This window comes from Microbacterium sp. NPDC076895 (assembly GCF_040687115.1).
Taxonomy (GTDB): Bacteria; Actinomycetota; Actinomycetes; order Actinomycetales; family Microbacteriaceae; genus Microbacterium.
The window spans coordinates 1-57,671 of the sequence record NZ_JBFBMQ010000012.1 but is presented as its reverse complement, the minus strand read 5'-3'; the positions used below and the strand labels follow the sequence as shown (position 1 = coordinate 57,671).

General features: G+C 68.1%; 48 protein-coding genes (1 of these 48 running past the window's edge). 23 read left to right on the top strand and 25 right to left on the bottom strand.

Annotation, left to right across the window (positions count from 1 at the left end):
• From AB0O89_RS11185 to AB0O89_RS11165, 5 genes are all read right to left on the bottom strand, one after another.
• On the bottom strand, positions 1-258 hold the 5' portion of the coding sequence (locus AB0O89_RS11185) for a hypothetical protein (protein ID WP_363497494.1). 144 nt of this gene lie to the left of the window's left edge; only the first 258 of its 402 coding nucleotides appear in the window; its start codon is at positions 256-258; the stop codon falls past the left edge of the window.
• Positions 259-356: 98 nt separating this feature from the next.
• The gene (locus tag AB0O89_RS11180) at positions 357-2,627 is read right to left on the bottom strand and encodes a glycoside hydrolase family 3 N-terminal domain-containing protein (protein ID WP_363497559.1); all 2,271 of its coding nucleotides are present in this window, start codon (positions 2,625-2,627) and stop codon (positions 357-359) included.
• 111 nt (positions 2,628-2,738) lie between these two features.
• Entirely contained in the window at positions 2,739-3,623 is an 885-nt protein-coding gene (locus AB0O89_RS11175; RefSeq protein ID WP_363497491.1) for a carbohydrate ABC transporter permease, read from the bottom strand.
• The gene (locus AB0O89_RS11170; RefSeq protein ID WP_363497488.1) at positions 3,623-4,633 is read right to left on the bottom strand and encodes a sugar ABC transporter permease; all 1,011 of its coding nucleotides are present in this window, start codon (positions 4,631-4,633) and stop codon (positions 3,623-3,625) included. Before AB0O89_RS11170 ends, AB0O89_RS11175 begins: the two co-directional genes overlap by 1 nt.
• Positions 4,634-4,642: 9 nt before the next feature.
• A complete protein-coding gene (locus AB0O89_RS11165) occupies positions 4,643-5,923 on the bottom strand; it encodes an extracellular solute-binding protein (RefSeq protein ID WP_363497485.1) in 1,281 nt (426 codons plus the stop codon).
• Positions 5,924-6,117: 194 nt separating this feature from the next.
• On the opposite strand from AB0O89_RS11165, the gene AB0O89_RS11160 reads away from it, so the two are divergent.
• Entirely contained in the window at positions 6,118-7,134 is a 1,017-nt protein-coding gene (locus AB0O89_RS11160) for a LacI family DNA-binding transcriptional regulator (protein WP_363497482.1), read from the top strand.
• Here the strand turns inward: AB0O89_RS11160 and AB0O89_RS11155 are convergent.
• The 4 genes from AB0O89_RS11155 to AB0O89_RS11140 form a co-directional block, all read right to left on the bottom strand.
• Complete coding sequence (locus tag AB0O89_RS11155; RefSeq protein WP_300593136.1) at positions 7,120-7,464, bottom strand: DUF202 domain-containing protein; 345 nt, start codon at positions 7,462-7,464, stop codon at positions 7,120-7,122. The two genes, AB0O89_RS11160 and AB0O89_RS11155, sit on opposite strands and share 15 nt — an antisense overlap.
• A 10-nt stretch (positions 7,465-7,474) precedes the next feature.
• Complete coding sequence (locus tag AB0O89_RS11150) at positions 7,475-7,834, bottom strand: DUF202 domain-containing protein (protein WP_300593133.1); 360 nt, start codon at positions 7,832-7,834, stop codon at positions 7,475-7,477.
• A gap of 53 nt (positions 7,835-7,887) precedes the next feature.
• Positions 7,888-8,289, bottom strand: a complete 402-nt coding sequence (locus AB0O89_RS11145; RefSeq protein ID WP_300593130.1) for a DUF4259 domain-containing protein — start codon at positions 8,287-8,289, stop codon at positions 7,888-7,890.
• Positions 8,290-8,409: 120 nt separating this feature from the next.
• Positions 8,410-10,437, bottom strand: a complete 2,028-nt coding sequence (locus tag AB0O89_RS11140; RefSeq protein ID WP_363497477.1) for an ATP-binding protein — start codon at positions 10,435-10,437, stop codon at positions 8,410-8,412.
• Positions 10,438-10,535: 98 nt separating this feature from the next.
• Here AB0O89_RS11140 and AB0O89_RS11135 point away from each other — a divergent pair, with 98 nt between their 5' ends.
• Positions 10,536-10,925: a response regulator gene (locus AB0O89_RS11135; RefSeq protein ID WP_300593124.1), complete on the top strand. Its 390-nt coding sequence runs from the start codon at positions 10,536-10,538 to the stop codon at positions 10,923-10,925.
• Here AB0O89_RS11135 and AB0O89_RS11130 read toward each other — a convergent pair.
• Complete coding sequence (locus AB0O89_RS11130; RefSeq protein WP_363497474.1) at positions 10,879-12,075, bottom strand: ROK family transcriptional regulator; 1,197 nt, start codon at positions 12,073-12,075, stop codon at positions 10,879-10,881. The genes AB0O89_RS11135 and AB0O89_RS11130 overlap by 47 nt on opposite strands.
• Positions 12,076-12,166: 91 nt before the next feature.
• On the opposite strand from AB0O89_RS11130, the gene xylA reads away from it, so the two are divergent.
• Together xylA and AB0O89_RS11120 are read left to right on the top strand one after the other, a co-directional pair.
• The gene (gene xylA / locus AB0O89_RS11125) at positions 12,167-13,354 is read left to right on the top strand and encodes a xylose isomerase (RefSeq protein WP_300593119.1); all 1,188 of its coding nucleotides are present in this window, start codon (positions 12,167-12,169) and stop codon (positions 13,352-13,354) included.
• 4 nt (positions 13,355-13,358) lie between these two features.
• Complete coding sequence (locus AB0O89_RS11120) at positions 13,359-14,678, top strand: FGGY family carbohydrate kinase (RefSeq protein WP_300593116.1); 1,320 nt, start codon at positions 13,359-13,361, stop codon at positions 14,676-14,678.
• Here AB0O89_RS11120 and AB0O89_RS11115 read toward each other — a convergent pair.
• From AB0O89_RS11115 to AB0O89_RS11105, 3 genes are read right to left on the bottom strand one after another with little or no spacing between them, the layout of a single operon-like run.
• The gene (locus AB0O89_RS11115; protein ID WP_300593114.1) at positions 14,651-15,823 is read right to left on the bottom strand and encodes an MFS transporter; all 1,173 of its coding nucleotides are present in this window, start codon (positions 15,821-15,823) and stop codon (positions 14,651-14,653) included. The genes AB0O89_RS11120 and AB0O89_RS11115 overlap by 28 nt on opposite strands.
• Positions 15,820-17,088: an aminotransferase class III-fold pyridoxal phosphate-dependent enzyme gene (locus tag AB0O89_RS11110; protein ID WP_363497469.1), complete on the bottom strand. Its 1,269-nt coding sequence runs from the start codon at positions 17,086-17,088 to the stop codon at positions 15,820-15,822. Before AB0O89_RS11110 ends, AB0O89_RS11115 begins: the two co-directional genes overlap by 4 nt.
• 4 nt (positions 17,089-17,092) lie before the next feature.
• Entirely contained in the window at positions 17,093-17,869 is a 777-nt protein-coding gene (locus tag AB0O89_RS11105) for a hypothetical protein (RefSeq protein ID WP_363497466.1), read from the bottom strand.
• A gap of 215 nt (positions 17,870-18,084) precedes the next feature.
• Between AB0O89_RS11105 and AB0O89_RS11100 the strand changes: the two genes are divergently transcribed.
• The 6 genes from AB0O89_RS11100 (at position 18,085) to AB0O89_RS11075 (ending at position 27,259) form a co-directional block, all read left to right on the top strand.
• Positions 18,085-18,807, top strand: a complete 723-nt coding sequence (locus tag AB0O89_RS11100; protein ID WP_300594294.1) for a GTP pyrophosphokinase family protein — start codon at positions 18,085-18,087, stop codon at positions 18,805-18,807.
• Between the two features lie 121 nt (positions 18,808-18,928).
• Positions 18,929-21,139, top strand: coding sequence for a glycogen debranching protein GlgX (glgX, locus tag AB0O89_RS11095; RefSeq protein WP_363497463.1), 2,211 nt, complete (start codon positions 18,929-18,931; stop codon positions 21,137-21,139).
• 2 nt (positions 21,140-21,141) lie between these two features.
• A complete protein-coding gene (gene treY / locus AB0O89_RS11090; RefSeq protein ID WP_363497460.1) occupies positions 21,142-23,610 on the top strand; it encodes a malto-oligosyltrehalose synthase in 2,469 nt (822 codons plus the stop codon).
• The gene (gene treZ, locus AB0O89_RS11085; protein ID WP_363497457.1) at positions 23,607-25,409 is read left to right on the top strand and encodes a malto-oligosyltrehalose trehalohydrolase; all 1,803 of its coding nucleotides are present in this window, start codon (positions 23,607-23,609) and stop codon (positions 25,407-25,409) included. Before treY ends, treZ begins: the two co-directional genes overlap by 4 nt.
• Before the next feature lie 154 nt (positions 25,410-25,563).
• Positions 25,564-26,754: a cation:proton antiporter gene (locus tag AB0O89_RS11080; protein ID WP_331790780.1), complete on the top strand. Its 1,191-nt coding sequence runs from the start codon at positions 25,564-25,566 to the stop codon at positions 26,752-26,754.
• 4 nt (positions 26,755-26,758) lie between these two features.
• The gene (locus tag AB0O89_RS11075) at positions 26,759-27,259 is read left to right on the top strand and encodes a glutaminase (RefSeq protein ID WP_363497454.1); all 501 of its coding nucleotides are present in this window, start codon (positions 26,759-26,761) and stop codon (positions 27,257-27,259) included.
• Between the two features lie 9 nt (positions 27,260-27,268).
• Here AB0O89_RS11075 and AB0O89_RS11070 read toward each other — a convergent pair whose 3' ends face one another.
• Together AB0O89_RS11070 and AB0O89_RS11065 are read right to left on the bottom strand one after the other, a co-directional pair.
• Entirely contained in the window at positions 27,269-27,928 is a 660-nt protein-coding gene (locus AB0O89_RS11070; RefSeq protein WP_300590657.1) for a LysR family substrate-binding domain-containing protein, read from the bottom strand.
• An 86-nt stretch (positions 27,929-28,014) separates the two neighbouring features.
• A complete protein-coding gene (locus AB0O89_RS11065; protein ID WP_300590658.1) occupies positions 28,015-28,485 on the bottom strand; it encodes a transferase in 471 nt (156 codons plus the stop codon).
• 126 nt (positions 28,486-28,611) lie between these two features.
• Here AB0O89_RS11065 and AB0O89_RS11060 point away from each other — a divergent pair, with 126 nt between their 5' ends.
• Positions 28,612-29,313 carry a YitT family protein gene (locus AB0O89_RS11060; protein WP_300590659.1) on the top strand — a complete coding sequence of 234 codons (702 nt, stop codon included), beginning with the start codon at positions 28,612-28,614 and terminating at the stop codon, positions 29,311-29,313.
• Positions 29,314-29,342: 29 nt separating this feature from the next.
• Here the strand turns inward: AB0O89_RS11060 and AB0O89_RS11055 are convergent, their stop codons facing one another.
• Together AB0O89_RS11055 and AB0O89_RS11050 are read right to left on the bottom strand one after the other, a co-directional pair.
• Complete coding sequence (locus tag AB0O89_RS11055; protein WP_363497450.1) at positions 29,343-30,116, bottom strand: DNA-formamidopyrimidine glycosylase family protein; 774 nt, start codon at positions 30,114-30,116, stop codon at positions 29,343-29,345.
• The gene (locus tag AB0O89_RS11050; protein WP_363497447.1) at positions 30,109-34,866 is read right to left on the bottom strand and encodes an ATP-dependent helicase; all 4,758 of its coding nucleotides are present in this window, start codon (positions 34,864-34,866) and stop codon (positions 30,109-30,111) included. The genes AB0O89_RS11055 and AB0O89_RS11050 overlap by 8 nt, the downstream gene beginning before the upstream one ends.
• 272 nt (positions 34,867-35,138) lie before the next feature.
• On the opposite strand from AB0O89_RS11050, the gene AB0O89_RS11045 reads away from it, so the two are divergent.
• The 3 genes from AB0O89_RS11045 (at position 35,139) to AB0O89_RS11035 (ending at position 37,177) form a co-directional block, all read left to right on the top strand.
• Complete coding sequence (locus tag AB0O89_RS11045; protein WP_228177378.1) at positions 35,139-35,618, top strand: cupin domain-containing protein; 480 nt, start codon at positions 35,139-35,141, stop codon at positions 35,616-35,618.
• 80 nt (positions 35,619-35,698) lie between these two features.
• Positions 35,699-35,878, top strand: coding sequence for a hypothetical protein (locus AB0O89_RS11040; RefSeq protein ID WP_300590663.1), 180 nt, complete (start codon positions 35,699-35,701; stop codon positions 35,876-35,878).
• A gap of 81 nt (positions 35,879-35,959) precedes the next feature.
• Positions 35,960-37,177, top strand: coding sequence for a thioester domain-containing protein (locus tag AB0O89_RS11035; protein WP_363497443.1), 1,218 nt, complete (start codon positions 35,960-35,962; stop codon positions 37,175-37,177).
• 112 nt (positions 37,178-37,289) lie between these two features.
• Here AB0O89_RS11035 and AB0O89_RS11030 read toward each other — a convergent pair whose 3' ends face one another.
• From AB0O89_RS11030 to AB0O89_RS11010, 5 genes are all read right to left on the bottom strand, one after another.
• Entirely contained in the window at positions 37,290-38,312 is a 1,023-nt protein-coding gene (locus AB0O89_RS11030) for a putative zinc-binding metallopeptidase (protein WP_363497440.1), read from the bottom strand.
• A gap of 182 nt (positions 38,313-38,494) precedes the next feature.
• On the bottom strand, positions 38,495-39,373 hold the full coding sequence (locus AB0O89_RS11025; protein ID WP_363497438.1) for a transglutaminase family protein: 879 nt from the start codon (positions 39,371-39,373) through the stop codon (positions 38,495-38,497).
• 10 nt (positions 39,374-39,383) lie between these two features.
• Complete coding sequence (locus tag AB0O89_RS11020) at positions 39,384-41,900, bottom strand: circularly permuted type 2 ATP-grasp protein (protein ID WP_363497435.1); 2,517 nt, start codon at positions 41,898-41,900, stop codon at positions 39,384-39,386.
• Positions 41,897-45,169 (bottom strand): transglutaminase family protein, encoded by a 3,273-nt coding sequence (locus tag AB0O89_RS11015; RefSeq protein ID WP_363497432.1) that lies wholly within the window; start codon positions 45,167-45,169, stop codon positions 41,897-41,899. Before AB0O89_RS11015 ends, AB0O89_RS11020 begins: the two co-directional genes overlap by 4 nt.
• 72 nt (positions 45,170-45,241) lie before the next feature.
• Entirely contained in the window at positions 45,242-45,898 is a 657-nt protein-coding gene (locus tag AB0O89_RS11010) for an alpha/beta hydrolase-fold protein (RefSeq protein ID WP_300591394.1), read from the bottom strand.
• 22 nt (positions 45,899-45,920) lie between these two features.
• Between AB0O89_RS11010 and AB0O89_RS11005 the strand changes: the two genes are divergently transcribed.
• From AB0O89_RS11005 to AB0O89_RS10990, 4 genes are all read left to right on the top strand, one after another.
• Entirely contained in the window at positions 45,921-46,589 is a 669-nt protein-coding gene (locus AB0O89_RS11005; protein WP_300591396.1) for an NUDIX hydrolase family protein, read from the top strand.
• Positions 46,590-46,602: 13 nt separating this feature from the next.
• Complete coding sequence (locus tag AB0O89_RS11000) at positions 46,603-47,445, top strand: ATP-binding protein (RefSeq protein ID WP_363497427.1); 843 nt, start codon at positions 46,603-46,605, stop codon at positions 47,443-47,445.
• Between the two features lie 68 nt (positions 47,446-47,513).
• Positions 47,514-48,785 (top strand): cell division initiation protein, encoded by a 1,272-nt coding sequence (locus AB0O89_RS10995; protein ID WP_363497424.1) that lies wholly within the window; start codon positions 47,514-47,516, stop codon positions 48,783-48,785.
• 30 nt (positions 48,786-48,815) lie between these two features.
• The gene (locus AB0O89_RS10990; RefSeq protein WP_363497421.1) at positions 48,816-49,307 is read left to right on the top strand and encodes a bifunctional nuclease family protein; all 492 of its coding nucleotides are present in this window, start codon (positions 48,816-48,818) and stop codon (positions 49,305-49,307) included.
• Here the strand turns inward: AB0O89_RS10990 and AB0O89_RS10985 are convergent.
• Positions 49,261-50,325 (bottom strand): LacI family DNA-binding transcriptional regulator, encoded by a 1,065-nt coding sequence (locus tag AB0O89_RS10985; RefSeq protein WP_363497418.1) that lies wholly within the window; start codon positions 50,323-50,325, stop codon positions 49,261-49,263. The two genes, AB0O89_RS10990 and AB0O89_RS10985, sit on opposite strands and share 47 nt — an antisense overlap.
• A 90-nt stretch (positions 50,326-50,415) precedes the next feature.
• Between AB0O89_RS10985 and AB0O89_RS10980 the strand changes: the two genes are divergently transcribed.
• From AB0O89_RS10980 to AB0O89_RS10965, 4 genes are read left to right on the top strand one after another with little or no spacing between them, the layout of a single operon-like run.
• Positions 50,416-51,600: a Gfo/Idh/MocA family oxidoreductase gene (locus tag AB0O89_RS10980; RefSeq protein ID WP_363497415.1), complete on the top strand. Its 1,185-nt coding sequence runs from the start codon at positions 50,416-50,418 to the stop codon at positions 51,598-51,600.
• Positions 51,597-52,304 carry a ThuA domain-containing protein gene (locus AB0O89_RS10975; protein WP_363497412.1) on the top strand — a complete coding sequence of 236 codons (708 nt, stop codon included), beginning with the start codon at positions 51,597-51,599 and terminating at the stop codon, positions 52,302-52,304. Before AB0O89_RS10980 ends, AB0O89_RS10975 begins: the two co-directional genes overlap by 4 nt.
• A complete protein-coding gene (locus AB0O89_RS10970; protein ID WP_363497409.1) occupies positions 52,277-53,359 on the top strand; it encodes a Gfo/Idh/MocA family oxidoreductase in 1,083 nt (360 codons plus the stop codon). Before AB0O89_RS10975 ends, AB0O89_RS10970 begins: the two co-directional genes overlap by 28 nt.
• 4 nt (positions 53,360-53,363) lie before the next feature.
• Entirely contained in the window at positions 53,364-54,878 is a 1,515-nt protein-coding gene (locus tag AB0O89_RS10965; protein WP_363497406.1) for an alpha-L-arabinofuranosidase C-terminal domain-containing protein, read from the top strand.
• A 20-nt stretch (positions 54,879-54,898) separates the two neighbouring features.
• Here AB0O89_RS10965 and AB0O89_RS10960 read toward each other — a convergent pair whose 3' ends face one another.
• Together AB0O89_RS10960 and AB0O89_RS10955 are read right to left on the bottom strand one after the other, a co-directional pair.
• A complete protein-coding gene (locus AB0O89_RS10960; RefSeq protein ID WP_363497403.1) occupies positions 54,899-55,963 on the bottom strand; it encodes an aminotransferase class I/II-fold pyridoxal phosphate-dependent enzyme in 1,065 nt (354 codons plus the stop codon).
• Positions 55,964-56,005: 42 nt separating this feature from the next.
• Positions 56,006-57,421: a DUF6421 family protein gene (locus tag AB0O89_RS10955; protein ID WP_363497400.1), complete on the bottom strand. Its 1,416-nt coding sequence runs from the start codon at positions 57,419-57,421 to the stop codon at positions 56,006-56,008.
• A 137-nt stretch (positions 57,422-57,558) separates the two neighbouring features.
• Here AB0O89_RS10955 and AB0O89_RS10950 point away from each other — a divergent pair.
• The coding region (locus AB0O89_RS10950) for an AsnC family transcriptional regulator (RefSeq protein ID WP_363497556.1) at positions 57,559-57,671 on the top strand (113 nt) is incomplete at its 3' end.

Below are 57,671 nucleotides of genomic sequence, written 5' to 3'. Positions count from 1 at the left end.
CTGCGCGAGAATGCCCGTCACCTCGTCGTGGACGCTCGGCGCGTTCATCGCCATCCTCGGTCGACTCTGGGTGGTCGGGTCTGTGGCATCGCGCGCGGCATCCGTCCCGACATCGCGGCGTAGCCGTCGCCTGAGCGCACGCTCGGCGAGAGGACTCTCCCGGTCATCGTGGAGTTGCGAGACGGGAGGCTGGGTGTCGGGGTTGCCGCTGGCACTGTTTGTGCGGGACGCGAGGGTCTGGTGGGTGGGGTTCGTCATAGCGAGCTCCCTTCCGTGGGTCGGCCCTCAGCATCGCTGCGCACGGCCGTGTGCACCACCCGGTTGACAGAGCGCGGCTGACGCGTTCCGAGGTGTTCTCAGCTGGTGGCCGAGAGCTCCGGCGAGGGCTGCGCCGCAGGTGACACCGTCGACCGGGCCCGCGTGACTCGCCGATCGGAGAGGGCAACATCGTGCGCCTCGCCCACCAGCGTCGTGGAGCCGGATGCCGCGCGGTCGGATGCCGTCCCCACCCAGAGCTCGACCTCGCCGGGCTCCACCCTGCGGACCAGGTCCACGCCGGCGGCGGCAAGCCGTCCACTCGGGACATCGAACGTGACGATCGCGCTCTGTCCCGGCTCCAGGGCAACACGCTCGAAGCCGATGAGTTGCGCGACCGGCCGCGTCGTCGACCGATACGGGGTGTGGGCGTAGAGCTGAACGACATCCGTGGCCCCGCGCTTCCCGATGTTGGTAACGGTGACGCTGACGCCGAGCTCGCCGCTCGTCGGTGCCGTCTCCGGCGCCGACAGATCGGTGTACTGGAAGCTCGTGTAGCTGAGACCGAACCCGAAAGGGCGAACGGGCGTGCTATTGGCAGTCGTGATCTCGGACGGCCCTCCCAGCAGGGGATGCAGGTAGCTGTAGGGCTGGGCGCCAGCCGACCGCGGCAGGGAGACCGGCAGTCGACCAGACGGCGAGACGTCACCGGCCAGGATGCGTGCCAGGGCGCGTCCACCTTCTTCGCCGGGGAAGAAGGCCTGCACGACAGCGCCGACGGCATCCGGTCCATCCAGTGCCCAGTCCAGGGCGTAGGGGCGCCCGCTCAGCACAACGAGCACCACAGGGGTTCCGGTTGAGGCGATCGCGGCGATGAGCTCCCGCTGGACGCCGGGCAGGTCCAGGCTGGAGACGTCGTTGCCCTCCCCCACCGTCCCGCGACCGAACAGGCCCGCGCTGTCTCCGACCACGACGACGGCGACATCGGCATCCTCGGCATCCGCAACGGCAGCTGCGAATCCGGACCGGTCATCGCCTTCGACGGCACACCCGGCCGAGAAGGTGATGTCGGCGGCCGCGAAGCGCTCACGGATGCCATCGAGGACACTGGGTGCGTCGAACCCGAGCGGGGTCTCTGGATGATGGGCGAGCACGTGGTTCGCAAACGAGTAGCACCCCATCAGTGCTGCATGCCCCGCCGCGTTCGGTCCGCTGACCGCGATCCGCAGACCCGGGGCTGCGCCCAGCGGCAGCAGCGCGTCATTTCGAAGCAGCACCACCGACTCCTCGGCAAGGCGCCGGGCGAGGTCCCGGTGGACGGGGGAGTCGAGGGCGACGGCCGTCGGGGGCGTCTCGAACTGCTCGTCCAGGAGCCCCAGCTCTTCCTTCTGCGAGAGCACGCGCAGGACGGCGCGGTCGACAAGGGCGACAAGCTCCGGATGCTGCACGATCAGCTCGCGAAGCGGTGCCGTGTACGCGTCACCGGTGGGCAGCTCGACATCCACGCCAGCGCGCAGCGCGAGAACGGCAGCCTCACCGCGATCGGCGGCCAGCTGGTGCATCGTGTGGAGGAAGGCGACCGAGAAGTAATCGGCGACGGTCACCCCGTCGAACCCCCAGCGACCGCGCAGCACGTCGGTGAGGTACGCGGGCGTGGCAGCAGCAGGGAGCCCATCGATCTCGGCATAGGAGTTCATGACCGACCGGGCTCCGCCCTCGATGACTGCCATCTCGAACGGTGGAAGGTAGACATCCGCCAGCTCGCGCGGCCCGGCGTGCACGGGCGCGTGGTTTCGTCCCGCCTGCGAACCCGAGTAACCGACGAAGTGCTTGAGTGTCGCGTGCACGCCCTGCGACTGCAGCCCGCGCACGTAGGCGGTGCCGATGACACCGACGACGTACGGGTCCTCCGAGATGCACTCATCCACTCGTCCCCAGCGCGGATCCCGCACGACATCGAGCACCGGGGCGAGCCCCTGATGGATGCCGAGCTCCCGCATCGACCCACCGATCACCGCCGCCATCTCGGCGACCAGGGTCGGGTCGAACGCGGCGCCCCAGGCAAGCGGCGTCGGGAAGGTGGCAGCCTGCCAGGCGGCCAATCCCGTCAGACACTCCTCGTGCACGATCGCCGGAATCCCCAGGCGCGAGGTCTCGCGAAGGCGCTTCTGCTCGCTCCACAGCCACTGCGCCCGCTCGATCGGATCGACGGGCCGCGTGCCATAGACACGGGTGAGGTGACCGATCCCGTGAGCCGAGGCATCCGCGTAGAGCGTCGAGGTCGCCATCTCGCCCTGCAGCGGCGCGACGATGTCGTCGCCCTGGTCGACCCAGAATCCGACGAGTTGCGCGAGCTTCTCATCGAGGGTCATCTCACCGTGCAGGGATCGCACGCGATCACTGACGGCGGGAGTGGGTTCATCGAACACGAGCACAGTTCCTTCGATAATGCGGATGTCGCGCTCGCGGCATCCGGGTGGGGGTCAGCCCTTCACGGCTCCCGTGAGTCCGCCGACGATGCGGCGTTCGAAGAGGCTGAAGAACACGAGGGCCGGGATCATCGACAGCGACGTGAAGGCGAGTACCTTCGCCGTGTCCACCGAGTACTGCGACGCGAACGCCTGCACACCCAGCGGCAGTGTGAAGCTCGCCTCGTTGTTGAGGATGAACAGCGGCAGCATGTAGCTGTTCCAGCTGGCGATGAACGCGAGGATTCCGACAGTGATGACTCCGGGCATCGAGAGCGGGATAACCATGCGCCAGAAGAAGCCGAGTCTGCTGCATCCGTCGATGAACGCCGCTTCTTCGATCTCGCGCGGGAGCGCCTGCAGGAACGGCACCAGGATGATGATCGTTATCGGCAGTGCGAACGCGACCTGGGGGATGATGACGCCCACAAGGGAGTTCATCAGGCCGAGGTTGCGCACCAGGATGTAGAGCGGGGTGATCGCGACCGTCATGGGGAACATGAGTCCCGCCGCGAAGACGGCGTAGAGGACCCCGCGCATCCGGAACTGGTAGCGGGCGAGAACATACGCCGCCATGAGTCCGAGGGTGACGACGAACAGCGTGGTCGCGATCGCCGCGATCGACGAGTTGAGGACCTCGCGCCAGAACACCTCGCTCACGAGGACATCGACGTAGTTCTCGACGCGCCAGGTGGCAGGCAGGCCCGCCGGATCCTGCGTGATCTCGGAGTTGGTGCGGAAACCACCGATGATGATGTAGGCGACGGGAACCAGGATCACCACGACCAGCGCCCACGCGAGGAAGTAGATGAAGAAGTTCCCGGTGCGCTGACCTACCGTGCGGTGCGGTCGGCGCCTGCCGGTCTTTTCGCGAGGCACCGTGAGGGTTGCGGTAGCCATCAGTTCTTACCTCCCGTAACGGCGCCTTCGGTGTCGCGTCGCAGCACGAACCGCTGGTAGAGCAAGGCGACGGCCAGCGAAATGAGGAAGATGACCACGGCGACCGCGCTGCCGTAGCCGAAGCTTCCGGCGTTGCGCCCGGTGACGACCATGTATGTCGCCATCGTCGAGGTGCCGGCGGTGGACGCGACGTACTGTCCCCAGATGATGTAGACGAGGTCGAACAGCTGGAGCGATCCGATGATCGACAGGAACGCCCAGATGCGCAGCGTCGGCCCCAGCAGGGGCAACGTGATGCGCCGCTGGATCTGCCAGTACGAGGCGCCGTCGATCGCCGCTGCCTCGTAGAGTTCCTCGGGAATGCCCTGGAGTCCCGCGAGGAAGAGGATGACGGCGAACCCGATGTACTTCCAGGTGATGATCCCCATCAGCGTCCAGATCGCCAGGTCGGGGTTGGAGAGCCAGTCCTGGGCGAGCGCGCCGAGCCCGATCTTCTCGAGGAAGTCGTTGAGCGCACCGTTGGTGGCGAGCATCAGGCTCCAGCCGGTGCCCACGACGACCTCGGCGATGACGTACGGGACGAAGATGAGCACGCGGATGAGGGACTGACCCCGCATCCGGCGATTGAGCAGGAGCGCGAGCCCGATCGCAATCGGACCCTGGATCACCAGGGAGAGCACCACGATGATCGCGTTGTGCCACAGCGCGGCCTGGAAGGCCGGGTCGCTGAGGATGACGATGTAGTTGTTGAGGCCGACGAAATCGGTGGCGGGGCCGTAGCCGCTCCAGCTGAAGAAGCCGTAGTACGCGGCCATCACGACCGGGAAGATCACGAAGGCCAGGAAGACGATCAGGGCAGGGCCGACGAGGATGCCGATCTCGGCGCGGCTGCGCCACGACCCTCGCCGGCGTGGGCGCGGGGAGGGGGACGACGCCGAGGCGCCGTCCCCCTCTTCCGTGACGCTCACGACCGCATCCGTGACCGGATAGGTTCGTTCGCTAACGGACATGGTGGCCTATCAGCCTCGGGCTGCTGCGTCGTTGACGGCCTGGACGATGGCCTCGGGCGAACCGTTGCCAGCGAGAAGGTCGACGACCGCGACGTTGAGCGCGTTTCCGACGTTCTGGCCGTAGAGCGTGTCCAGCCACAGCACGACATACGGAGCCTCGCTGTAGGCCTCGAGCACGGACTGCAGCGCGGGCGTCGTGACCACGCCCTGTGCCTCGTTGCTGGCGGGCAGCGTCTGGAACGCCTCCGCGTACGCCTCCTGCTGGTCCTTGGTCGCCAGGAAGTTCAGGAAGTCGACGCACTCCTCAGGGGCGTTCACCCAGCAGGAGTACCCGTCTGCGCCGCCCATCATGGCGCCGGGCGTGCCGTCGCCACCCTCGATCTCAGGGAAGGGGAACCAGCCGAGGTCGGGCAGGGGCTGCTCGTCCGGCGTGAGCGATGCGATGACGCCGGGGTTCCAGGCGCCCATGAGCTCCATGGCAGCCTGACGGTTCGCGAGCAGACCCGCGGACGATCCCGCGCCCTGCTGCGCGGGCGTCGTCAGGAAGCCGTCGTTGAAGGGCTCCGTGGCGATGAACTCCGCGAGGTCTTCACCCGCGCGCAGCCAGCACTCGTCGTCGAACGAGCGCGTCTGTGCTGCCTGTTCCATGGCCTCCTGCGAGCACTCGCGCAGAGCGAAGTTGTAGTACCAGTGGGCGGCGGGCCAGGCATCCTTCGCGCCGACGGCGATCGGCGTGATGCCGGCGGCCTTCAGGGTGTCGTTCACCTCGACGAGTTCGTCGATCGTGCCGGCGGGTTCGACCCCGGCCTCTTCGAAGAGGTTCTCGCTGTAGAAGATGCCCTCGGGCAGCACCGCCAGCGGCATGCCGAAGACCTTGCCGTCGATCGTGAAGGCGCTCAGCGACGAGGCCATCGCGGCCTCGGCCTCGGGGGAGATCTTTCCCGTCAGGTCCATCACCTGGCCGGCGTCGACGACATCGGCCAGCTTGCCGCCGCCGCGCGCCATGAAGACGTCAGGTGCGTCTCCGGCGTTCAGGGCGGTCTGCAGTTTGCCGTCCATGTCTTCGTTCTGAATGGACTGCACCTCGACGGTGACGTCGGGGTTCTCCGCCATGAAGGCAGCTGCCGCGTCCTCCCAGTACTGCATGCCGTCGCCGGTCGTCGAGTTCTGCCAGACGGTCAGTGTGACCGGTCCGTCTCCAGACTCGCCGCCGGAGCCGCTGCATCCGCTGAGCGCGAGAGCGCCGACGGCCAGAGCGGCCGACGCCGTGAGGACTTTGCTGTATCTCATGTGATTCTCACCTGTTCTCTTCGTTGAGGAGCGGCTCGCTCGTCGAGCCGCTGCTGCGTGGTCACGGACGTTCGCCGGGTGAGCTTCCCGGATCCCGCATCCCGTGGGGCGACGTGGGAACAGTGTCGCCACGCCACCGGAACCATGTCAAACGTTTTCGAAAACCTTTTCAACATCCGCTAGGGTGACCATTCATGGCGAGACGTCCGACGATCACCGATATCGCAACCGCGGCGGGAGTGTCGGTGGCCACCGTCTCTAAGGCCGTCAACGGGCGTTACGGGGTGGCACCCGAGACCGTCGAGAAGGTCATGCGGGTGGTCGCCGAGATGGGTTACGAATCGAGTCTCGTTGCCAGCCGGATGCGCGGTGTGCGCACGGGTGTCGTCGGTGTTCTGGTCGCCGAGTTCGAGCCGTTCAGCGCCGAAGTCCTCAAGGGCGTGGGGGCTGCTGCGGAGTCACTAGAGCTCGACGTGCTCGCCTACAGCACAGCGCGGCGTGTACACGGAGCCGGATGGGAGAACACGTCGCTCGCGCTACTGGCGGGGAGCCTCATCGATGGTGCGATCATCGTGACACCCACCGTGGAGTCGATCGTCGCCGACATCCCGGTCGTCGCTATCGACCCACACGTTGGTCCGGGTGATGGCGTGCCGACCGTCGAGGCGGACAGCTTTGGCGGAGCTGTCTCGGCAGTCAAGTACCTGATCGAACTCGGGCACCGCCGCATCGGGTTCGTCGCCGGGCGACCAGACCTGCGCTCCTCGCGCGCCCGAGACGCTGGGTATCGCCGCGCGTTGGCCGATGCGGGGATCCCCTACGACGCCGACGTCGTGCGTGTCGGCTTCTATGAGCAGGATGCTGCGCGCACCGCTGCTCTGTCGCTGCTGGAGTCACCACGTCGCCCGACCGCCGTCTTCGCCGCCAACGACCTGTCGGCCATCGGCATCATCGAGGTCGCGCGGGAGATCGGGCTGGAGGTCCCGCGCGATCTGTCGGTGATCGGTTTCGACGACGTGCTGGAAGCGTCGCGGATGTCGCCGCCGCTGACCACCGTTCGTCAGCCCATGCGGCGCCTGGGAGCGGCGGCCATGTCGCTGTTGACGACTCTCATGAACGGCGAAGAACCGCCCGAGCGCCATGTCCGACTTGCTACGCAGCTCATCCCTCGCGCAACGACCGCCCCGCCGAGGTCGTCAGTAGAGCGGTAGTGCGACGAGCACGACGACTCCCAGCGCCCCGATGAGCGTCACGACCACCGCCAGCGTCATCAGGAGTGCGCCGTCAGGAACGAGGGTGTGATCCTGTGCCGCTACAGTCGCGAACGACACGCTCTCGTAGCGGCGGCGGGACCATGCCCACAGAACCACCGAGAAGATCACTCCGAGGATGCCGGGCACGATCCACCATCCGCTTCCCAGGGCAGCGGGCAACAGTCGCATCGCGACGACAGATCCGACCGCGATGCTCAGCGCGGTCCGCCGCCGGGCCAGTTCAGTCCGCTCGGGTTGCAGTCCTCGGTCGAAGAGGTCGCCGCTCACGCGTACCGCCTCAGGCGAAGAGGATCGCCAGCAGGATGAGTGCTGCCGATACCGTCACGGCAACGCCCGTGACGGCGCCCAGAAGCGAGCCGGGCAGGGGCGTACCCAGTCTCAGCGCCCGCTCGCTGCTTTGCCATCCGAGCCAAGCCAAAACGGGGGTGATCATGCCCACGACGATGAGCACGAGGCTCGCTGCCAACCGCAGGCCCGGGTGCAGGGCCAACCCGAGCACCTCGAGGGCGACGCCGCCCGCGATCAGCGCAAGCGCCGTGCGGATCCAGGCAAGGAATGTTCGTTCATTGGCTAGCGTGAATCGGACATCCGGCTCGGAGCCATGGCGGTAGACGGACTGCGGAAACCGCGATCTCATCGGTCCTCCCTGCTCGCTGACGAGTCACCACCCTAGCGCTCGATGAGGATCCCTCAGCCGCTGAGCGCGGCGCGAAGGTGCTCGATCGACTCATCCCAGCCCGGATCACCCGTCCCTGCCCAGTCTGCCGCCAGCTCGCTGCCGGGCCCGCAGGCGGCGACCAAAGCGGCGATCGCGAGAGCGACGGTGTCTTCGGTCGGGCGGCCCACGCGCGCGATGAACGAGTCGACTTCCTCGGTGTACGCGTCCCGCTGCGTCGCATGCCCGAGACCGTGCGCGACGACTTCGGCTGCGGCGACGGCGATGATCGCCGTGTCGTGATCGATCTCCTCGCCGTCCTCCAGGGCCTCCGTCAACGCTTCGTCGACGAAGCTCCAGTCCGACTCGTCTTCGAGTTCCCATGCCCAGTCAGCCGCGATATCGTTGCCGAACGGCTCACCACTCCACGCACCCATGGCCGGCACGATATTCGTGGCGGATGAACGGATGCCCCTCGTCGGGTGGCCCGGGTATGACCCCCGGGCAAAGGCTCGTGACGTCCCCTTCCTGCACGATTCCGGGGTCGCAGCCGGTGGTCAGGAGCTCATGCCGCTGGAGAGCTCGGGTGGTTCCGTGTCAGCGATCGGAAGAGTGATCTGCGCGCACGTGCCCGCCGGCTCTGCGCGAGCCAACTCAATCCGGCCGTCCATGGCCGACAGCAGCTCCTTGACGATCGCGAGGCCGAGACCTGTCCCCGGCACCCCGCGGCTCGTGCTCGAGGAGCTTCGATAGAACCGATCGAAGATGTGAGTCAGGTCCTCCTCGGCGATACCCTCGCCCTGGTCCGAGACCGTGACGACCACCTGATGCTCGGTACGGTACGCAACGATCGATATCGTCCCGCGATCCGGCGAGAACTTGATCGCGTTGGTGAGGATGTTGGTGAAAACGCGCGTCAGGTCGATCTCCCGGCCGTGAACGGGCAGATCTGCCTCGATCTCAGCGGCAACCCGAAGGTGACGTTGCTGGATACTGTGCTTCGCGTCTTCGACGCTGCGCTGCAGCGCGAGCCCTGCATCCGTGACGGGCAGAGCGTCAGCTGTCGCAGGCCCTCGGCTGAGCTTTGAGACCAGCAGCACATCGTCGATCACGCCGCGCAGCCGCGTCGCGTTTCGGAGGATCACGTCGACCTGTTCGCGTACGTTCGGGTCGTCGGTCGTGTCGCTGAGCTCTTCGGCGAATCCGAGGATCGATGTGATCGGGGTCCTCAACTCGTGCGTGACACTCGCGACGAAGTCGACCTTCTGCTGTGTGAGGGCCTGGAACGTTCGGCTCACCTGGCGTTCGCGCTCCAACCGCCACTCCATCTCGAGCTCCGCTTTACGAAGCGGCCGCAGGTCCTGCACCGAGACGAGGAGCACGCGGTTCAAGCCCGAGCGGTTTACGGCATCGATCGTAATGGTGGCCGGCGGGTTTCCCGTCGCGACCTCCTCCCAGTCCACGGTCACCGACACGTCGTAGGTGGCCTCGGCAAGCGACGGTCGCAGGAGCGCATCCTCGCGAAGGCGCCAGCGCCCCGTATCCGCGCGTTCGAACTCGCTGCGCAGCAGGACGACCGCCGAGGCGTTGACTTCCAGAACGGAGTACTTGCCTGGGCTGTCCTCTTGGAGGATCGCGAACCCGCTCTTGGACTGCCGGAACGCGTCGTGAAGCAGGTGCGATACCGCCATCTGTCTGTTCTCGAGTGCGCGTCTGTCGTTCTGCGAAGCCGAGATCGCGAGAGTGGTCGCGCCGAGGCAGATCGTGAAGACCTGGAGCGCCGTCGCTGTCGGAAGCTCTGAGCTGGCGGCGGCGTACGCTCCCCCGCCGATGACGGTCAGCTCCGCGGCTGTGCCAACGACCGCGAGAAGCTGCACGGCGACGAAGAACATGGGTTCGGCAACCGCTGCCCACGCCATGAGCGGCATGGCGAGGATCGGAAGGGCGACAGGTGTGCCGGGGAAGAATGCGATAGCCGTGGCGGCGAGCATGGCCACGGTGAGGACGACGCTGCGCCACCAGCGTGCGGATGCTGCGCGCGGGATGGCGATGAGCCCGAGCGGCGCGATCAGCACCATCGCCGAGAGATGCGACGCGCCGATCGTCCAGAAGGCGTCCACGAAGTTGCCGCCGCTGAACTCGCGGGCGACTCCCACGAACGCGCCGACGATGGCTGCTCCGCTGATTGCCCCGATGGCGAAACGACCGACATCCATCAGTGTTGTCAGCCGGGGGCGGCCCCGCTCGCGCGAGACCGCGGTGGCGACCAGCCACGCCTCGGCCGCGGTGCCGACCGACCCCAGAACGACCACCAAGAGCGGGCGGTCGGCAACCGCGGAGCCTAGGCCCGAGGCCAAACCCACCGCGATCACGGTGAGCCAGCGCCACCGGAGCGGCGATGCTGCCGCCGCGACTGCACCGACAGCCGCCGACGGCCACCACCACGCCAGGCCCATCTCGCCACGCTGTTCGAGAGCGAAGACGATGGCGAGCGCCCCGCTCAGCGCGACCAGCCCGAAGACGAGGGCTGCGCGCCAGAGGGGCGAGGCTTGACCGATGGTCGCCGCCACGCTTGGTCGCGTCATTCCGATCCCTTCTGACCTGCCCACCCCTTCGGACTAGCATGGCTCACAGCAAGGCCTTTCGCAGGTCTGGAGCAGTCTTTTGCGGAACGGAGGGTCGCGTGGCACGCATCATCGTCATTGATGACGACGCGGACATCGTCCGACTCGTCGCGATCAGGCTTGCGCGCGCAGGACACGATGTCGACGAGTATTACGACGGAACCGCTGGACTCGGGGCGATCCAGGCCTCGAAACCGGACCTCGCGGTTGTCGATTGGATGATGCCAGGTCTTGACGGCATCGCTGTAGCCCAGGCGGTTCGGTCAGATGACTCGCTCGCGACCCTGCCGCTGCTGCTTCTCACCGCCCGCTCCGACCCCGCCGAGCACGAGTACGCCCGCGGGCAAGGCTTTTCTGCCGTCGTGACCAAGCCCTTCACCAAGGTTGAGTTGCTCAGTGCGGTTAGTGCGCTGCTTCCGCCGGACGAGGACGATCCGAAAGCGGGCTGAGCGGATCTGCCAACAGGGCAGCAAAGGCTGCCTCGGCTGCGCCGATCAAGAGCCGGTCATCGGCGAGAACTGCGACGCGGATGTCGACGTCTTCGGCGTTCGCGGGCATCGACTGCGCGCGAACGAGCTCGGTGAGCTGATCGGCTGCTCCCTCAGCGAGCATCGCCAGGAAGCCGCCGAGCACGATCGCGCGAGGGTTCAGGACGTTGACGGCGTTCGCTAGGGCTGTCGCCAGGACCCTCCGTTGCCTGTCCGTTTCGGCTGCGACGGCGGGCTCATCGGATGTCGACAGCGCTGCCGCCAGCGTCGGGTCGTCAGCGCTTGTCAGGCCGACTGCCCGCAGGAGTCGCGAGCGACTGACCTCGTCTTCCAGGACGCCGTCGGGAGCTTGTTGATCGGTCGCGGCGGCGATGCCGGGGCGGTTCTGACCGAACTCGCCGGCGTAGCCCGACACGCCGCGCACCGGCATCCCGTGGACGATGAGACCGCCGCCGATACCGCTCGCGCCGCCGTTGAGGTAGACGACGTGATCGAGTCCGCGCGCCGCGCCGTACAGATGCTCGGCGATCGCCCCGAGCGTTGCGTCGTTGTCGACGGCTGTCGCCAGACCCGTCGCCTGGGCAACGAGTTCGCGGATCGGCGCATCGTGCCACTCGAGGTGTGGTGCGGTACGCACCAGTCCGTCGCGGGCGCGCACCAGCCCCGGAACGGCGACTCCGACTCCCACGATGTGGTGATCTGCGAGCTCCGTCTTCCGCCAGCTGGCGATCGTGTCGGCCACGAGGGTGGCGGTCTCGACAGGAGTGATGAGCTCGGAGCGCTCGATTCGAAGGCGAGCGGCTATCGACTGGTCGAGGGCGACTGCCGCGATCGTCACGGCATCTACCTCGGGGTTGACCGCTATCGCGACGACCCGTGGGTCGGCGGCGACGATGGGCGACGGTCGCCCGACACGCCGGGAAGGGTCGGGGGCGGTCTCGGTCACCAGGCCTGCTGTGCACAGTTCGGCCACGAGGTCGGCGATCGTGGACCGGTTGAGCCCGGTAGCGAGAGTCAACGCTGCCCGTGACCGGGGCCCCTCGAGATGGACCTGCCCGAGGATGCGTGCGAGATTGCGGGTTCTCACGCTGTCGTTTCCCGGCTCGAGCATGCGTTCACTGTAGGGGATAGCGGCAGCATCCGTAGTGGTATAGGTTGTTGCTCGCAACAATTATCCGTGTGCCTCGTGCAAAGGAGCAGTCATGCCCACCCCCACCCCCGCCGACAAGTTCTCCTTCGGCCTCTGGACCATCGGCTACAACGGGGCAGATCCGTTCGGTGGACCCACTCGGCCGGCGCTTGACGTCGTCCACGCCGTCGAGAAGCTCGCCGAGCTCGGCGCCTACGGCCTCACCTTCCACGACGACGACCTGTTCGCCTTCGGGTCGACGGATGCCGAACGCCAGACGCAGATCGACCGCCTCAAGGGTGCGCTGGCCGACACGGGCCTGATCATTCCGATGGTCACCACCAACCTTTTCTCGGCCCCCGTCTTCAAAGACGGCGGGTTCACCTCGAACGACCGTCAGGTGCGCCGCTTTGCCCTGCGCAAGGTGCTGCGCAACCTCGACCTCGCTGCCGAGCTCGGCGCGAAGACCTTCGTCATGTGGGGCGGACGCGAAGGTGCCGAGTACGACGCCGCGAAAGACATCCGTGCCGCCCTCGAGCGCTACCGCGAGGCAGTGAACCTGCTCGGCGACTACGTCACCGACAAGGGCTACGACATCCGCTTTGCCATTGAGCCCAAGCCCAACGAGCCGCGCGGCGACATCCTGCTTCCCACCGTCGGTCACGCCCTCGCCTTCATCGAGTCGCTCGAGCGTCCCGAGCTCGTGGGCCTGAACCCCGAGGTCGGCCACGAGCAGATGGCGGGACTCAACTTCGCCGCCGGCATCGCCCAGGCGCTGTACCACGGCAAGCTCTACCACATCGACCTCAACGGCCAGCGGGGCATCAAGTACGACCAAGACCTCGTGTTCGGTCACGGTGACCTGCACAACGCCTTCGCCCTGGTCGACCTGCTCGAAAACGGCGGCCCGAACGGTGGGCCGGCCTACGAGGGCCCCCGCCACTTCGACTACAAGCCCAGCCGCACCGAAGACGAGACCGGGGTGTGGGACTCCGCCGCCGCCAACATGCGTACCTACCTCCTGCTCAAGGAGCGGGCGCAGGCATTCCGGGCCGACCCAGAGGTGCAGGAGGCGCTCGCCGCATCCCGCGTGCCCGAGCTGTCGGTGACGACCCTCGGCGAGGGCGAGTCCTACGACGATCTGCTCGCAGACCGGTCGGCCTACGAGGACTTCGACCCGGCGCAGTACTTCGGAGGCAAGGGCTTCGGTTTCGTGCGGCTCCAGCAGCTGGCCACCGAGCACCTCATGGGTGCACGCTGACCCGATGACACTGGTGATGGGCGTCGACTCGTCGACGCAGTCGTGCAAGGTTGTCATCACGGATGCCGAGAGCGGGGTGGTGGTCCGCGAGGGGCGGGCGCCACATCCGCCCGGCACCGAGGTCGACCCCCAGGCGTGGTGGGAAGCGCTGCAGAGCGCTATCGCGCAGGCCGGCGGGCTCGAGGATGTCGCTGCGTGGTCGATCGGTGGCCAGCAGCACGGCATGGTTGTGCTGGATGCCGATGGCCGCGTCATCCGGCCCGCACTGCTGTGGAACGACACCCGTTCCGCTGCTGCCGCGACCGACCTCATCGCCCAGTTCGGTGCTGCCGAGCTGGCCGAGCGAACGGGTCTCGTTCCGGTAGCCTCCTTCACCCTCACCAAGCTCCGGTGGTTGCGTGATCATGAGCCGCGCGCCGCGGCACTGGTTGCTGCAGTGGCGCTTCCGCACGACTGGCTCACGTGGCGTCTGCGCGGCTACGGTCCCGTTGACGAGTCCTCGCTCGGCCCCGTCCTCGACGAGCTTGTCACCGACCGCTCGGATGCCTCGGGAACGGGGTACTGGAGCCCCGACGCGTGGGCGCCTGGCGTGGACGGGTACGACCGGGAGTTGCTGCACGAGGGCCTGGGTCACGATGCTGTGCTGCCGCGGGTGCTGGGCCCGCGTGAGTGGGTGAGTGATGAGGCAGGCAGGCGCGTGGCTCCCGGTGCCGGCGACAACGCTGGCGCCGCACTCGGGGTCGGTGCCGGCACCGGTGACGTGGTGGTCTCGATCGGTACCAGCGGCACGGTCTTCGCCGTCAGTGAGCGGCGCACGATCGACTCTTCCGGCACGGTGGCAGGCTTCGCCGACGCCGACGGCCATTTCCTCCCGCTGGTCGCAACCCTCAACGCGGCGCGGGTTCTCGACGCCGTCGCTGGCCTCCTCGGCGTCGACCACGACGGTCTGAGCGAGCTCGCCCTGGCTGCCCCACCCGGCGCCGGGGGTCTCGTCTTGGTGCCGTACTTCGAGGGTGAGCGCACGCCGAACCTGCCCGATGCGACAGCTGCCCTCACCGGCATGACTCTTGCCTCCACGACGCGAGAGAATCTGGCCCGCGCTGCCGTGGAAGGGATGCTGTCCGGGCTCAGTGCAGGACTGGATGCCCTGCGCGCGCTGGGTGTGCCCCTGCGCCGTGCACTCCTCATCGGCGGCGGAGCGCAATCCGCCGCCGTCCGCGAGGTGGCGCCCCTGGTGTTCGGGATACCCGTGGAGGTACCGGCGCCCGGTGAGTACGTGGCTCTGGGAGCTGCAGCTCAGGCAGCCGGGGTGCTCTCGGCCTGAGATGCCTCACCGGTGCGGTGCAGCACGCGCAGCACCGGTGAGGATGCTGCCAACAGCAGTCCCGGGATGAGGAAGGCGGGTCCTAGCGCCGCGCCCGATGCCAGTAGCCCCAGGGCCACAGCGCCGATGATCGCGCCGCCGTAGTTGAAGAGGTTCACGCGCGCAATGACCTCGTCGCTGCGGGATGGAAGGAGCTCACCGGCGCGGCTGAAGGCGATCGGGACGAGTGCTCCCGCTGCTGCCCCCATGGCGGTGAAGCCGATGACCGCACCCGGGAGGGTGGGAAACAGCGCGACAATAAGCGCGCCGGCGGTTCCCAGGATGACTGCCCCGATGCCCACGCGCGTGCGTCCGATGCGCCGCACGAGCGGGTCGGTGGCAAGGCGCACCACCAGGACGGCAAGCAGATACCCGCCGTAGCCGAGCGGTGTCAGCCCCGGAGCCACCTGCAATCCATCGGCCAGGTAGAGCGTGCTCCAACTGGAGACAGCCGAGTCGACGATGAAGGCTGCGAACACGAGGGTTCCCACTGCCCAGATCGCCCGGCGGGGCAGCGGCGTGCGCGTGGCGTGATCGTCGTGCACGCGGTGCGCAGCCCGCTCGGGGTGGAAAGCGCGGATGCCCCACAGTGCGACTGCAGCCTGCGCCACAGCGGCGATGATCAGGGTCGTCATCGGGGGAAGACCCCCGGCGAGGATCGCTGAGGTCGCCAGCGTGGCCACGATTGCTGCTGTCGTGTATGCCGCATACAGGCGCCCGAAGATCGGGAACTTCGACGTGCGCTGGCTGAGGGCACCTTGCATGTTGGATGCTGCATCCACCGCACCCAGTCCCACGCCGTACACCCCCACCGCCGCTGCCAGCAGGGGAAGGGAATCGCTCACGCTGACCAGCACGAGGGCAGCAGCCTGCGCGAGCAGACCGGTGGCCAGAGCCTGCCGGCTTCCCCAGCGCACGGCGATGAGGTCAGCCAGCACCGACCCCGCTGCTGCCGCGATCGCGGTGCTCAGCAGGAGGATCGACACCATGGTGTCATCGATGCCGACCCGGTGTTTGAGGGCAGGGAGAGCCGTGACGACGGTGGCGTACCCCAGGCCCTGGGCACCGTAGGCGGCGAAGACCGCGGCCCGCCGCACCCCACTCATGCGGCGCCCTCGGCGAGGATGACGCGGAACGCCTCGTCAGCCACGTCCAGGGTGCGGGCGATGTCGGACTCGGTGAGTGCCGCGTTGATGAAGTGGTTGTGGTGCGAGGTGAGAAAGACGCCGCGACGCACGCACTCGGCGATCCAGCGCTGGTGGAGCATGAGCGAGGGATCGTCGGCAAGTCGGAGGTAGAACAGGGCGGGCTCTCCCGAGGCGACAAGAGTCAGGTCGTGGGAGGCTGCGACATCCACCAGGCCGGTCGTAAGAAAGGTCCCGAGCTCGCGGAACAGGCGCGGGGCGTCCAGCGTCTTGAGCTTGCTGATCGTGGCGATTCCCGCCGCGAACGGCACCGCGCTCATCCAGTAGCTGCCGGTGTAGGTGATGCTGCTCACCGCCTCTTTCAGGCTGTCTTTGCCGCACAGCGCCGAGACGTTGTAGCCATTGGCGATGGCCTTGCAGAAACAGATGAGGTCAGCCTCGAAACCATAGAAGTGGTCGCTCCCGGCAAGGTCGAGCCGCCAGCCCGCGCGCACGTCGTCGCAGATGAGGACGACCCCGAACTCGTCGCACAGTGCCCGCACCTGCTGCCAATACCCCTCGGTGGGCAGCTCGTTGTCGAAGAAGTTGCCGTGCTTGTAGGGCTGGGCGATGAGGGCGGCGATCTCACCGCGGTGCTCGGTGAACACTCGGCGCATCGCGGGGACGTCGTTCCACGGCACCTCGATGTTGCCCTGCACGTCGGTGTCGAGTACTCCGGGGTAGTCGAGCTTCTGCGTCCACGGGGCGACGCCGTGGTAGTAGCCCTCGATGAACACGATGCGGCGCCGGCCCGTTGCGGCGCGAGCGGTCATGACGGCAAGGGTCGTGGCATCTCCGCCGTTCTTGGCGAAGAACGCCCAATCCGCTGATGCGACGGTATCGACGAGCAGCTCGGCGAAGTCGACCATGATCGAGGAGGGAATCGAGACGACATCCTCCTTCGCGGCCTGCGCCCGAGCTGCGGCGGCGACATCAGGATCGCCATAGCCGAGGACATTGGGGCCGTAGCCGCACATGTAGTCGATGAACTCGTTGCCATCGACATCCCAGAACCGAGTGCCCTCCGCGCGCTCCGAGAAGAGGGGGAAGGCGGTGCGGGGGATGAAGCATCCTTCGCTCGGGCCGAGGTGTCCGGGAACTCCCGCGGGGATCACGCGGACAGCTCTGTCGAAGATCTCCTGGCTCTTGGCGTAGGAGTTCGGTGCCGTCAGGGTGGGGGTGGTCATGCTGTCACGCTCCGAGGTAGGTGCCGACACGGTCGAGGATGCGGCTGGTGTTGTCGATGAGAGGGATGAAGCCGCGCATCTGCAGGCGTCCATCGCAGACGCAGGCCAGCGCGCTCTCGCGGCCCGAGAGGATGCCGCCTGCCACGTCGAGGTCGGCAAAGCGCAGCGCCGCGCGCGGTGCATCGCTGTGGTCGGGGTCGACGCGCACGCGGTGGCCCTGGACTTCGAAGCGGTAGCGGATGTCGTCACCCACCTCGAAATCGAGATCGCCGTCGGGCATGTGGGCTGCCGAGAACTTGCCACTGAGGTCTTCGTTGGCGACGACCGCGATCGCGTGGGCCGCGACATCGAGCGTGAGCAGAGTGCTGCGCTCGGCGAACACCGGATCGGCGAGGTCATCCTCGCTCGGGCGAAGCATCCGGGCCAGCATCTCGGTCAGCGGCGTGAACACGCGCGTGAGGAAGCGGATGCCGGCGGGACCTGCGACCGGGATCGGCTGCGCCGTGCCCGCGATGACGGCGTTGAGGTGCGCGGCCGAGCGGAACATCAGGGTGGGACCGCGCCCCTCGCGCTCGGTGAGTGAGGTGATCCCGCTCCGCTCGAATCGGTAGTGCGCGCGCAGGCCGCCTGGCGCGGACAGCGAGAGTGTGGTCGGCCTGCTCGTCTCGCGGGCCAGCAGACGCGCAGCATCCGGGGAGAGCTCGATCAGACGGGGGAGCGCGCCCAGGACGGCGTGCAGGTTGATGGCCGCGAGGACCCGTTCATCAATGTGCGTGAGCATCGTGTTCCTTCGGTTCGGCTGGGAGGAGTCCGACCAAAGTTGGACGTTTGACCAACTTTGGTTATCGAACCAGGCCCGCACCCCGAGAACCAAGCGCGCGGCGATGATTTTACGAGAGCGAAACGCGCGGACTTCTCGCTGTGACGCGCCGCCAACCCTCAGACCGGATGCCAGGCTCACAGCGATCTCGTACCCGCGCTTCGTAGGTTGAGGGCATGAGTCACGCGTCGGCCATGCACCCTGCGACCCCGCAACTCCCAGACCTCGCTTCCGATGAAGTAACCGTCTCGCTCTCGCAACTGCGCGCTGCCCGCGACGAAGTGCAACGGTTCCTGTTGCCCTACCAATTTGGTCTGAAGGAGATCGAGACGAAGGTCGAGATCCTGCGCGACGAGTTCCTGCAGCTGCACGACTACAACCCGATCGAGCACATCTCCAGTCGCGTGAAATCCGCCGACAGTCTCGTCGCCAAGGTTGGTCGGAAGGGCATCGACGGCGACTTCGAGTCGATCCGCACGCACATCACCGATATCGCCGGCATCCGGGTCACCTGCAGCTTCGTGGCGGACACGTACCGCCTGTTCGACCTGCTCACGCAGCAGGACGACATCGAGGTGCACTCGGTCAAGGACTACATCGCCGACCCGAAACCCAACGGCTACAAGAGCCTGCACGCCATCGTGCGGGTTCCGGTGTTCCTCTCCACCGGTCGCGTCGACGTGCCGGTCGAAGTCCAGTTCCGCACGATCGCGATGGACTTCTGGGCGAGCCTCGAGCACAAGATCTACTACAAGTTCGATCGCCAGGTTCCCGAGACCCTGCTTGCGGAGTTGAAGGATGCCGCGGCAAGCGCCGCAGAGCTCGACGAGCGGATGCAGCGCCTGCACCGCCAGGTGCACGGCATCCGTCCCGCGCCGCCTCGCACGCTCCAGGTCTGAACCGCACTGGGCTCCGATGTCATACATCGCGGGTCCACGCAACCCCCAACTGTTCATCCGTGACACCGGAACCGAGTCCGGGGTGCTCGACTAGGGTGGAATCCCACCGGGAAGGGGTGCCGTGCAAACATGGCCAGGGTCGGCGTATCCGTTGGGTGCGACCTTCGATGGGAACGGAACCAACTTCGCCCTCTTCAGTGAGGGTGCTGAGCGCGTCGAGCTCTGCCTGTTCGGTGAGCGGGGGCGTGAGACACGCGTCGACATGCTCGAGGTCGATGCCTACGTTTGGCACGCGTACCTCCCGAACATCGCACCGGGCCAGCGCTACGGCTACCGCGTGCACGGCGAGTATGACCCCGCCAGCGGCAAGCGATTCAACCCCAACAAGCTGCTCCTGGACCCCTATGCCAAAGCTGTCGACGGGCAGGTGACCTGGGGGCAGTCGGTCTTCGGATACACCTTCGGCGACCCAGACTCCCGCAACGACGACGACTCCGCGGCCGAGATGATGAAGGGCGTCGTCATCAACCCCTTCTTCGACTGGGGGGGTGATCGACCGCTCCGCATCCCCTACTCGGAGTCCTTCATCTACGAAGCCCACGTCAAGGGACTGACGATGCGGCATCCCGATATTCCGGATGAGATCCGCGGGACCTACAGTGCGATCGCGCATCCGCTGATCATCGAGCACCTGAAGCGGCTCGGCGTCACGGCGATCGAGCTGCTTCCGGTGCACCAGTTCATCAACGACTCGATGCTGGAAGAGAAAGGCCTCTCGAACTACTGGGGCTACAACACCATCGCCTTCCTCGCGCCACAGAACACGTACGCGTCCTCAGGCCAGCGCGGGCAGCAGGTGCAGGAGTTCAAGGGGATGGTGCGGGCCCTGCACGAGGCCGGTATCGAGGTCATCCTGGATGTCGTCTACAACCACACCGCCGAGGGCAACCACCTGGGACCCACGCTCTCGTTCCGCGGCATCGACAACGAGGCGTACTACCGACTCGAAAATGACGACAAGCGGTACTACACCGACTACACCGGCACAGGCAACAGCCTGAACGTCGGCAACCCGCACGCGCTGCAGCTGATCATGGACTCGCTGCGGTACTGGGTGCTCGAGATGCATGTCGACGGATTCCGTTTCGACCTCGCCGCGACCCTCGCCCGAGAGTTCTATGACGTCGACCGGCTCGCCACCTTCTTCGAGCTCGTGCAGCAAGATCCGGTGGTCAGTCAGGTCAAGCTCATCGCCGAGCCCTGGGATGTCGGCCCCGGCGGCTACCAGGTCGGGAACTTCCCCCCGCAGTGGACCGAGTGGAACGGCAAGTACCGCGACACCGTCCGCGACTTCTGGCGAGGCGAGCCGCAGGCGCTCGGTGAGTTCGCGTCGCGGCTGACCGGCTCGAGCGACCTGTATGCGCACTCGGGGCGCTGGCCGGTGGCATCCATCAACTTCGTCACGGCGCACGACGGGTTCACCCTGCGCGACCTCGTCTCGTACGAACACAAGCACAACGACGCCAACGGTGAGGATGGCCGCGACGGCGCCGACGACAACCGGTCGATGAACTTCGGTGTCGAGGGCCCGACCGATGATCCCGAGATCAATGAGCTGCGCGAGCGGATGCAGCGCAACTTCATCGCCACCCTGCTGCTGTCGCAGGGTGTGCCGATGCTGCTGCACGGCGATGAGCTCGGCCGCACGCAGCGAGGGAACAACAACGGCTACGCGCAGGACAACGACATCACCTGGATCGACTGGGAGCACGTCGACGCGAGCCTGATCGACTTCACCGCCGCGTTGGCCCGGCTGCGCCGCGATCACCCCACGTTCCGGCGTCGTCGCTTCTTCGATGGCCGCCCGGTGCGCCGTGAAGAGGTCGAGCGGATCCCCGACATCGTGTGGCTGCGCCCAGACGGCACGCAGATGCAGCCGGAAGATTGGGACTCCGGGTTCGGGCGGTCGATCGGGGTGTTCCTCAACGGCAATGGCATCCGTGAGCGCGACCGCCGTGGCGAGCCGATCACCGATCTGCACTTCCTCGTGCTCTTCAACGCCGGCGACGAGCCGGTCGAGTTCACGCTCCCGGATGTCGAATTCAGCCCCAACTGGGAAGTTCTGGTCGACACCGCCGGGACGCTCGCCAACACCGAGCCGGTCCATCCGGGCGCGGCAGTGGACCTCGCTGCCAAGTCGGTGGTCGTGCTGTGCGAGCACGTCGAAGAAGAGGTCGAGGTCGACAGGTTCGTCGCAGCCTCCCTGGCCACCGGAACTGTCTCGATCGACGAGGTCCCGGGAGCGGCCCCCAAGGAAGAACTGTCGAGGTAGCGATGCATCCTGAGTCGACGTACCGCCTGCAGATCCGCGCCGCGTTCGACCTGGATGCCGCAGCCGCCGTCACCGGGTACCTGCGCGACATCGGCGTCGGTTGGGCCTATCTTTCCCCGCTGTTGCAGTCGACTTCCGGCTCCGATCACGGATACGACGTCGTCGACCCGACCCGCGTAGACCCCGCCCGCGGCGGGGCGGAGGGACTCGAACGCTTCGCCGCTGCCGCGCGCGCCGCGGGCCTCGGCATTCTCATCGACACGGTTCCCAACCACATGGGGATCGCGGTGCCCGCCGAGAACCCGTGGTGGTGGGACGTGCTGCTGCGTGGTCGCGACTCGCGGTACGCCGCAGCGTTCGACATCGATTGGGAGTTCGGCGGCGGAAAGGTGCGAGTGCCGGTCCTCGGATCGGAGGCCGACGAGGCCATCGATGCGATGGAAATTCGCGTCGACCCGAAGCCCACGGCCCGTGCGCCGCACGGCACCCTGCGGTACTTCGATCACGAGTTCCCGCTCGCGGAGGGGACCGCGCCGGGAGAGGCGACGTCGTACCCGGATGCCGTCCGCCAGGTGCTCGCTCGCCAGCACTTCGAGCTGATGTTCTGGCAGCTCGAGGCATCCGAGCTGAACTACCGGCGCTTTTTCGCCGTCTCGACGCTGGCAGGCGTTCGCGTCGAGGACCCGGTTGTTTTCGACGAGGCCCATGAAGAGGTGGCGCGGTGGTTCCGGGAGGGGCTGGCCGATGGCCTGCGCATCGATCACCCCGACGGGCTGGTCGATCCCGGCGGTTACCTCGAACGGCTCGGCGCTATCACCGGGCGACGGTACACGCTGGTCGAGAAGATCCTCGAGCACAGCGCGACGGAGCATCCCGAGTTGCTGCCGGCGTGGTGGGACACCGACGGCACCACCGGGTACGACGCCATGGCCGAGATCGACCGCGTCTTCATTGACCCGCATGGCGAGGGTGCCCTCGACGCGCTTGATGAGCGGTTGCGCGGCGCGACGGGCCTGCCGCCAGCGCAGCCCTGGCCCGACCTCATCCACGACACCAAGCGGATGATCGCCGACACGATCCAACGCAGCGAGATTGCCCGACTCGTGCGGTGCCTGCCCGAGCAGGTGGCGCTCGCTGCTTCGGATGCCACCGATGCCCTGGCCGAGCTCCTCGCCTGCTTCCCCGTCTACCGCTCCTACCTTCCCGCGGGGCGGGAGGCCCTCGACGAAGCGCTGGCTGAGGCATCCGCTCGTCGCCCCGACCTGGCCGAGGCTATCGGTGCGCTCGCGCCGCTGCTGGCCGACCCGACGCTCGAAGTGGCTCGCCGCTTCCAGCAGACGACGGGCCCCGTCATGGCCAAGGGCGTCGAAGACACCGCCTTCTATCGCGCCACCCGGCTTGGCACCCTCACCGAGGTCGGAGGAGATCCGTCGGTGTTCTCGCTCACGGTCGAGGGCTTCCACGAAGCCTTTGCCCGCAGGCAGGCGCAGCGCCCCGCATCGATGACGTCGCTGTCGACGCACGACACCAAGCGCGGGGAGGATGTGCGTGCCCGCCTGTCGGTGCTCGCCGAGATCCCGCATCGCTGGGCCGCCGCGCTCGAACAGCTCCGCGCCGTGGCGTCAACCGGACACGGGCCGTTCGACACTCTGCTGTGGCAGGCGATCATCGGATCGTGGCCCGCAACCCCCGAGCGCCTCCACGCTTACGCCGAGAAGGCAGCGCGCGAAGCGGCAGAGGCGACGACGTGGTGGAATCCGGATGCCGACTTCGAGCGCCGGATGCACGCCGTCGTGGATGCCGCCTACGGTCCCGCGCGAGAGCTGGTCGAGGCTTTCGTCGACGAGGTCGCGCAGCCGGGCTGGAGCAACTCGCTGTCGGCGAAGCTCGTGCAGTTGGCAGGTCCCGGAGTCCCCGACGTCTACCAGGGGTCCGAGTTGTGGGAGACCTCACTGGTGGACCCCGACAACCGTCGCGCCGTCGACTTTGCGCAGCGCGCAGCGATGCTCGCCGAGCTCGACCGCGCGGAGTCCGAAGGACGCGTGCCTGCCATCGATGCATCAGGAGCTGCGAAACTCCTGGTCACGTCGCGCGCGCTGCGCTTGCGGCGCGACCGACCCGAGTTGTTCACGCGCTACCTGCCCGTTGAGGTGCTGGGTTCGGCATCCGGCCACGCTGTAGCTTTCGACCGGGGCGGCGCTGTTGCCGTCGCCACCCGGCTGCCCGTGGGGCTGGTGGCACGCGGCGGCTGGGCCGACACCCGGATGCTGATTCCCGGCGGCACCTGGACCGACGCTCTGACGGGCCGCGCCTATCCCGGCGGAGAGGTGCCCCTGGCAGACGTGTTGGGCTCGCTGCCTGTCGCGCTCCTGACACGTCAAACACCCGACCTGTGTCGAGGCGCTGCGGGTGACGGGGTGTCTCATGCAGGCTTCGGTGTCTCGGGTTTCAGCGAAGCGGAGGAAGCATGATCGAGGTCTGGGCACCCCGAGCGCAGCGGGTACGGATGCGTCGACCGGGCCACCCCGATGTGGCGATGACCGCGGGAGACCGCGGGTGGTGGGTGGCGGACGTTGAGCTTGCCGATGGCGATGAATACGGCTTCGTCCTCGGTGATGCCGACGCGCTACGCCCCGATCCGCGGTCGCGTCGGCAGCCGCGGGGGGTGCACGAGGCATCCGCCTTCTTTGATGCCAGCGCGTTCGGGTGGACCGACGGGGCCTGGACAGGGCGGCAGCTGGCCGGGGGTCTGATCTACGAGCTGCACGTGGGAACGTTTACACCCGAGGGCACGCTGGATGCCGCGATCGGTCGGTTCGATCACCTCGTCTCGCTCGGAGTCACGCACATCGAACTGCTGCCGGTCAACGGGTTCAACGGCGTCTGGAACTGGGGCTACGACGGCGTGCTCTGGTATACCGTCCACGAGGCTTACGGCGGCCCCGCCGCCTACCAGCGGTTCGTGGATGCCGCGCACGCCGCGGGCCTGGCCGTCATCCAGGACGTCGTCTACAACCACCTCGGCCCGAGTGGCAACTACCTGCCCGAGTTCGGTCCGTACCTTCGGGATGCGGCGCGCAACACGTGGGGACTGTCGGTCAACCTCGACGCGCGCGAGGTGCGCGAGTTCATCATCCAGAACTCCCTCATGTGGCTGCGCGATTACCACGTCGACGGGCTGCGGCTGGATGCCGTGCATGCCCTCCGTGATGAGAGCCCGACCCACATCCTGCAGGAGCTCGCCGAGGCCGCCGATGCCCTCTCGGCGCACCAGGGTCGGCCGCTGACGCTCATCGCGGAGTCCGATCTGAACGACCCGACTCTGATCCTGCCGCGGGAAGCCGGCGGGTACGGTCTCACCGCACAGTGGAGCGATGACTACCACCACGCGCTCCATGTCGCAGTCAGCGGCGAGACCGTGGGGTACTACGAGGACTTCGGCGCGCTGGGCGCCTTCCCCAAGGTCTGGACCGAAGGGTTCTTCCACAACGGCACCTACTCGTCGTTCCGGGGGCGGGACCACGGCTTCCCGATCCCACCGACGGTTCCCACCTGGCGGCTGGTGACCTTCGGCCAAGACCATGATCAGATCGGTAATCGCGCCGCCGGCGACAGGCTCAGCCAGTCCCTCTCCACCGACCGGCTTGCCGTCGCAGCGGTCTTGACACTGACTACGCCCGGAACGCCGATGCTGTTCATGGGCGAGGAATGGGGAGCATCCACGCCGTGGCAGTTCTTCACCTCGCACCCGGAGCCCGAGCTGAGGGAAGCTACCGCAAAGGGTCGCATCGAGGAGTTCGAGAAAATGGGCTGGGACCCGGCGATCGTCCCCGACCCGCAGGATCCCGAGACCTTCCACCGCTCGAAGCTGGACTGGGCAGAGGCAGCCACCTCACCGGAGGTGGGGGTCGACCACGCGCGGCTGCTGCAGCTGTATCGCGACCTCGCCGCGGTGCGTCGCGCGCGGCCCGAGCTGACAGATCCCGCCTTCGCGGACTGCGATGCGCTTTCGGGGAGTGGTGCCGACAGCGATGATCCGCGGGCGCGGTGGTTCGTGCTCCAGCGCGGTGAGCTATCGGTCCTCGTGAATCTCACCGGGTCGTCGCACACCTTCGCCGTGGCGCCGGATGCCGTCATCCTGCTGAGCGCGGGAGGGGGTGAGGTCGAGCCCGTCATCACCGCGGCATCCGGCCCCGACCCGTCGGGCGCGGCATCCGTAATCACCCTCGCCCCCGACTCCGCCGCGATCGTCGCCCCCGCTCGCCCCTGACCCGAGCCCCGAACCGAGCGCCGAACCCACAGGTTTGGGTGCGAGCCCACCCGTTTCTGCGTGCGGATCGTGTGGGTTCGCGCAGAAGAGTGTGGGTTCGTGCCGGTGGTTGCCCCTGACCCGAGCCCGGGCTGGTGCTCGCTATCGTGAAGGGATGTCCGCGAATCTCCTGATCATCCCGCTGCTGGCAGCGCTCGCACCGCTGCTGACCCGGGTGATCGGGCGGTGGTTCGCGGTTCCGATCGTCGTGTTCGAACTCGTGCTCGGCATCCTGGTCGGGCCGTCCGTGCTCGCCTGGGTGGAGCCGGTCGACTTCTTCGCGACCCTCGCTCAGTTCGGACTCGCGATGCTGTTCTTCGTCGCAGGATCCGAACTCGACTTCACGGCCTTCCGCGGGCGAACCGGCCGCAACGCCGCGGTCGGATGGCTGCTCTCGCTCGGGATCGGCATCCTGATCGGCCTGCTCGTCGGCCCGCTGGGCGCGGCGATCATCATCGGCATCGCGCTGTCGTCGACGGCCCTCGGGACGATCCTTCCCATCCTTCGCGACGCCGGCGAACTGAAGACTCCGTTCGGCAAGGCGGTTGCGGCAGTCGGCGCGGTGGGCGAGTTCGGTCCGCTGGTCGCGATCTCCGTCTTCCTCGGCGGGCGAGACCCGGGCGTCGCCTCGATCGTGCTCGCTGCCTTCCTCGTGATCGCGGGGCTTGCGATCTGGCTCGCCTTCCGGATCCCGCACGGGATGATGCACCGCGTGGTCAGCGCGACGTTGCACACGTCGGGACAGTACGCGATCCGTGTCGTGTTCCTGATCCTCGGGGCGCTGCTCGCCCTGAGTATTGCGCTCGATCTCGACATCCTGCTCGGGGCGTTCACCGCAGGAATCGTGTGGCAGCTCATGATGCGCGACGCATCCGAGGAGAACCGTGAGGCTGTCGAGAGCAAGATCGAGGGGATCGCCTTCGGATTCCTCGTGCCGATCTTCTTCATCTACACCGGCGTCACCTTCGACCTTGCGGCACTGCTGGCAAACCCCGCGCTGCTGCTGTTCGTGCCCGTCGTCCTCGTGGCGTTGCTGATCGTGCGCGGTGTGCCGTCGATGCTCGTCGCACCGCCGGGGTCGCGCGTGCGCGATCGGATCGCTCTTGGTCTCTTGGGTGCGACGGGCCTGCCGATCATCGTCGCCGTCACCGCGATCGGCGTGGACGAGAATCTCCTCACCTCGGCGCAGGCAGCCCTGTTCGTGACCGCGGGAATGCTGTCGGTGCTGATCTATCCGCTCATTGGAATGCTGTTGCGAGGCGAGCGCGTCAGCCGCGTTCCCGCCGAGCTGGATGACGCGGTCTAGCGCGGTGAAACCAGCTGATCTGCCCGGTCTGCTCGCGTGGGCCAGAGCTGAACTCGCCGCGGCGCCGCGGGAGCTGCTCGGCGAGGTAGTGACACCACGGATGCTGGGCATTCCGCGCGCACCGAGGGTCGTCCTCCGCGATGAGGCATGGCATCTCGGCGTGCTCCTGCTCGGCCCCGTCGACCTCTACGCGACCGGCGAGATCGTGAGGTCGCGGGAGCCGGCGCGCCGCGGATACACCGCGGAGTCCCAGCGTGCGCGGGCGGGGCTGGCCGAGGCGGCGTTTCGTGGCGGCATCCTGCCTGGCGTAGCTGTGCATCTTGGATGGCAACGGCTCGATGTTTCACTGATCGGCGAAGTGGCATCCGTGGATGTCGGGCCCCTGGCCGTAATCGACGGTCAGCTCCGGGTGCGCTGGAGCACCGCTGGCGGGTTCATGGATGCCGAGAGCTACGTTCGCGAGCGCGTCGAGCTTGCGCGGCATCCACCCCAGGGTGCCACCTGAGCCGTCTGGCTACGAGCGGGAGGAATTGACGCTGCGACCGCGCACGATGCCGACGAACGCCTCGACCTCGGGCGTCGTGCGCTCGGCTACCCACGCCAGCGCGACGCTCGAGACGGGGCCGCCCGAGAGGGGCCGGTACGCAACGTCTTTGCGGTGATGCAGCCGCGCGAGTGACATCGGGACGATCAGGATGCCGACACCCGTGGCAGCCAGTTCGACAGCCGCCTTCGTGTCTGCCGGGGCCGCGAAACGGGGTGCGATCGTTCCCGGGACTGCCGGCTGCAGGACGTCATCCTCCGGGACGATGAGCACCTCGCCCGCCAGGTCCTCGGGGGCAAGCTCCTCCGCCACCGACAGGCTCGAGTCACTCGAGAACACCACGACCGGCACCTCGTCGTAGAGCGAAATGGCGTGAAGGTCGGTCTTGTCGATCGGGAGTCGAACGAGGGCTGCGTCAACGGCTCCTGCCAGCAACTGATCGCGCTGCGAAGTCGGAGCGATCTCTTCGAGCTCGAGCCGCGTGCGCGGCATCCGCTCTCGCCAGAGCGAGATCCACTTTCCCGGGGTCGCCCCGGGTACAGCGCCGAGACGGAATACCTCAGCTGGCGGCGGGCCTGAGTGCGCCTGCGGCGCATCCCGTGATCGGGAAGATCGGTCGCGCCTGGCCATTCCGTCAGGCTACCGCGACGGCGCCAGGCGCCACGGCAGCAGTCGGCTCGATTCAGGCGGCGAGGCGAAGGCCGCGCGGGGCCGGGTCAGGCCGCGAGGCGAAGGCCGCGACGGTCGGTGGCGACCCGCTCGTTCTCTCCGACGGTCTCGTCGTCACCGAGCAATGAGCCGACGGCGACGCGCGCGTGAGCGCCGATGACGGTGCGGATGCCGATCTTCGAGCCGGCGCCGACCGCCGCTCCTGGGCCGATGTGCGCGTGCGGCGCAACCACGACCTCCGGACCGATCAACGCATCCGACTCGATCCACACACCGCGGCCGATCCGGGCGCCCGCAGCGATCTGAACTCCCGGTTCGACATACGCCCCGGCCTCGACGATCGCGGTCGGATGCACCTTGGCCCCGTGCGCGATGAGTCCTCGGCCATTGGCGTGTTTGCGATACCGCAGTGTCTCGCCGTGGTCGTTCTCGATGTCGACGTAGTTCTTGCCCACGATCTCCTCCACGGGGCCGTTCGGCCCCAGTACGATCCCCAACGCCGTGGTACGGAGATTCATTCCCCTGCATCCGCTTGCCGCTGAATTCTCTGTAGCGGCAATGGTGCCGGATCTCGGGTTCGTCGTCTCCCGGCTTGACATCTCTTCGGAACGGTCCCGACATCGGATTGGCAGAGAATGGAAGGCATGCCAACCGACGATCTCGGCGACGCGCATGACACGACTTCGGAGACCCCGGATCAGTCCTCGCACCCTGCTCCAGAGGCCACCCGCACCCTCGTATTCGACGAACGTGCCACCGCACACTCGCCGGCGGAGGACGTGCTCGGCATCCTCACCGGTACCTTCACCGCATCACTGGGGCTCTACCTGTTGCAGTCCTCGGAGGCCGTTACCGGCGGCACGGCAGGACTCGCGCTGCTGATCCAGTACGCATCCGGGTTGCCGTTCTGGATGCTGTTCCTGCTCATCAATCTGCCCTTCGCCGTGCTGGCGGTGTGGCAGCGCGGCTGGAGCTTCACGATCCGAACTGTCATTGCGATCGCCATGGTCTCGGGCTGGTCGGTGGTGCACCACGCACTCTTCTCCATCGATGACCTCAACCCGATCTACGGGACCCTCGGCGGGAACCTTCTGGCCGGAGTGGGTCTGCTGATCTTGTTCCGACACCGAGCGAGCCTCGGTGGGATCAACATCGTCGCGCTCATCGTGCAGGACCGGTGGGGGTTCCGCGCCGGATGGACCCAGATGATCTTCGATGTCATCATCGTTGCCGCGGCGCTGCTGGTGGTGCCGTGGCCCAACGTGGTGCTGAGCGGTCTGGGCGCTGTCGTACTGAACCTCGTGCTGGCGATGAACCACCGCCCGGGACGGTACATCGGGCACTGAGAGCGCGGCCGCCGCCGGCGTCGTGCGCGTCAGGTTTGGCAGCGCGGGCACCAGAAGACGTTCCGTTCCCGCGTGGCGTCGGCGCCCAGTGCGCTGGCGAGAATCGGCGTTCCGCATCGACGGCATGGCCTTCTCTCGCGGCCGTACACCCACATCCGCTCTCCCCTCCGGTCGACGCCCGTGAACGTGCGCTCGACGCGGTCGCGGTTCGCGCGGATCATTCGCGTGCCGACCTCCAGCAGGCCACGCGCGTCGACCTGCGTGCCCGGAGCCGCGGGGTGGATGCCGCGCACGAACAGCATCTCGTTCGCGTACACGTTTCCAAACCCTGCGACGTTGCGTTGGTCGAGCACTGCGACGTGGATCGCCCGCGGATCCGCGCCGACCCGCCTGGCCGCTTCGTCGAGGTCCCAGCCGTCGCTGAGGGGGTCGGACCCGAGGTAGCCGACGAGCTCGTTCTCGCGATCCGTGGGAACAAGGGCGATCTCGGCGAGGTCGAAACCGACAGCTTCGGCATCCGTCGTTCCGACGATTGCCCGTGCTCGAAAAGCCGGCGCCCGCCAACGCTCACCGGGGCGGTACACGTGCCATTCGCCCTCCATCTTGAGGTGCGAGTGCAGCGTCCATGGCCCGATGCGTGCGAGCAGGTGCTTTCCGCGCGGCACGACCGCGTGGACCTGTTCTCCTGTGAGGTCAGCGGTAGCCAACTGCGGCACCCGCAGGTCGAATCGCGTCACCGTGCCGCCCGCGAGTGCCGCATCCAGCATTCGCGCTGCACGAAAGACGGTGTCGCCCTCAGGCATGCGGCGACCCCGACGCCTTACGCAGAGTGAGGCCGCGCGGGGTTTCGACGAAGCCTGCTTCGCGCAGCGCCCGGGCGAACGCCGTTCCGAAGATCGGGTCACCGTTCACCTGCTCGACGGTCAGGGTATCGAGGTGCCGCGTGCGGGCCGTCGCTGCGAGGTCGGCTGTCGCTGCCGTCACCGCTTCGTCGTCGGCGCTGAAGAGGAGGGCCGACTTGCCACCGCGCTCGAGGTACAGCACGAGCTCGCCGTCGACGAGCGTCACGAGAGCTCCCGCCTTGCGACCCGGGCGATGTCCGACGCCCTCGAGGCTCGGCCACGCGAGAGCGGCACCGTACGCATTCGCGGGGTCGGTGGCAGCGAGGGTGATCGCCGTGCGCGGGGCGGGGTCGGTGATCGCCGAGAACTCGCGCAAGCGGTCGACGGTCGCGGATGCCGCGAACTGGGCCCCGCCGAGCCTTTCGACGAGGTATCCCCGTCGACAGTGGCCGGCGCGTTCGGCATCCGCGAGGGTGCGGTACACCTGCGCAAAGCCGCCCGGGACCGCCTCGCTTTGGACAGGGCCGCGGGTAACGACCCCGTAGCGGTCGAGGAGGATGCCGGCGATCGCGGCAGCGCGGACCGTGGCGTCTGGCACGGGCTCGGGAAGAAGCGACCACCGGCCGCTCGCTCGCGCACCGCTCCCGCCAGCGCCCCCGCGCGAGCTGTTCGCGGCCGGGCGGGGGATCGTGGCAGAGATGGCCGACCCGCGGAACATCCGCGCACGGGGGGCACGCCGTGCGCTGCGGTGCGCCTGGGACCCACCGGAGAGCAGCCCGCGCACCGGCGCGAACGTGTCATTCGTGACCCGGCCCGCCCACGCCAGCGCCCAGAGCGCCTCGATGACCGACTGCTCGTTCGCGGCGTCAGTGAGGGCGCGAAGCTGCCCCGCGAAGTAAGCCCCGCCGCCGGCGAGAGCATCAAGGATGCGTGCCTCGAGCGACTCGGCGGCGATGTCGTCGGCTCGAGTGGGAAGGCTCAAGGCGACGGTGTCGGCGGGATGCAGCGCGATCCAGCCGTCGCGCCCGGGGAGGGCCCCGTGCCCCGACCAGATGACCTCTCCCGTGGCGGTGAGCTCGTCAAGCAGCGCCGCACGATAGTCGCGAACGCGGCTCGGCAGGACGAGCGACTCCCAGGCGCTCGCGGGAATCGGAACCCCGGCGAGTTGCTCGATCACCGCGAGCACGCCGTCGATGCCCTCGAGCGGCCGGGTCAGGTGCTGCCAGGCGGGCAGGAACCTGGCGAGCGCAGCCTGTGGCACGGGTTCGATGCTTCCTCGGATCGCCGCAAGCGAGCGCATCCGCAGCCGGCGCAGCACCTCGGAGTCGCACCATTCGTTCTCGCCGCCGTCGAGCGCAGACGAGGCGGGCAGGAAGTATCCGCTCGTGATGCGACCCTGCGCCTCGAGCCGCTGCAGTGTCAGCCGTGCGACCGCGGTCCCGATGCCCAGGCGTTCGGCGACAGCATCCGTCGTGAACGGTCCGTGGGTGCGGGCGTGACGGGCTACCAGGTCACCGAGGGGATCGGCGACCGGTTCGAGGAACGCGACGGGGATGCCGACGGGCAGCGGAATGCCGAGGGCGTCGCGCAGGCGACCGGTGTCTTCGATGGCTGCCACCCGTTCGACGCCGGCGATCGTGATCCCGATCGCGCGCCGGCTGGCGACGAGTGCGTCGAGGTGGGTGGATGCTTCGGGAACCGGGGCGGCGGGTCCGGGCCTCTCGACGTCAGCAGCTTCCGTCTCGGTGGGGGTACCGGGTGCCGCCTGCAGCCTCTCGGCTACTTCTGGCGCAGACAGCGGTCCGAGCAGACGCAGCAGGTCGGCCACGCCCTCGAGCCCGCGGACCCGGCGATCCGGCGCGAGGTGCTGCACCTCGGCTTCGAACTGGGCGATGACGTCGGGGTCGAGGAGCTCCCGCATCTCGACCGTGCCGAGCAGCTCCGCCAACAGGGCAGGGTCAACGGCGAGGGCGGCGGCCCGACGCTCGGCGAGCGGGGAATCCCCCTCGTACATGAACGCACCGACATATCCGAACAGCAGGTCGCGGGCGAAGGGTGAGGGCTGCGGCGTCTCGACCTCGATGAGGCGGATGCGGCGGTCAGCGATCGAGCGGGTGATCCGCAGTAGAGCGGGGACGTCGTACACGTCCTGCAGGACTTCGCGCAGCGTTTCGAGGATCACCGGGAACGTCGGATGCCGACGGGCTACCTCCAGCAGCTGGGCTGACCGTTGGCGCTGCTGCCACAGTGGGCTGCGCCGGTTCGGATTCGTCCGCGGCATAAGGAGTGCCCTCGCGGCGCATTCGCGGAAGCGTGACGCGAACAGCGCAGAGCCGCCGACCTCCTGCGTGATGAGCGGTTCGAGCTCATCCGCGTCGAACACGAAGAGCTCGGCGCCCGGAGGTTCACCGGTGGTGTCGGGAACGCGCGCGATGATACCGTCGTCGCTCGCGACAGCGGACCCTTCCACGCCCAACCGCTCTCGGATCCTCGCGTTGACGGCAAGGGCCCACGGCGCATGCACTTGCATGCCGTAGGGGGAATGAAGAATGACCCGCCAATCGCCGACCTCGTCGCGGCCACGTTCGACAGTGAGGCTTCGATCGGTCGGCAATGTCCCGGTGGCTTCGCGCTGTTCAGCAAGGTACGCGAGCAGATTGGTCTTCGCATTCGCGTCGAGTCCGGCATCCGTCAGCCGCGCGTCGGCGGCAGGCGGTGTCGCGGTGGCGATCTCCCGAGTGAAGGCGCCAAGTGCCTCGCCGAGTTCCGCGGGCCTGCCGATCCCGTCGCCGTGCCAGAACGGGACGCGGCCCGGTTGGCCGTAGGCGGGAAGGACGTTGACGCGATCGTGGGTGATCTCGACGATGCGCCAACTCGTCGTGCCGAGCGTGAAGACGTCGTTCACGCGCGACTCGTAGACCATCTCTTCGTCGAGTTCGCCCACGCGGGCGTTCTGGCTCTCGCCCGCGACAAAGACGCCGAACATCCCGCGGTCGGGGATCGTCCCACCGCTTGTGACGGCGATGCGCTGGGCGCCGGGGCGGCCGGTGAGGGTTCCGGCATCCCGATCCCAGACGACGCGCGGGCGCAGCTCGGCGAACTCGTCCGAGGGGAACCTTCCCGCGAGCAGGTCGAGGGTGGCTTCGAACGCCGACCGAGGCAGCGCGCGAAACGGCGCGCTGCGCTTGACGGTCTCGAACCACTCCTCGACGTGGAGCGGGGCGAGGGCCGCTGCTGCGACGGTCTGCTGAGCGAGGATGTCGAGCGGGTTCTGCGGCACCTGGATCGCCTCGATCTGGCCTGCGAGCATCCGTTCGGTCACGATCGCGGTGTGCAGCACATCGGAGCGGTGCTTGGGAAAAAGCGACGCGCGGCTGATCTCGCCGACCTGGTGTCCCGCGCGGCCGATGCGCTGCAGACCGGATGCCGCGCTCGGCGGCGCCTCGACCTGGATGACGAGGTCGACGGCTCCCATGTCGATGCCGAGCTCGAGACTGCTCGTGGCGACGACGCAGCGCAGTATGCCGGACTTGAGTTCCTCTTCGACGAGGGCGCGTTGCTCCTTCGAGACGGAGCCGTGGTGTGCCTTAGCTAGCACGGGCTCAGCCCCCGCGGTCTGGCCGCTCTGCGCGGGCATCGCTGCCGTGATCGACGGTTCGGGGAGGTCGATACCGAGCCGCTCGGCGTAGATCTCGTTGAGTCTCGCGGTGAGGCGCTCCGCCAGGCGCCGAGAGTTGGCGAAGACGATCGTCGAGCGGTGCTCGAGGACCCGGTCGACGATCGCCTCTTCGACATGCGGCCAGACCGATCCGGTCATTTCCGTGTTCTCGGGGCGCGCGGCAGCTCCGCCCGAGGGGGCGAACCAGTCCTCGCCTTGCCCGGAGGTCGGTGCTGTGGCATCCGTCGACCGCACGCCTGGCCCACCCGTGGTGGATGCCGCGGCCGGCGGTGGGTTGAGCATGTCTTCGACCGGGACCGTGACCCGCATCTCGAAGGTTTTGGATGCCGGCGGCGCGACGATCTCGACCGGGGCTGCGCCCCCGAGGAACCGGGCAACCTCGTCGATCGGTCGCACCGTCGCCGATAGGCCGATGCGCTGCACGGATGCCGCATCCGGCCTCTCGGCGCGGATCATGGCGTCCAGGCGCTCGAGGCTGAGGGCCAGGTGCGCGCCGCGTTTGGTCGCGGCCACGGCGTGGACCTCGTCGACGATGACGGTGTGCACGCCCGTGAGCGTGCGGCCCGCCTGGCTCGTGAGCATGAGGTAGAGCGACTCGGGGGTCGTGATCAGGATGTCGGGCGGCGTCGCGACGAGCTTGCGGCGCTCCGTCGACGGGGTGTCTCCGGAGCGGACGCCGACCGAGACCCCGGGGAGGCTCAGCCCGCGTCGGCGGGCTGACTGGTCGATGCCGACCAGCGGCGAGCGGAGGTTTCGTTCCACGTCGACACCGAGAGCCTTGAGCGGTGAGATGTAGAGGATGCGGGTGCCCGCGGCATCCTGCGGGGTTTCAGCCTTCTCCCGGAACACACGGTCGATGGCCCACAGGAATGCCGAGAGCGTCTTGCCGGACCCGGTCGGTGCGACCACGAGTGCGTGGCGACCCGCCGAGATCGCCTTCCACGCGCCGGATTGGGCCGGGGTCGGTGCGGTGAATGCGCCGCGGAACCAATCCTGCGTGGCAGGACCGAATCTCTCGAGCACATCCGCCATCCCCCTATCTTCGCCCGCCCCACCGACATCCGGGGCGGTCTCGGTCCCAGCCCGCAGCGAACTCCTCAGAACGGGCGACGGATGCTGCGCGGGGCGCCTGCGGCCACGGTAGGTGGCCCGATCTTGAGGAGTTAGCGACGCTGTGCATCGCGGGGTTCGTCCCGGCCCCGACACAGAACGTCGACGCGAACGGGGCTGCCCCAGCGAGTTGACAGACGAACCGGGCGGCGCCGCCCCGAGGGAGTACCGTGACGGTGAGCAAAGGAGCGACCATGGCATTCGACCAGGTGGTGCACGGACGGCAGGACGATTTCGAGGCCCGGCACGGCGACCGTGGACGGTTCACGTTCGCCAAGCACGTCGTTGTTCCCAAAGAGGGCACTCAGCTACAGGTCTCATTCATGGAGATCCCGCCGGGTCAGTCGGCCTATCCATATCACTGGCACGCTGGCGTCACCGAGGCCTACGTCATCCTGTCGGGAACGGGTCGGGTGCGTACCCCGGGTGCTGAATTCGACATCGGCCCGGGGGAGGTCGTCGTCTTTCCACCCGGGCCGGCGGGCGCGCACCGGATGACGGCTACCGGCGGTGAGCCGCTCCGGTACGTCGACCTGGACACGACATCCGAACAGGACGTGATCGGCTACCCGGACTCGCGAAAGACGATGGCGTACACGACCGCCCGCCCCACGATGCTCTTCCGTGACGACGACGCCGTGGACTACTACGACGGTGAGCCTGACGCTGGGTGAGGGGCGAGACCGGGTGAGCGGGTGACGCGGAGCGCACACATGTGAGCGCGGACGTGCGAGAGTGACGTACGGAGGATCCCATGCGTACCACCCCAACCGTCCTCGCCGCGACTCTTCTCACCGCGTTCCTCGTCGGCATCGGCGCCGCACCCGCCCTCGCGGAGCCCGGAACCGGCCCCGGCGTCAGCGATCCCCCGCGGGCTTCGACCGAAGCCACGGTCGTCGCGATGCGGCACCAGGGCGGCCGGTTCGGAGCCTAGGAGACGGCGATCACCGACCCGCAGACGCCCTACCCGACGACGATCACCGGCACCGGCAGGACGTTCTCGACGGCTCAGATCGTGCTCAACGACCCGAGCTCGAGCAGCCCGGGCGACATCCTCACCTACTGCATCGATCTGACTACCGAGACCGAGATCGGTGTGCACTATGAACTCGGCGACTGGTCCTCGGCGAACGTCCCGAACCTCGACTACGTCACCTACATCCTCAACAACTACTACCCGGTGGCGTCTGGAGCGCCGGCGCTGTCGACGGATGCCGAGAAGGTAGCCGCCGTGCAGGGGGCGATCTGGTACTTCACCGATCAATTCGTCGTGCCGCGTTTCGGCTATCCCGCGCAGCACGATGCCATCGCGGCGATCGTGGCGGCCACCCAGGCTGCCCTGGCCGGCGGATCGACCCCCGCGCCACCGCTTCCCACCCTGACGATCACGCCCGACACCGCGACGGCGCCGACGACCGGTGATGTGGTGGGTCCGTTCGCGGTCGGTGGGTCAGTGAGCTCATCGACGCTCTCGACACGGGGCATCGACGTGTTCTCGGATGCCTCCGGCACTGAATCGGTTCCCGAGGGCGCTTGGGTCCCGCCGGGAAGCTCGCTGTGGGTGCGGTACGCATCGACGGTCGCCGATGAAGGATTCAGCCTGGAGACATCCCAGACCGTCGAGGCCGGAAACGTGTTCCTGTACGACGGCGGGAATCCCGGACGCACGAGCGCCCAGAAGCTGATCCTCGCCGCACAAGCCACGATCCCGATCCGCGCCAACGCGGCGATCACGCCGATGGCCGCCGGCCGGTTCGCCGCCGACGTGACAGTCACCGGTGCGGCCGCCGGCCTGCAGGGAGCCATCTCGGTGACGGCGCGGTGCGATGACGGAACGACGGTCGTCGAGAGTTCGGGAACGCTCGCCGCCGGCACCCCGGCGGGAACGACCCGGGTGGTGACCCTGTCGGCTGTGCCCGCCGGCGCAACGTGCACCGTCACGCAGACCGCAGACGGGCACACCGCCGGTGCGGTGCTGACCTCCACCACGACGGTTCCGGGATCCGTTGTTGCTGTGGCGAACTCCACGGTGTCGGCGACGGTCACCGACACGTTCGCACACCCGACGCCCACTCCCACCCCGACGCCTACCCCGAGTCCCACCTCGACCCGGCTTCCCGACACCGGAGCCTCGGCGCCGCCGTCCTGGGGGATGCCGGCGGCTCTGCTCACCGCGGGGCTCGCCGTCATGGTTCTCGACCACGTTCGCCGGCGCTCGCGCGCATCACGCTAGCCAGGGTCGCCGGTGGCGAACTCAGCATGATCGGTGTCGTACAGCCGCCGCAGGAGCGGGAGAGCGGCGTCCTCGCGCCGAGATCGAGGAGTTAGCGACACGCCAGCGCCGGTCAGCTCTCCGGTGCCGCCGAGTCCTCGGCTGATCCGGGCGCTGCGGAGACTGCCGCAAGCTCCGCGACGAACTCGAGTTTGTCGAGCACGGGCGTGGACAGCACGAACGGATAGAGATCGTCGTAACCCATCGAGCGGTTCATCATGTTGAGAGCGGTCGACAGCGGCATCCACGTCTTCGCGACCCGTTCGCGGAACGAGGCGGTCGGTGCGGGGCGCAGCAGGCCGAACTCCTCGGCGGTCTGGATGCTGTCACTGATGTGCAGGTAGTGGGCCCAGGTTTCGGCGAAGTCCTCCCACGGGTGCATCGTCGCGTACTGCGAAATGAAGTGCTGTTGCCAATCCGCGGGAGCACCCTCGGCGTAATGGCGGTCGATTGCCGCCTGATAATCCTCGGACTCGTCGCCGAAGAGTTCCCGCGCCCGGGCGCGAGTGTGGTCATCCGTGACCAGGAAAGACTCGTAGTAGTGCCCGATCTCGTGCCGGAAGTGACCGAGCATCGTGCGGTATGGCTCGTCGAGCATCGCGCGTACCTTTTCGCGGTGCGCGTCCTCGGCCTCGGCGAGGTCGATCGTGACGACGCCGTCAGCGTGCCCGATCGTGACCGGTTCCGCGACGCTCGACAGCAGGTCGAAGGCGATCCCGCGAGGGTCCTCGGTGCGATCGAGAATCGGGATGCCGAGCTCGTCGAGCTCCGCGATGAGGTGACGTTTGGCCCGCTCCGCGGGAGCGTAGTTCGAGATCCCCTTGAGGTCAGCGTCGTTGGGCCGGGTGCGGGTTAGGCCGCAGCTGAAGCACAGCCCGCCGGCATCCGTCGTCAGCCACGTGCAGCCCGACAGCCCGAGGTTCGCGCACACGTGCCACACGGTGCCCGCGGCATCCGTGTAGGTGCGATCGTCGGCATCCAGCGGCACGATGTCGCGCTCGGCGCGCGAGTAGCCGAGGGGCGTTTCGCACGAGACGCAGACCGAGTTCTCGAAGAACAGGCGATTGCCGCAGACCCGGCACGTATAGGACTTCACGGGCGAATCCTCGCACACGAACGAGTCATCTCCGGAGGGGTTGCGCTCGCGCGATTCACTCTCGCGCGAATGTCGCAACGGCGCACGGATTCGGCGGCGCGCCGGGCGGAGGGGCTTGCTGCCGGGGCGTCGCGCACGATCTGCGCCGTTGCGACACGGCATCGGGCGGGGCGGGGCGGAGATCAGGATGCGGGGGCGACGTCGACGGAGACGCGCAAGGTCGAACGCTTCGCGGTGGTGAAGATAATGCCCTTGACGGGGGAGACGTCGCCGTAGTCCCGACCCCAGGCGACCGTGACGTAGCGGTCGTTCGCCCACTGGTCGTTGGTCGGGTCGATCGCGAGCCACTCGTCCGATCCCGGCAGCCAGACCGCGAGCCACGCGTGCGACGCGTCGGCACCAACGATCCGCTCGCGTCCGGGCGGCGGCTGGGTGGCAAGATACCCGCTGACGTAACGTGCCGCGACCCCGTGGCTGCGCAGGCAGGCGAGGGCGAGGTGCGCGAAGTCCTGACAGACTCCCGCGCGCGTTCGGAACACTTCGGCGACCGAGCTGGTGACGGTCGTCGCCGTCTTGTCGTAGTCGAAGTCGGCCTTGATACGGTGCATGAGATCGGTGGCGGCCTCGCCGATCGGTCGCCCCGGGCTCAAGGATGCCGCGGCGTAGGCGTGAGCTTCGGCGACGTGTTCGGCCTTGGGAGAGGCCACGGCGAACTCCGCGGCGGCCCAGGCGCCTGGCGCATCCGGATGCTGCAGCGGGCGCGACAGCTCCCACGGCAGCTCCAGCGCCGCACCGTCGTAGCGGGGCGCCTCGACGGTGACGTCGGTGCGAGCGTCGACGACCAGACGGGTGTGGGGGGAGGTGACGTGGAAGTACGTCACGACATTGCCGAAGGCGTCGCGCTCGTGGCTGACGTCGTTCGGCCCCGGCTCGATCGTGACGGTGTGCGAAGCGATCTGCTGCCACACCACCGGTCGCGGGGCCACGTGCGCGAGCCCCAGGCTGTTGCGCACATCGTCGCTGTATTCGTAGATCGTCCGGTGCGACACCGCGTACTTCATGCGTCGCTCCTCACGAGAGTGCCCCGGTGAGCTCGGTCAGCGACAGCGACGCATAGGTCTGCAGCGGCGGGCCGGCAGAGAAGTGCAGTGCCTCGATGGCCCGCGCGATCTCGCGCAGCTGCGCGTCGGCATCCGTGAGGGTGTCGTGCAGCATCGACCGCCGATCATCGACAGCCATAGAGAGGTCGGCGACCTGCACCTCCGCGAGCTGCGCCTCGAGCTGATCGAGCAGTCGCTCGGGGCGGGTCGACCCGCTCGACAGCGGCTGGGCGGCGAGGTGCTCGCGGATGCGTGCCACGGCAAACCGCAGCGACCGGGGGTTCTCGGGGTCTCGCACCAGCAGATCGATCACGCCGCTCGCGTAAAGCCCGCCGCGGTACCGGCGGCGGTGGGTGACGACGCTTTCGCTCGCGCGCAGCACAGCTTCGAGCACTTCCTGTTCGACCTCGCCGACGAGGCGGTCGACCATCGTCGCGCGAAGCAGGATGCCCAGCTGCAGCGCCCGTTCGATGGCTCGCCCGGCCTCGATCATGTGCCAGCCGGCATCACGGATCATGTTGGCCGAGGTGCCCTGCAGCGCCAGAAGCGCCGTGAGCATCTGCCCCGCCGCCTCGCCGATGCCGTGGGCGTGCGGAGTGATCCGCAGGGCGGAACCTGCGCGATCGGTGGCGGCGAACACCCGCCACGTGTCGGCAGAAAGCTGGTCACGCACCCCCTCGAGGGTTGTGCGCAGGCGCGAGAGTGAATGCGCCACCGAACCGGGGCGCGTGCCATCGAGCAGCACGGACCGGAACTCGTCGTCGAGGTCGAGCCAGCGCGTGCCGCACAGCCGCTGTGTGGCGCCCACGAGCACCTGCGTGCTCTGCGCCGCGGTCAGTCCCGGTGCGGTGAGTTGGTCGGCATCCGAGCGGATCGCGAGGACGAGCCGCAACAGGTCTTCGGCCCGTTCCGCGTAGCGGCCCGACCAGAACAGGTCGTCGAGTGCCCGCGGGGCTACCTCGGGCACCGACTGGACAACGGCAACGGTTGTTGCGTCCGGCAGCCCCTGGTCGAGGTCTGACGGATCCGCCTTCAGGACCCAGACGTCCTTTGACGCCGTCGGCAGCGCGCCGTCGGCGACGGCGGTGGCAAGCCCGCCGATGAGCGGGCGGTAGGTCGACTGGTGCCGCAGCGCAAACGTCCGCAAGACCACGGGCCTCGCGTCCACCTGGCCCGGTGAACGCCAGGTCGGTGCCTGCGAGAGCGGAAGGAGCTCCTGCACCGCGAAACGGTGGGGGCTCTGTCGGATGCGCTCGACGAGCCGGGCAGGGTCGGATGCCTGCAGCGGCGTCCGTGGCCCGTCAATGGCCCGCACGACAAGTGTCGGGTCTGCTCCCAGCAGACGGGGCGTCACCTGGTCCAGCGCGCCCGGATCGCCGCACCACCAGGTCGGTGTCGACGCCAGCCGCAACTGTTCGCCGAGGAGGCGCTCACACAGGGCGGGAAGGAAAGGGAGCAGCGCGGGGTTTTCGAGCACGCCGGCGCCGAGGCCGTTGACCAGCCGCACACCGCCGCGGCGAACCGCCTCGGTCAAGCCCGCGACGCCGAGTTGCGAGTTTCCCCGCAGCTCGAGGGGGTCGCACCATTCGGCATCCACGCGGCGCAGGATGACATCGACGCGCTCGCGTGGTGCCACCTCCGGCCAGCCCGCGGGCTTCATCCAGACCTTCCCGTCGCGCACCACGAGGTCCGCTCCCTGCACGAGCGGAAACCCGAGCATGCCGGCGAGGAAGGCCTGATCGTAGGCGGTTTCCGACAGGGCACCGGGGGTGAGGACGACGACGCGGGCATCGGGCCGGGCATCCGGGGCCGCCGCGATGAGTGCTTCACGCAACGCATCGAAGTACGGCTCGATGCGGTGAAGCGCGGCGCCATGGAACAGCTCGGGAACGACCTGCGACACGATCCGGCGGTTCTCCATCGCGTACCCGAGTCCCGACGGGGCCTGCACGCGGTCGGAGATGACTCGCCACTCGCCATCGCCGTCGCGCCCGAGGTCGGTGGCGCTGAACAGCAAGGGGTGCGGATCGGTCGAGCCGGTGCCCGCGACAGCTCGGATGTAGCCGGCGTGCCCGAGCACGGTCGCCGCAGGCAGGATGCCTTCGCGCAGCATCCGGCGCTCGCCGTAGACGTCCACGAGCAGAGCATTCAGGAGCTCGGCGCGCTGGGCCAGTCCCACATCGAGCTTGGCCCAATCGGCGCCGTCGAGCACGAGCGGAACCGGGTCCAGGCGCCACGGCTCGGGGTCGGAGTCGGCCGGGTTGTAGGTCACTCCCTCGTCGGCGAGGAGCCCCCTGACCTCGCGGTTCAGCCGGGACAGGTCATCGATCGTGAGGGTCAGGGCTCCGGGCGCCATCGCGCGCCACGCGGGCCGCAACGTGCCGTCGGGCGCAATGACCTCGTCGAAGCGCGCCGACGATCCCCGGGGTGAAGCGAAGGGCAGCGTGGGTTGGGTGACCGCGGCGGCATAGTCGCGGAGGACGCTCACGCCGGGGCGATCCTGCGCAGGTCGAGGGTGTGCGGGTAGTCAGCGGATGCCGCGCGGCGGCCGCGCTCGCGGAGGGCTCCGACGTCGACGCGGCCGGGCGTGTGTCCGTGGGCCTCAAAGCGGCTCGCACGTCGTGCTTCGGCCTCGAACGCATTCACGGGCGGGTGCTCGTAGGCGCGTCCGCCCGGGTGCACGACGTGATAGGTAGCACCGCCGAGACTCGCCTCGGCGCGGGTGTCGATCACGTCGAAGGTCAGCGGAGAGTGCACCTCGATCGAGGGATGCAGCGCCGACCACGGCTGCCAGGCGCGATAGCGCACGCCCGCGTAGAACTCGCCGAGCGTGCCGGTCGATGTGAGAGGCACAGGTACACCATTGCACGTCACGAGGTGTCGGCGCTCGTCGACGCCGCGCACCGTGACCTGAATGCGCTCGACCGACGAGTCCACGTAGCGGGCGGTGCCCGATCCGGTGGCCTCCTCGCCGAGCACGTGCCACGGCTCGATGGCCTGGCGAAGCTCGAGTTCGATGCGGGCTCCGGGCGCGGAGATCCTGGTGAGACCGACGCGGGGGAAGCGGAACTCCGCGAAGGCGTCGAGCCACGACTGCTCGAACGGGATGCCGGCGCGGTTCAGGTCGTCGACGACGCCCTCGATGTCCAGCAGCGTCCCGTGGGGGAGCAGGAATTCGTCGTGCAGTCGGGTTCCCCAGCGCACGAGCGGCTCGTCGTAAGGCGTATCCCAGAACCAGGCGATGAGGCTTCGCACCAGGAGAGCCTGGACGAGGGCAAGCTCGGGATGCGGCGGCATCTCGAATCCGCGCAGTTCGAGCAGCCCGAGCCTCCCGCGGCTGGAGTCGGGGCTGTAGAGCTTGTCGATGCAGAACTCGGCCCGGTGGGTGTTGCCGGTCATATCGGTGAGCAGGTGGCGGAGGGCCCGGTCGACGATCCAGGGGCGGGCGGTGCCGCCGGATGCTGCGGCCTCGGCATCCAGTCGCCGGAGCTCCCGCAGCGCGACCTCCATCTCGTACACGGCTTCGGGTCGACCTTCGTCAAAACGCGGAGCCTGGCTCGTCGGCCCGATGAACCGACCCGAGAAGAGATAGGACAGGCTCGGGTGCCGTTGCCAGTAGGTGATGAGGCTCGCCAGCAGGTCGGGGCGTCGCAGCAGCGGCGAGTCGATCGGCTGGATGCCGCCGATCGTGATGTGGTTGCCGCCGCCGGTGCCGGTGTGGAGCCCGTCGAGATCGAACTTCTCGGTGGACAGGCGGCTGCGCCGGGCGAGGTCGTAGAGCGTCGTGGTCAGCTCGCGCTGCTGCGCCCACGACGACACCGGCTGCACATTCACTTCGATCACGCCGGGGTCGGGGGTCACGACGAGCTGCTCGAGGCGGGTGTCCGGTGGCGGCGCGTAGCCCTCGATCACCAGACGGATGCCGGTGGCAGACGCCGCCTGCTCGAGGACGTGCAGCAGGTCGGTGTAGTCCTCGAGGTGCGCGACCGGGGGCAGGAAGACATGCACCTGGCCGTCCCGAGCCTCGAACGCGATGGCGGTGGTCGCAGTAGTTGCGACGCCCTGGAGCGACACGTCGGGGACCGCGGGCTCACGGAGCGGCGCCTCTTCGAGATACGAGGGCTCGGCCGTCAGCTCTGGCGGCGTCCACGACACAGAGTCCAACGGCAGGCGCAGGCCGATAGGGCTCGTGCCGGGGCTGAGCACGAGCCTGCCGCGGCGGAACGTCCACACGGGGCTCGCCCAGTGCCCGTCGGTCGTGAGCGGGAGCACCCAACCGGTCGGTGTGTCGATGTCGCGGTCGAGGGCTGCGAGGTCGTGCTCGTCGAAACCCTCGACGTCGGTCGGTTCGCCGACGGGCTTGCGGACCTCGGCAGCGAGCGCCGCCAGCGGGTCTTCGTAGGCAGCCAGCAGCCGGCTGTTCGGGATGCCGAGAGTCTGGGTGACGCGCCGCGCCAGGGTCTCGGCATCCGCCTGCGCGGTCGGCCTGGCCTCGTCAGACCACGGGTCGGCGAACAGCGACGGGTCGTTCCACAGGGGCACACCGTCTTTGCGCCACTGCAGCGCGATGTTCCAGCGGGGCAGCGGCTCGCCCGGATACCACTTGCCCTGGCCGCGATGCACGATGCCGCCGCCGGCGTAGCGCTCGCGGAGCTTCTCGGCGAGGGTGTCGGCGAGCTCTCGCTTCTGGTCGCCGTCGGCGTCGGTGTTCCATTCGGGTGCTGTCGCGTCATCGACCGAGACGAAGGTCGGTTCGCCGCCCATGGTGAGGCGCACGTCAGCCTTGGTGAGCCGCTCGTCGACCGCCTCGCCGAGCGCGTCGATCCGGTGCCACTGGTCCTCGGTGTAGGGGCGGGTCGTGCGGGGGTCCTCGTGGATGCGGCGCACCTCGTTGTGGAACGAGAACTCCACCTCTACGGGCTCGGTGGCTCCCGAGATGGGCGCGGCCGAGGACGGCTCGGGTGTGGCGCTCAGCGGAATGTGGCCTTCGCCGGCGAACAGGCCGCTCGTGGCATCCAGTCCGATCCAGCCGGCACCTGGCACGTAGACCTCGGCCCACGCGTGCAGGTCGGTGAAGTCGGCGGCAGGCCCACTCGGACCGTCGAGGGACTCCTGGTCGGGGGCGAGCTGGACGAGGTAGCCCGAGACGAAGCGTGCCGCCAGGCCGTACTGGCGCAGCAGGCTTACGAGCAACCAGGCGCTGTCGCGGCACGAGCCGATACCGCTGCGCAGCGTGTGGTTCGGGGTCTGCACTCCCGCTTCCATCCGCACGCTGTATGCGACCCGCTGCTGCACCGCGCGGTTGAGGTCGGCGAGGAACGTCACGGTCGGGACGCCGTCCTCGGGCAGCGGCGGCAGAGTCTCCCGCCACCTCTGAGCGCGCCCGCTGCCGGGCACGGCTCGCAGATAGGGCGCGAGATCGGATGCCAGATCAGAGCGGTAGGCGAAGGGGAACCGTTCCGCGTACTCCTCGATGAAGAAGTCGAGCGGGTTGATCACCATCATGTCTGCGACCAGGCCCACCGTGATCTCGAGCCGGTCGACCTTCTCGGGGAAGACCAGGCGAGCCACCCAGTTGCCGAAGGGGTCCTGCTGCCAGTTGACGAAGTGGTTCTTCGGGTACACCTCGAGCGAGTAGGCCTCGATCGGGGTTCGCGAGTGCGGGGCCGGCCTCAACCGAACGAGGTGCGGAGCGACCGAGATGGGCCGGGCGAACTCGTACGCGGTGCGGTGCTCGAGAGCCACCTTGATCGACATGCACACAGCGTGTCGGAGAACTGTTGCGTGCGGGTTACGGTTTGCCGACCAGTCGGACTCGACCCCGATCCTCTAGAGCGCAGCGAGCTGGGCGTCGAGGAACTCGCGAACGTCGGCCAACTCCTGCTCCGAGACGCTGTGGGTGAGCCCCGGGTACGCGCCGCCCGAGAGGGTGGCGTGGCCGGGAAGCCACTGCATCGTGTGCTCGACGAGCGCCGGGGGGATGACGTCATCGTGCGTTCCGCGGCCCCAGAACACCGGCGGCCGGCGCTCTGCCATCGCCGCATCGCCCTCGAGGTCGCCCGGGGCGACGTACCCGCTGAGGTTCACGGCGAAGGCGAACCGGTGCGGCTCCAGGCGCAGGGCTTGCATCGAGACGGCGGCGCCCTGGGAGAACCCGAGGAGCCCGACGGGGTCGTCGCCGGGGAGTGCGTCGACCCAGTCGATGAGGCGGCGCGCGGCATCCGTCACCCGCGACGGGTCGCGGCCATCCAGCCCCTCGATCGGGTACCAGGAGTATCCCGGGGCCGGCCATGGCGGTGTGAGGGGTGCGCGAACTGCGGCGATCGTGACATCGGCGGGCAGGTACGGCCTCAGCCCGAACAGGTCGCGTTCGTCGGAGCCGTAGCCGTGCAGCAGCACCAGCAGCGGCCGTCCTGTGCGGTCCTCGGGCTCGGTGGACCAGAGGACCGTGTCGTCGGCGAGTGCCGGCGTGTCGATGTCACTCATGGCCTCAGGGTATACAAGAGACATGCCGGTACGGACCCCAGACCCCGACCCCAACGAGCGTGACGACGAGGGAACGCCCCGCGATCCGCTCGGCGGGATCGGCGCTTCGTTCGGTCGCGCCGGGCATCCCGTCGGCGACGGGAGCTTCGGTTCTCCCGCACCCGACAGTGCCTCGAACCCGGGATGGCTCACCGACATCGAACTCGCCGAAGCGCGTCGGCGCCTGCCAATTCTCTACGTCGAGGCGCTCCCGGTACGGACGGATGGCGTTGGCCTGGTCACCGAGGTCGGCATCCTGCTGCGCGCCACCCCGCTCGGTGAGATCACCCGCTCGCTCGTCTCGGGGCGCGTCCGCTACGGCGAGACGGTTCGCGATGCGCTGTTCCGTCACCTCGAGAACGACCTCGGACCGATGGCGTTCCCGCTGCTGCCGCCGCAGCCCGTGCCGTTCACTGTCGCCGAGTACTTCCCGATTCCCGGCGTGAGCCCGTTCTTCGATGACCGACAGCACGCGGTGTCGCTCGCGTTCGTGGTTCCCGTGACCGGCACCTGCGAGCCGCGTCAGGATGCGCTCGAAGTCACGTGGATGTCGCCGGAGGAGGCGGCATCCGACTCCCTGGCCGCCGAGATGGAAGGTGGCAGGGGAACGCTCGTGCGCCTTGCGCTGGCGAGCGTCGGCGCGCTGCGCTGACGCGGGAGTGCCGATGCCCACCAACGTCCAGCTCGTCGAGTTCGCCGTCGGGCTCCCGATCGCTCTGGGAATCTCCTACCTCATCGCGCTCGCGATGCGGCGGCTGTTTCGAGAACGCCTCCCTCTGTCGCTCTCGGTCATGATCCTCACCTCGGTCGTGGGAACCGCGATCGGGCTGTTCATCGCCGGGTGGTTTGTCGTGGACGCGCGCCTGTGGACGCCGCTGACGTTGCTGATCGCGTTCGGCTCCAGCATCCTGGTCGCCTTCGCCGTTTCTGGGCTGTTCGTCGGTCTTCGACGCGACCCGGGGAAGGTCGACATCGCAGCGCTGCTGGCTGCCGGAGAGTCCGACCGTGTCGAGTTCAAAGAGACCGCGCGCTGGAACATCAGGGAGAACAAGAAGGACCCGCGGATGGAGCAGGTGGTCGCCAAGACCATCGCTGCTTTCCTCAACAGCGGGGGCGGAACGCTCGTGGTCGGCGCGAGCGACGACGGCGAGGCGTTCGGTCTGGATCGTGACCTCGCGACCCTTCGAACCCCGGATGCCGACCGCTTCGAGCTGTGGCTGCGCGACATGCTCTCCACGCTTCTCGGGCGCAACGCCGCGGCATTGCCGATGGTTCGATTCCCCACGGCACCCAACGGGGCGATGGTCTGCGCGATCGTGTGTCCGCCTTCTCCGCGACCCGTTTTCGTGACGCAGGCGAAGGATGGAGCATCGACGGAGCTGTGGGTTCGGGTAGGTAATTCGACCCGATCTTTTGCAGTCGACGAAGCCGTCGAGTACGTCGCGCGGCACTGGGGTCGGGGGCGCGTACGGCAACGCTCGGCCGATCCCAAGCCTCCCGCTACCTGATCGTCATCTGAGCGCGGTATGGTGTGTGCGCTCGGGGGAGATTGATCCCGCATGTCCCGGAGGACCGGATGCCCGACAACGCTCCATCTGCTCACACCGACGCATCGCTCTCGACGCCGTTCGATGAGCTCATGAATGCAGCGCCGGACGCCAGCTTCTCGCCGTCGCAGGGCGCCGGCTTCGCGACCGTGTTCCGTGGCTATGACCGCGACGACGTGGATGCCGCGGTCTCGCGGCTCACCACGAACCTCGCCGCCGAATCGCAGCGCGCCGCCGAGAGCGCCGCGCGCGCGGATGCCGCCGCAGAACGCCTCGCCCGGCTTGAGGGGGATCTCACGGCGGTCCGCGCCCAGCTGGCCGAGGCCGAGAGCCGTATCGCGGCGCTCACCGAGGAACTCGCCGACGGGTCGGCCGCATCGCCGAACCGGCGTCACTTCGAAGAGGTGCTCCGGGTCGCCGAGGAACAGGCGAGCACCATCATTCACAACGCCACGAACCAGGCCGACAAGCTGCTCCAGGCTGCCAGTGCCGAGGGCGACAGTCGTCGTGCCGAGGCCGAGGCTGATGCCGCGCAGATCATCGCGCGCGCGAACAGCGACGCCGAGCAGATCCGACTTCGGATGCAGACGGAGCTGACGGCGCACACCGCTCGCCTCGAGCGCGAGGCAGCGGCGTCGGCGGATGCCGTCGTCCAGGCCGAGCAGGAAGCAGCCGCGATCCGCACCGAGGCTGAGAAGGCTGCGGCGACAACTCGCGCCACTGTCGCGCGAGAGACCGAGCAGTCGCGGGCCGCGGCTGAAGAGGCGGTGCGTGAGCTGCGGATGCGGGCTGCCGAGTTCGAGGAGTCGCTCACGCGCCGTCAGGATGACGCGCAGCAGGAGTTCCTGGTGCTGCACAATCAGGCTGTCGCGCACGCCGAGCGCATCACGACTGACGCGAACGCTCAGGTGGCTGCGGCGCTCGAGCATGCGCAGCGGATCACCGCGAAGGCTGACGACTTCGACAAGCTCATGCGCTCGCAGGCGCAGCAGATCGAGGCCGACGCGAGGGTGCGGGCGTCCGAGCACCTCGACCGGGCGCGGGAGAAGGCGCAGCGCATCATCGACGCGGTGACGGCCCATGCCGACACAGTGCTCCGCGACGCCGAGGATCGCACGCGACAGTTGCGCTGGCAGCAGCATCAGCTCACGAGCTTCATGGCCGAGGTCAAGGAGATGATCCGTCCCGACGGGGTGAGCGCGCAGTCGGAAGCACCCGCGCTCGAGGCATCCGACGACGAGGGTGCGGCTGCTGAGACGGATGTCGCCCCCACCGGAGACGGCGGCGCCGAGCACGCGTAGTCTGGCCGAAGCCCGCGAGGGAGGTTCGGCATGGTCCAGGTACGCGTCGCCGGGGTGGCGATGGACTCGATGGGGCAGCACGTCATCCTGCTCAAGCCTCTGGATGATCCGCCCGCAACCGGCTCGATCGTTCCGATCTGGATCGGCGCTCAGGAAGCGACATCCATTCTCGTCGCCGTCGAACACGCCGTGACACCGCGACCGCTTGCCCACGACCTCATGTCGGTGATGATCCAGCAGCTGCACGCCCGAGTGACGCGCGTCGAGGTGACGCGGATCACGGACGGCACGTTCTACGCCGAGATCACCATCATCCACGGCGACCAGGTTCTCGTCATCGACGCGCGACCCTCGGATGCCATCGCGCTGGCGTCGCGGGTCGGGGCGGCGATCTGGGTCGCGGACGCCGTCCTTGAGGAAGCAGGCATGCCCGACATGCTCGACGAGGATGACGCCGAGGTATCAGTCGACGAATTCAAACGCTTTCTCGACGAGGTCGATCCCGAAGACTTTCGCGGCTGAGCCCCTCGGGGCCGGCGGCCGGCATCCCTGTCGAGCCGCGCACCACCAGGGTCGTCGGCAGCTCGATGATGCGCGGCTGGGGGTCTGCGCCGGCGGCGATGGCGACGAGCTCATCGATCGCGGCTCCCGCCATGTCGCGGATCGGCTGGCGAACAGTTGTCAGGGCAGGCTGGACCCACTTCGCCCCGCGCACGTCGTCGAACCCGACCACGAGCACGTCCTGCCCCACGCGCAGGCCGAGGTCGGCGGCGGCGCGATACACGCCGATCGCCATCTCATCCGAGATCGCGAAGACGCCGATCGGCGCGGATGCCGCAGCCTCGCGCAGCGCCGGAAGGCTCGCGCGCCAGGCGCCCGGCGAACTCCAGTCCGCGCGAACCCGGTGGATGACGGCGGTCGGATGCCGCGAACGCACCGCGGCTTCGAAACCTTCCACGCGCGCGCGTCCGAAGCGGTAGGACGGTGCGGCATCCACGACGACGAACTGCTTGGCTCCGGCCTCGAGCAGGTGCTCCGCTGCCGCGGCCGCTCCGGCGCGGTCGGTCGTACGCACGCTGGTCAGTGACGTACCTGCTTCGGCCCGCGGATCCATCAGCACGAGCGGGATTCCCGCGTCGCGCAGGACGGCGAGCTGGGCGGCGGTGGGCAGGATCAGGCCCAGCACCACACCCGCTGAGCCGCGGGCCCGGATCCGCAGGGGCCAGTCATCGTCGGGGGTGTCTCGCTCCGCCGTGAGGACCAGGTCGAATCGATGGCGCGCTGCAGCGAGGTGTGCGCCAGCGGTGACCTCGTCGGCGTAGGGGTCGTGGAACCGCCCCAGTACGAGGTCGAACAGGCGCGACGTTCCCGTTCGCGGTCGCCCTCGGCGCACGCCGGTGGTCGAGTACCCGTACTGCTGGGCGACCGCCAGCACGCGTGCTCGCGTCTGCGGTGTCATCTCGCCCTTGCCTCGTAACGCGCGGGAGGCGGTTGAGACACTGACCCCGCTCTCGGCGGCGATCTGGGCGAGGGAACTCACGGAACGATTTTTGCGCAAAAGCGAGGACCTGCGCCACGGCCGCTGGCATTGTGGTGGGCGGATCGTGAGAGAAGGGCGATGTCGATGGGGATGTCGAGTCCACCCGTCCTGCGGGTCGCCATTGTCGGCGCCGGCTTCATGGGCAAGATGCACGCACACGCATGGCGCACCGCGCATCGTTTCTTCAGCCTGGATGCCATCCCCGAGATCGCCGTCCTCGTCGGGCGGGACGCGGCACGCACTGCCGATGCCGCCCGCGAGTTCGGGGCGCTCGCCGCGTCGACCGACTGGCGGGAGGTCGTGGCGCGTGCAGATATCGACGTCGTCGACATCTGCACGCCCGGTGACACGCATGCCGAGATCACGCTCGCGGCACTGGCCGCCGGAAAGCACGTGCTGTGCGAGAAGCCGCTCGCCAATAGCGTCGTCGACGCCGAGCGGATGGTCGTTGCGGCAGCTGCAGCCCCAGACCTCGTCGCGATGTGCGGATTCAGCTATCGCCGCACCCCTGCGCTGTCGCTTGCGCGTGAGCTCGTCACTGCAGGGCGGCTGGGTGAGATCCGGCACGTCCGGGCACAGTATCTGCAGGATTGGTTGAGCGACCCCGACGCCCCCTTCACCTGGCGACTGGACAGGGAACGCGCCGGCTCGGGCACTCTGGGCGACATCGGCGCGCACAGCATCGACACCGCCCAGTGGCTCAGCGGGGAGCGGATCACTGCCGTGTCAGCGCTCACACGAACCTTCGTGACCGATCGTCCCGAGCTCACGGAGCAGGTCGGGCTCGGCGGACGAGCCGTTCAGGGTGCATCCCGACGTGACGTCACTGTCGACGACGCAGCAGCGTTCACCGCCACTTTCGCAGGCGGCGCAATCGGGGTGTTCGAGGCAACCCGCATGGCGACCGGCAGGCGTAACGCCAACCGCATCGAGATCAACGGCTCGCGCGGCTCGATCTCGTTCGACTTCGAACGCCTGAATGAGCTCGAGTTCTATGACGCCACCGATCCGGCAGGCGAGCAGGGCTTCCGTCGCATCCAGGTCACCGAGCCCGAGCACCCGTACGCGGCTGCGTGGTGGCCGGCCGGCCACGGCCTCGGATACGAACACGGCTTCACGCACCAGATCGTGGACTTTGTGCGGGCGATCACCGCCGGCACGACGGTATCGCCCTCGTTCGCCGAGGCCGCTCAGGTCCAGCGCGTGCTCGCTGCCGTGGAAGACAGCGCGGCGCGAGGCAGCATCATGACGGCCGTGGAAGGAGCACCCTCATGACCACCAGACAAGCGCTCGTCGTTCGCGGCGGGTGGGACGGGCACCGGCCGGTCGAAGCCACAGACCTGTTCATCCCGTTCCTTCAGACCAGCGGATTCGCGGTGCGGGTCGAGGATTCGCCGGAGATCTATGCGGATGCCGCGCTGATGGCAGATACCGACCTCGTGCTGCAGTGCGTCACGATGTCCGAGATCTCGCAGGATGCCCTGACGGGACTGCGGGCGGCCGTGGTCGCAGGGCTCGGGCTTGCCGGCTGGCACGGGGGAATCGCCGATTCGTATCGCAATAGTTCCGACTACCTGCAGCTGATCGGGGGGCAGTTCGCGACGCATCCGTCGAAGAGTCCGGACCTGTGCGCGGGCGATCAGAGCGACAACGACCTGCCGTACACCGTCGAGATGACAGCGCTCGGGCGCGAGCACGAGATCACGGCGGGAATCGCTGACTTCGAGCTGACCACCGAGCAGTACTGGGTGCTGCACGATGACCTCAACGACGTGTTGGCTACCACGACGCATCCGACCCAGCCCTACCACCCCTGGCATCGGCCGATCACCTCGCCCGCGATCTGGACACGGCTGTGGGGATCGGGGCGCGTCTTCGTCGCGACGCCCGGGCACAGCCTCGATGTCCTCGAGGACACGAATGTCCGCACCATCATCGAGAGGGGACTGCTGTGGGCAGCACGCACGGCATCGGCGTAGTCGGACTCGGCGTCATCTTCGCCCAGTATCGTGAGACTCTCGTCGGGCAGAGCGATGTCGCGCTCGTCGCGGTTGCCGACCTCGATGAGGCCCGTGCCCACGAGGTCGCCGCCACGATCCCCGGATGCCGCGCCCTGAGCGTTGCTGAGTTGATGGCAGACCCCGCCGTCGACACCGTGCTCAACCTCACGGTCCCCGCGGCTCACGCCGAGGTCGCGCTGGCCGCGCTGGCCACAGGCAAGAACGTCTACGGCGAAAAGCCGCTCGCAGCGACGCTGACGCAGGCGCAACAGATCATGGCAGCCCGTGGGCAGGCGTGGGTCGGTGGTGCACCCGACACGGTGCTCGGAACCGGCATCCAGACCGCCCGGGAGGTCGTAGATTCGGGACGGATCGGCCGGCCCCTCGCAGCGACAGCAACCTGGGTGGCCCCGGGCCACGAGGCGTGGCATCCGAACCCCGACTTCTACTACCGCGAGGGCGGCGGACCCCTCATGGACATGGGTCCGTACTACCTGACCTCGCTCGTTCACCTGCTGGGTCCCGTCGAGAGTGTGAGCGGAGCGTCTTCGCGCAGCAGAGACACCCGAATCATCGCTTCCGGGCCGCGGGCTGGACAGGAGATCCCCGTCGAGGTCGACACGTATGTCACGGGGACACTGCGACACGAGGGTGGTGCCATCTCGACAGTGGTCTTCAGCTTCGACAGCGTCGCCACGCACGCCGCGCCCATTGAGGTGCATGGGCAAACGGGTTCGATCGCGGTTCCCGACCCGAACATGTTCGAGGGCGACGTGCAGGTACGGATGCTGGGAGCAGCGGAGTGGCAGACCGTTGCCCCGTCGGCAGGCTACGGCGGCGCTGGGCGCGGCATCGGGCTCATCGATCACGTCCGCACCGGGGCCGACCGCGCGAGCGGAGCCCTTGCTCTGCACGTCCTCGAGATCATGACCGGGCTGCTGCGCTCTGCGCGAGAGAACTGTTCTTTCCCCCTCACGACCACGGTGCAGCGACCGGCGTTGGTTCCGCTGACCCCCGCATCCGACTGGAGATGATCCCATGACCGAAACCGCACGCGCCGTCATCGACCTCGACGTGACCGGCGCTACGATCAGCCGCCACCTGTATGGGCATTTCGCCGAGCACCTCGGCCGCTGCATCTACGACGGGTTCTGGGTCGGCGAGGACTCACCGATCCCCAACGAGCGCGGCATCCGTCTTGACATCGTGGAGGCCCTTCGCGCCGTTAACATCCCGAACCTGCGGTGGCCGGGGGGATGCTTCGCCGACGAGTACCACTGGCGCGACGGCATCGGTCCGCGTGATCAGCGTCCCCGGATGGCGAACACCCACTGGGGGGACGTCATCGAGAACAACCACTTCGGCACTCACGAGTTCATGGACCTCTGCGACATGCTCGGGGCCGACCCCTACGTCAACGGGAACCTCGGCAGCGGCACGGTGCAGGAGATGAGCGAGTGGGTCGAGTACCTCACGCGCGATGATGACAGCCCGATGGCGCGTCTGCGGCGCGAGAACGGCCGCGATGAGCCCTGGAAGGTGCCGTTCTGGGGCCTCGGCAATGAAGCATGGGGATGCGGTGGCAACATGTCGCCGGAGCACTACGCGCAAGAGGCCCGCCGCTACGCCACCTTCTGCCGCAACCACGGCGGCAACGAGCTCACGCGCATCGCCGCCGGCGCCAACGAGGGTGACTTGCGCTGGACCCGCGCCCTCATGGAGGCGGTGAACTGCCTCGGCTGCACGAAGGACGACAATCCCGTCTACCAGGCGATCTCGTTCCACTACTACACGCACTCGGGAACGGGCATCAACACCGAGGATGCCGCGGGCTTCACCGATGACCAGTACTACCGGACGATGGCGTACGCCGCACGCATCGAGCGGATCCTCGCTTCCCACGTCGCACTCATGGACGCCTACGACCCTCGCGGGCGCATCGACCTCGTCTGCGACGAGTGGGGCACGTGGTGGAACGTCGAGGAGGGCACCAATCCCGGATTCCTCTTCCAACAGAACACCGTGCGTGACGCCCTCGTTGCGGGCCTGCACTTCGACATCTTCCACCGGCACGCGCGCCGGCTGACGATGGCCAACATCGCTCAGACCGTCAACGTGCTGCAGGCGATGATCCTCACCGACGGCGAGAGCCTCGTGCTGACACCCACCTACCACGTGTTCGAGATGAACAAGGGACACCAGGATGCGCTGCAGCTGGGATCTCACATCCTCGAGACGCCGAGCGAGACGGTGGCGGATGAGGACCTGCCGTTGCTGTCACTGTCGGCATCCGTCAAGGACCGCACGGCCCTGATCTCGCTCACCCACCTGTCGGCACACGACGAGCTGGACGTCAGCATCGACCTGCGTGGCCGTGCAGCCTCGGTCGCCCGCGCGCGGGTGCTCACCGCCGAGACCGCATCGGACTTCAACGACCCGAGCGCGCCCGACCGGGTCGCGCCGGTGCCGCTGGAAGCGCGAATTGCTGACGGCGTGCTCTCGGTGCGGCTTCCGGCTCACTCCTTCGCAACCGTCGAGCTCGACCTCGCCTGACCGGCCCCGCGCGACGCGTCTCAGGCGTTCGTGGCGCGGGCGATTGCCTCGATCAGGGTGTCGATGTCGGACTCGGTGGTGTCGAAGCTGCAGACCCAGCGCACCTCGCCGACTGAGGCATCCCAGTCGTAGAACCGGAAGCTCTCGCGGACGCGGTCGGCGGCTCCCGCCGGCAGGGTCGCGAAGATTCCGTTTGCCTGGGTCTGCTGGGTGAACCCGACTCCGCGGATGCTTCCGGCGGCGATGGCCTCCTCGAGCCCACGCCGCAACCGCGCCGCCATCGCGTTGGCGTGCCGTGCGTTTCGTAGGAACAGATCGGCCTCATACAGCGCGATGAGCTGGGCGGAGACGAACCGCATCTTCGAGGCCAGCTGCATGTTCATCTTGCGCAGGTAGTGGAGCCCCACTGACGCCGAGTCGTTGAGCACCACGATCGCCTCGGCGGCAAGCGCCCCGTTCTTGGTGCCCCCGACGCTGACCACATCGACCCCGACATCCGTCGTGAAGGCGTGTAAGGGGAGGTCGAGGGCCGCAGCGGCGTTCGAGATGCGAGCGCCGTCCATGTAGAGCAGCATCCCGCGCTCGTGGACGTGGTCGGCGATCGCCCGGATCTCGGCCGGCGAGTAGAGCGTGCCGAGCTCGCTCGACTGGGTGATGGCGACCACCAGCGGCTGGGCGCGGTGTTCATCACCCCACCCCCAGGCCTCGGTGTCGATCAGCTCGGGTGTGAGCTTTCCGTCGGGAGTCGGGATCGTGAGCAGCTTGATGCCGCCGACCTTCTCGGGTGCTCCGCCCTCGTCGCTGTTGACGTGTGCCGTGGATGCCGCGATCACCGCTCCCCACCGGGGCAGCATCGACTGGAGCGCCGTGACGTTCGCGCCCGTGCCGTTGAAGACGGGGAACACCTCGACGGGCTTGCCGAAGTGACCAGCGAACACGCCGCGGAGCCGTTCGGTGACCGAGTCCGCGCCGTACGCGGGCTCGTGGTCGACGTTCGCAGCGGCGATCGCCGCGAGTACCTCGGGATGGATGCCGGAGTAGTTGTCGGAAGCGAAGCCGCGGGCGTGGACGGGTGTGCTGGTCACCGTCTCAGCCTACGGTTCGCGCGGACGCGCCCGGTGAGCAGGTCATGCGTCGCCAGCCCGGATGCCGGCCGTCGAGGCGATCACCGGGCGCATCTTCTTCTCGAGCGCCTCGTAGAACATCGACAGCGGGAACTCGTCGTCGAGGACGGCATCCGTGTAGCCCGACAGCGGGCCGGCGAGGACGTCGTCGGGCAGTCCCCGGTTCCAGCGCGAGGCGGGGTGCGGCGGAAGCGTCCCGCGAATGAGGTCGTAGGCCGCCAGCCAGTGGACCGGTTTCGGGCGGTCGATCGAGGCCCAGTACAGCTCGTCGATGCTGTCGGCCAGGGCGACGACGGCGTCGGGAACCGCCTCCCAGTCGATCGTGAGGGCGGTGTCTGTCCAGTGGAGCACGCCGCGCTGGTGCAGCCACGCGAACAGGAGCTGTCCGCCGAGCCCGTCGTAGTTGCGCACCCGCGAGCCCGTGATGGCGAACCGGAAGATGCGGTCGAACACGACGGCGTACTGCACCAGTCGCGCGTGCTCGAGGGACTCCTCTTCGGCTGCACTGAGCGTCTCGCCACGGTCGCTGCGGCGGCGGAGTCTGTCGTGGATCCGCACGCTCTCACGAAACGCCGTGAGGTCGCAGCGCAGCTCTTCGAGCGCGTACAGGAAGTACGGCATCCGCTGCTTGATCATGAACGGGTCGAAGGGTAGATCTCCGCGCATGTGCGTGCGGTCGTGGATGAGGTCCCACATGACGAACGTGCGCTCCGCGAGGGCGGCGTCATCCAGCATCCGCGCGGCATCGGCAGGGAGCTCGAGCTTGGTGATCTCGGCGGCAGCGCGCACCACCCGGCGGTAGCGGGCTGCCTCACGGTCCTGAAAGATCCCACCCCACGTGAAGGTCGGGATCTCGCGCATAGCCACGGTCTCGGGAAAGAGCACAGCCGAGTTCGTGTCGTAGCCCGACGTGAAGTCGATCAGGCGGAGCGAGACGAACAGGGCGTTGCCGTAGTCAGTGCTCTCGAGTTCGGCGATGAACGCGGGCCAGATGGCCTCGACCAGCACAGCCTCGACGTGGCGCTGCCTCGACCCGTTCTGCGTGTACATCGGGAAGACGACGAGGTGACGGATGCCGTCGACGCGATGCTGCTGTGGCTGGAACTCCACGAGCGAGTCGAGGAAGTCCGGGATGCCGAAGTTGCTCTCGCTCCAGCGGCGGAAGTCGCCGGTCAGTGCGGTGAGGTAGGCAGCATCATGCGCGAAGGCGGGTGCCAGCTCATCAATGGCGCGCACGATCGTTGCAACGTTCTCGCGGGCGGCGGCGTGATGCGCGGCATCCGGAATCGAGCCGTCGGCGACCTGCAGCGGATGCAACGCTTCGGCTGCGGTCTTCAGCTCGCGCCAGGCCGGCCAGGTTTCGATCGACGCGGCCAGCTCGGGAGGAGCGAGGGGTGCGGGGGACGACAGGGTCGACATGAGGCCTCCGAACGGTTGGTCCTGACGATCCTAGATATTTCTCCGCATTCTCTGCCTGTGCGCAGGAATATTTCCGGTTTCGGAGGGTTGCGACGGCTAGTGTTGCCACTATGGTTGCGGAATCACTTCCCCCACGTCTGGATGACGACACCGATGCCCGCATCCTGCGCGCACTATCCGCTGATGCGCGTGCGACCCTCGCAGACCTTTCGGCGGCCATCGGACTGTCGGTGTCCGCGGTGCAAGCGCG

Coding starts and splice junctions, on each gene's coding strand:
- treY (WP_363497460.1), top strand. CDS start 21,142: ATGCATCCTGAGTCGACGTACCGCCTGCAGATCCGCGCCGCGTTCGAC.
- AB0O89_RS11115 (WP_300593114.1), bottom strand. CDS start 15,823: ATGAGTGGGGTGCGGCGGGCCGCGGTCTTCGCCGCCTACGGTGCCCAG.
- AB0O89_RS11160 (WP_363497482.1), top strand. CDS start 6,118: ATGGCGAGACGTCCGACGATCACCGATATCGCAACCGCGGCGGGAGTG.
- treZ (WP_363497457.1), top strand. CDS start 23,607: ATGATCGAGGTCTGGGCACCCCGAGCGCAGCGGGTACGGATGCGTCGA.
- AB0O89_RS10990 (WP_363497421.1), top strand. CDS start 48,816: ATGGTCCAGGTACGCGTCGCCGGGGTGGCGATGGACTCGATGGGGCAG.
- AB0O89_RS11025 (WP_363497438.1), bottom strand. CDS start 39,373: ATGAAGTACGCGGTGTCGCACCGGACGATCTACGAATACAGCGACGAT.
- AB0O89_RS11080 (WP_331790780.1), top strand. CDS start 25,564: ATGTCCGCGAATCTCCTGATCATCCCGCTGCTGGCAGCGCTCGCACCG.
- AB0O89_RS11145 (WP_300593130.1), bottom strand. CDS start 8,289: ATGGGTGCGTGGAGTGGTGAGCCGTTCGGCAACGATATCGCGGCTGAC.
- AB0O89_RS11130 (WP_363497474.1), bottom strand. CDS start 12,075: ATGCTCGAGCCGGGAAACGACAGCGTGAGAACCCGCAATCTCGCACGC.
- AB0O89_RS11140 (WP_363497477.1), bottom strand. CDS start 10,437: ATGACGCGACCAAGCGTGGCGGCGACCATCGGTCAAGCCTCGCCCCTC.
- AB0O89_RS10975 (WP_363497412.1), top strand. CDS start 51,597: ATGACCACCAGACAAGCGCTCGTCGTTCGCGGCGGGTGGGACGGGCAC.
- AB0O89_RS11000 (WP_363497427.1), top strand. CDS start 46,603: ATGCCCACCAACGTCCAGCTCGTCGAGTTCGCCGTCGGGCTCCCGATC.
- AB0O89_RS11055 (WP_363497450.1), bottom strand. CDS start 30,116: ATGCCTGAGGGCGACACCGTCTTTCGTGCAGCGCGAATGCTGGATGCG.
- AB0O89_RS11040 (WP_300590663.1), top strand. CDS start 35,699: ATGCGTACCACCCCAACCGTCCTCGCCGCGACTCTTCTCACCGCGTTC.
- AB0O89_RS11045 (WP_228177378.1), top strand. CDS start 35,139: ATGGCATTCGACCAGGTGGTGCACGGACGGCAGGACGATTTCGAGGCC.
- AB0O89_RS11120 (WP_300593116.1), top strand. CDS start 13,359: ATGACACTGGTGATGGGCGTCGACTCGTCGACGCAGTCGTGCAAGGTT.
- AB0O89_RS11170 (WP_363497488.1), bottom strand. CDS start 4,633: ATGTCCGTTAGCGAACGAACCTATCCGGTCACGGATGCGGTCGTGAGC.
- AB0O89_RS11175 (WP_363497491.1), bottom strand. CDS start 3,623: ATGGCTACCGCAACCCTCACGGTGCCTCGCGAAAAGACCGGCAGGCGC.
- AB0O89_RS11010 (WP_300591394.1), bottom strand. CDS start 45,898: ATGAGTGACATCGACACGCCGGCACTCGCCGACGACACGGTCCTCTGG.
- AB0O89_RS10965 (WP_363497406.1), top strand. CDS start 53,364: ATGACCGAAACCGCACGCGCCGTCATCGACCTCGACGTGACCGGCGCT.
- AB0O89_RS11105 (WP_363497466.1), bottom strand. CDS start 17,869: ATGCTCACGCACATTGATGAACGGGTCCTCGCGGCCATCAACCTGCAC.
- AB0O89_RS10980 (WP_363497415.1), top strand. CDS start 50,416: ATGTCGAGTCCACCCGTCCTGCGGGTCGCCATTGTCGGCGCCGGCTTC.
- AB0O89_RS11065 (WP_300590658.1), bottom strand. CDS start 28,485: ATGAATCTCCGTACCACGGCGTTGGGGATCGTACTGGGGCCGAACGGC.
- AB0O89_RS11005 (WP_300591396.1), top strand. CDS start 45,921: ATGCCGGTACGGACCCCAGACCCCGACCCCAACGAGCGTGACGACGAG.
- AB0O89_RS11165 (WP_363497485.1), bottom strand. CDS start 5,923: ATGAGATACAGCAAAGTCCTCACGGCGTCGGCCGCTCTGGCCGTCGGC.
- AB0O89_RS11100 (WP_300594294.1), top strand. CDS start 18,085: ATGAGTCACGCGTCGGCCATGCACCCTGCGACCCCGCAACTCCCAGAC.
- AB0O89_RS11150 (WP_300593133.1), bottom strand. CDS start 7,834: ATGAGATCGCGGTTTCCGCAGTCCGTCTACCGCCATGGCTCCGAGCCG.
- AB0O89_RS11060 (WP_300590659.1), top strand. CDS start 28,612: ATGCCAACCGACGATCTCGGCGACGCGCATGACACGACTTCGGAGACC.
- AB0O89_RS11050 (WP_363497447.1), bottom strand. CDS start 34,866: ATGGCGGATGTGCTCGAGAGATTCGGTCCTGCCACGCAGGATTGGTTC.
- AB0O89_RS10995 (WP_363497424.1), top strand. CDS start 47,514: ATGCCCGACAACGCTCCATCTGCTCACACCGACGCATCGCTCTCGACG.
- xylA (WP_300593119.1), top strand. CDS start 12,167: ATGCCCACCCCCACCCCCGCCGACAAGTTCTCCTTCGGCCTCTGGACC.
- AB0O89_RS11110 (WP_363497469.1), bottom strand. CDS start 17,088: ATGACCACCCCCACCCTGACGGCACCGAACTCCTACGCCAAGAGCCAG.
- AB0O89_RS11015 (WP_363497432.1), bottom strand. CDS start 45,169: ATGTCGATCAAGGTGGCTCTCGAGCACCGCACCGCGTACGAGTTCGCC.
- AB0O89_RS11180 (WP_363497559.1), bottom strand. CDS start 2,627: ATGACCCTCGATGAGAAGCTCGCGCAACTCGTCGGATTCTGGGTCGAC.
- AB0O89_RS10955 (WP_363497400.1), bottom strand. CDS start 57,421: ATGTCGACCCTGTCGTCCCCCGCACCCCTCGCTCCTCCCGAGCTGGCC.
- AB0O89_RS11070 (WP_300590657.1), bottom strand. CDS start 27,928: ATGGCCAGGCGCGACCGATCTTCCCGATCACGGGATGCGCCGCAGGCG.